At 59.0% G+C, this 55,226-nt stretch carries 57 protein-coding genes (1 of these 57 running past the window's edge); 22 read left to right on the top strand and 35 right to left on the bottom strand.

The window, feature by feature from the left end; translation table 11 throughout:
- Positions 1-613 carry the final stretch of a pyrroloquinoline quinone biosynthesis protein PqqF gene (gene pqqF, locus ACJ8IM_RS19920; protein ID WP_101455599.1) on the top strand. It extends 1,703 nt beyond the left edge of the window, so 613 of the gene's 2,316 nt are visible here — the last part of the coding sequence; its start codon lies beyond the left edge, outside the window; it ends in the stop codon at positions 611-613.
- Positions 614-1,018: 405 nt separating this feature from the next.
- On the opposite strand, the gene ACJ8IM_RS19915 is transcribed toward pqqF, so the two are convergent.
- From ACJ8IM_RS19915 to ACJ8IM_RS19890, 6 genes are all read right to left on the bottom strand, one after another.
- Complete coding sequence (locus ACJ8IM_RS19915; RefSeq protein ID WP_033655045.1) at positions 1,019-2,404, bottom strand: purine-cytosine permease family protein; 1,386 nt, start codon at positions 2,402-2,404, stop codon at positions 1,019-1,021.
- A 162-nt stretch (positions 2,405-2,566) separates the two neighbouring features.
- Entirely contained in the window at positions 2,567-4,033 is a 1,467-nt protein-coding gene (locus ACJ8IM_RS19910; protein ID WP_033655043.1) for an aldehyde dehydrogenase, read from the bottom strand.
- Between the two features lie 11 nt (positions 4,034-4,044).
- The gene (locus ACJ8IM_RS19905) at positions 4,045-5,082 is read right to left on the bottom strand and encodes an LLM class flavin-dependent oxidoreductase (RefSeq protein ID WP_033648300.1); all 1,038 of its coding nucleotides are present in this window, start codon (positions 5,080-5,082) and stop codon (positions 4,045-4,047) included.
- 19 nt (positions 5,083-5,101) lie between these two features.
- Complete coding sequence (locus ACJ8IM_RS19900; protein WP_033655042.1) at positions 5,102-6,031, bottom strand: flavin reductase family protein; 930 nt, start codon at positions 6,029-6,031, stop codon at positions 5,102-5,104.
- A complete protein-coding gene (locus ACJ8IM_RS19895; protein WP_033655041.1) occupies positions 6,018-6,845 on the bottom strand; it encodes an alpha/beta fold hydrolase in 828 nt (275 codons plus the stop codon). Before ACJ8IM_RS19895 ends, ACJ8IM_RS19900 begins: the two co-directional genes overlap by 14 nt.
- A complete protein-coding gene (locus ACJ8IM_RS19890; protein ID WP_033648297.1) occupies positions 6,817-7,419 on the bottom strand; it encodes an amino acid synthesis family protein in 603 nt (200 codons plus the stop codon). Before ACJ8IM_RS19890 ends, ACJ8IM_RS19895 begins: the two co-directional genes overlap by 29 nt.
- Before the next feature lie 338 nt (positions 7,420-7,757).
- On the opposite strand from ACJ8IM_RS19890, the gene ACJ8IM_RS19885 reads away from it, so the two are divergent.
- Both ACJ8IM_RS19885 and ACJ8IM_RS19880 read left to right on the top strand, forming a co-directional pair.
- Positions 7,758-8,552 (top strand): GntR family transcriptional regulator, encoded by a 795-nt coding sequence (locus ACJ8IM_RS19885; RefSeq protein WP_229601729.1) that lies wholly within the window; start codon positions 7,758-7,760, stop codon positions 8,550-8,552.
- A gap of 1 nt (position 8,553) precedes the next feature.
- Complete coding sequence (locus ACJ8IM_RS19880) at positions 8,554-8,850, top strand: DUF1330 domain-containing protein (protein WP_033655039.1); 297 nt, start codon at positions 8,554-8,556, stop codon at positions 8,848-8,850.
- 85 nt (positions 8,851-8,935) lie between these two features.
- Here ACJ8IM_RS19880 and ACJ8IM_RS19875 read toward each other — a convergent pair whose 3' ends face one another.
- Positions 8,936-9,250, bottom strand: a complete 315-nt coding sequence (locus tag ACJ8IM_RS19875; RefSeq protein WP_033648294.1) for an AprI/Inh family metalloprotease inhibitor — start codon at positions 9,248-9,250, stop codon at positions 8,936-8,938.
- A gap of 98 nt (positions 9,251-9,348) precedes the next feature.
- Positions 9,349-10,788: a serralysin family metalloprotease gene (locus tag ACJ8IM_RS19870; RefSeq protein WP_033648293.1), complete on the bottom strand. Its 1,440-nt coding sequence runs from the start codon at positions 10,786-10,788 to the stop codon at positions 9,349-9,351.
- Between the two features lie 933 nt (positions 10,789-11,721).
- On the opposite strand from ACJ8IM_RS19870, the gene ACJ8IM_RS19865 reads away from it, so the two are divergent.
- Positions 11,722-13,815, top strand: a complete 2,094-nt coding sequence (locus ACJ8IM_RS19865; RefSeq protein WP_033655038.1) for a putative bifunctional diguanylate cyclase/phosphodiesterase — start codon at positions 11,722-11,724, stop codon at positions 13,813-13,815.
- Here the strand turns inward: ACJ8IM_RS19865 and ACJ8IM_RS19860 are convergent.
- Complete coding sequence (locus tag ACJ8IM_RS19860; protein ID WP_033655037.1) at positions 13,812-15,008, bottom strand: MFS transporter; 1,197 nt, start codon at positions 15,006-15,008, stop codon at positions 13,812-13,814. The two genes, ACJ8IM_RS19865 and ACJ8IM_RS19860, sit on opposite strands and share 4 nt — an antisense overlap.
- Before the next feature lie 149 nt (positions 15,009-15,157).
- On the opposite strand from ACJ8IM_RS19860, the gene ACJ8IM_RS19855 reads away from it, so the two are divergent.
- Complete coding sequence (locus tag ACJ8IM_RS19855) at positions 15,158-16,075, top strand: ABC transporter substrate-binding protein (protein WP_101455598.1); 918 nt, start codon at positions 15,158-15,160, stop codon at positions 16,073-16,075.
- Positions 16,076-16,128: 53 nt separating this feature from the next.
- On the opposite strand, the gene ACJ8IM_RS19850 is transcribed toward ACJ8IM_RS19855, so the two are convergent.
- On the bottom strand, positions 16,129-17,892 hold the full coding sequence (locus tag ACJ8IM_RS19850; protein ID WP_033655036.1) for a sigma-54-dependent Fis family transcriptional regulator: 1,764 nt from the start codon (positions 17,890-17,892) through the stop codon (positions 16,129-16,131).
- Between the two features lie 275 nt (positions 17,893-18,167).
- Between ACJ8IM_RS19850 and exaC the strand changes: the two genes are divergently transcribed.
- Positions 18,168-19,688, top strand: coding sequence for an acetaldehyde dehydrogenase ExaC (gene exaC / locus ACJ8IM_RS19845; RefSeq protein ID WP_041035074.1), 1,521 nt, complete (start codon positions 18,168-18,170; stop codon positions 19,686-19,688).
- A 67-nt stretch (positions 19,689-19,755) separates the two neighbouring features.
- On the opposite strand, the gene adhP is transcribed toward exaC, so the two are convergent.
- The 3 genes from adhP to ACJ8IM_RS19830 form a co-directional block, all read right to left on the bottom strand.
- Complete coding sequence (gene adhP / locus ACJ8IM_RS19840) at positions 19,756-20,772, bottom strand: alcohol dehydrogenase AdhP (protein WP_033634519.1); 1,017 nt, start codon at positions 20,770-20,772, stop codon at positions 19,756-19,758.
- 204 nt (positions 20,773-20,976) lie between these two features.
- Positions 20,977-22,266: a bifunctional sulfur transferase/dioxygenase Blh gene (blh, locus tag ACJ8IM_RS19835; protein WP_033655034.1), complete on the bottom strand. Its 1,290-nt coding sequence runs from the start codon at positions 22,264-22,266 to the stop codon at positions 20,977-20,979.
- A 17-nt stretch (positions 22,267-22,283) separates the two neighbouring features.
- Positions 22,284-23,069: a sulfite exporter TauE/SafE family protein gene (locus ACJ8IM_RS19830; RefSeq protein WP_080289930.1), complete on the bottom strand. Its 786-nt coding sequence runs from the start codon at positions 23,067-23,069 to the stop codon at positions 22,284-22,286.
- A 191-nt stretch (positions 23,070-23,260) separates the two neighbouring features.
- On the opposite strand from ACJ8IM_RS19830, the gene ACJ8IM_RS19825 reads away from it, so the two are divergent.
- Both ACJ8IM_RS19825 and ACJ8IM_RS19820 read left to right on the top strand, forming a co-directional pair.
- On the top strand, positions 23,261-24,499 hold the full coding sequence (locus ACJ8IM_RS19825) for an NAD(P)/FAD-dependent oxidoreductase (RefSeq protein ID WP_033655033.1): 1,239 nt from the start codon (positions 23,261-23,263) through the stop codon (positions 24,497-24,499).
- Between the two features lie 126 nt (positions 24,500-24,625).
- Entirely contained in the window at positions 24,626-24,919 is a 294-nt protein-coding gene (locus tag ACJ8IM_RS19820) for a SelT/SelW/SelH family protein (RefSeq protein ID WP_004928553.1), read from the top strand.
- Positions 24,920-24,941: 22 nt separating this feature from the next.
- Here the strand turns inward: ACJ8IM_RS19820 and ACJ8IM_RS19815 are convergent, their stop codons facing one another.
- Positions 24,942-25,604 (bottom strand): CPBP family intramembrane glutamic endopeptidase, encoded by a 663-nt coding sequence (locus ACJ8IM_RS19815; protein ID WP_033655032.1) that lies wholly within the window; start codon positions 25,602-25,604, stop codon positions 24,942-24,944.
- Positions 25,605-25,820: 216 nt separating this feature from the next.
- Here ACJ8IM_RS19815 and ACJ8IM_RS19810 point away from each other — a divergent pair, with 216 nt between their 5' ends.
- The 5 genes from ACJ8IM_RS19810 to ACJ8IM_RS19790 all read left to right on the top strand — a co-directional run bounded on the left by ACJ8IM_RS19810 (position 25,821) and on the right by ACJ8IM_RS19790 (position 28,599).
- The gene (locus tag ACJ8IM_RS19810; RefSeq protein WP_033655048.1) at positions 25,821-26,315 is read left to right on the top strand and encodes a TIGR00645 family protein; all 495 of its coding nucleotides are present in this window, start codon (positions 25,821-25,823) and stop codon (positions 26,313-26,315) included.
- Between the two features lie 188 nt (positions 26,316-26,503).
- Positions 26,504-26,959 carry a 3-hydroxyacyl-ACP dehydratase FabZ gene (gene fabZ, locus ACJ8IM_RS19805; RefSeq protein ID WP_033648284.1) on the top strand — a complete coding sequence of 152 codons (456 nt, stop codon included), beginning with the start codon at positions 26,504-26,506 and terminating at the stop codon, positions 26,957-26,959.
- Positions 26,960-26,989: 30 nt separating this feature from the next.
- Positions 26,990-27,778 (top strand): spermidine synthase, encoded by a 789-nt coding sequence (locus tag ACJ8IM_RS19800; RefSeq protein ID WP_033655031.1) that lies wholly within the window; start codon positions 26,990-26,992, stop codon positions 27,776-27,778.
- Positions 27,779-27,858: 80 nt separating this feature from the next.
- Positions 27,859-28,053, top strand: a complete 195-nt coding sequence (locus tag ACJ8IM_RS19795; protein ID WP_004928567.1) for a ribbon-helix-helix protein, CopG family — start codon at positions 27,859-27,861, stop codon at positions 28,051-28,053.
- A gap of 144 nt (positions 28,054-28,197) precedes the next feature.
- On the top strand, positions 28,198-28,599 hold the full coding sequence (locus ACJ8IM_RS19790; RefSeq protein WP_033634513.1) for a VOC family protein: 402 nt from the start codon (positions 28,198-28,200) through the stop codon (positions 28,597-28,599).
- A 39-nt stretch (positions 28,600-28,638) separates the two neighbouring features.
- Here ACJ8IM_RS19790 and ACJ8IM_RS19785 read toward each other — a convergent pair whose 3' ends face one another.
- The 3 genes from ACJ8IM_RS19785 to ACJ8IM_RS19775 form a co-directional block, all read right to left on the bottom strand.
- Complete coding sequence (locus ACJ8IM_RS19785; protein WP_033655030.1) at positions 28,639-30,018, bottom strand: MFS transporter; 1,380 nt, start codon at positions 30,016-30,018, stop codon at positions 28,639-28,641.
- Between the two features lie 113 nt (positions 30,019-30,131).
- Complete coding sequence (locus ACJ8IM_RS19780) at positions 30,132-31,199, bottom strand: oxidoreductase (protein ID WP_033655029.1); 1,068 nt, start codon at positions 31,197-31,199, stop codon at positions 30,132-30,134.
- 12 nt (positions 31,200-31,211) lie between these two features.
- Complete coding sequence (locus ACJ8IM_RS19775; RefSeq protein WP_033655028.1) at positions 31,212-31,961, bottom strand: DeoR/GlpR family DNA-binding transcription regulator; 750 nt, start codon at positions 31,959-31,961, stop codon at positions 31,212-31,214.
- 148 nt (positions 31,962-32,109) lie between these two features.
- Here ACJ8IM_RS19775 and ACJ8IM_RS19770 point away from each other — a divergent pair, with 148 nt between their 5' ends.
- Positions 32,110-32,985: an alpha/beta hydrolase gene (locus ACJ8IM_RS19770; RefSeq protein WP_033655027.1), complete on the top strand. Its 876-nt coding sequence runs from the start codon at positions 32,110-32,112 to the stop codon at positions 32,983-32,985.
- Here ACJ8IM_RS19770 and ACJ8IM_RS19765 read toward each other — a convergent pair.
- Positions 32,912-34,129 (bottom strand): MFS transporter, encoded by a 1,218-nt coding sequence (locus ACJ8IM_RS19765; RefSeq protein ID WP_033655026.1) that lies wholly within the window; start codon positions 34,127-34,129, stop codon positions 32,912-32,914. The genes ACJ8IM_RS19770 and ACJ8IM_RS19765 overlap by 74 nt on opposite strands.
- Positions 34,129-35,286: a serine hydrolase domain-containing protein gene (locus ACJ8IM_RS19760; RefSeq protein WP_033655025.1), complete on the bottom strand. Its 1,158-nt coding sequence runs from the start codon at positions 35,284-35,286 to the stop codon at positions 34,129-34,131. Before ACJ8IM_RS19760 ends, ACJ8IM_RS19765 begins: the two co-directional genes overlap by 1 nt.
- A 121-nt stretch (positions 35,287-35,407) precedes the next feature.
- Here ACJ8IM_RS19760 and ACJ8IM_RS19755 point away from each other — a divergent pair, with 121 nt between their 5' ends.
- Positions 35,408-36,295: a LysR family transcriptional regulator gene (locus ACJ8IM_RS19755; RefSeq protein ID WP_033655024.1), complete on the top strand. Its 888-nt coding sequence runs from the start codon at positions 35,408-35,410 to the stop codon at positions 36,293-36,295.
- 79 nt (positions 36,296-36,374) lie between these two features.
- Here the strand turns inward: ACJ8IM_RS19755 and ACJ8IM_RS19750 are convergent, their stop codons facing one another.
- From ACJ8IM_RS19750 to ACJ8IM_RS19740, 3 genes are all read right to left on the bottom strand, one after another.
- On the bottom strand, positions 36,375-36,509 hold the full coding sequence (locus ACJ8IM_RS19750) for an AcrZ family multidrug efflux pump-associated protein (RefSeq protein WP_033634505.1): 135 nt from the start codon (positions 36,507-36,509) through the stop codon (positions 36,375-36,377).
- 193 nt (positions 36,510-36,702) lie between these two features.
- On the bottom strand, positions 36,703-37,173 hold the full coding sequence (locus tag ACJ8IM_RS19745) for an Rrf2 family transcriptional regulator (RefSeq protein ID WP_033648278.1): 471 nt from the start codon (positions 37,171-37,173) through the stop codon (positions 36,703-36,705).
- Positions 37,174-37,303: 130 nt separating this feature from the next.
- Positions 37,304-37,699 carry a DUF427 domain-containing protein gene (locus ACJ8IM_RS19740; RefSeq protein WP_033655023.1) on the bottom strand — a complete coding sequence of 132 codons (396 nt, stop codon included), beginning with the start codon at positions 37,697-37,699 and terminating at the stop codon, positions 37,304-37,306.
- A 227-nt stretch (positions 37,700-37,926) separates the two neighbouring features.
- On the opposite strand from ACJ8IM_RS19740, the gene osmB reads away from it, so the two are divergent.
- Positions 37,927-38,139, top strand: a complete 213-nt coding sequence (gene osmB, locus ACJ8IM_RS19735) for an osmotically-inducible lipoprotein OsmB (protein ID WP_004940700.1) — start codon at positions 37,927-37,929, stop codon at positions 38,137-38,139.
- A gap of 154 nt (positions 38,140-38,293) precedes the next feature.
- Here osmB and ACJ8IM_RS19730 read toward each other — a convergent pair whose 3' ends face one another.
- Positions 38,294-39,838 carry a methyl-accepting chemotaxis protein gene (locus ACJ8IM_RS19730; protein WP_172448742.1) on the bottom strand — a complete coding sequence of 515 codons (1,545 nt, stop codon included), beginning with the start codon at positions 39,836-39,838 and terminating at the stop codon, positions 38,294-38,296.
- Positions 39,839-40,242: 404 nt separating this feature from the next.
- Between ACJ8IM_RS19730 and ACJ8IM_RS19725 the strand changes: the two genes are divergently transcribed.
- Entirely contained in the window at positions 40,243-41,481 is a 1,239-nt protein-coding gene (locus tag ACJ8IM_RS19725) for a hypothetical protein (RefSeq protein WP_060420636.1), read from the top strand.
- On the top strand, positions 41,439-41,624 hold the full coding sequence (locus tag ACJ8IM_RS19720) for a hypothetical protein (protein ID WP_101455597.1): 186 nt from the start codon (positions 41,439-41,441) through the stop codon (positions 41,622-41,624). The genes ACJ8IM_RS19725 and ACJ8IM_RS19720 overlap by 43 nt, the downstream gene beginning before the upstream one ends.
- On the opposite strand, the gene ACJ8IM_RS19715 is transcribed toward ACJ8IM_RS19720, so the two are convergent.
- Entirely contained in the window at positions 41,614-43,332 is a 1,719-nt protein-coding gene (locus ACJ8IM_RS19715) for a penicillin-binding transpeptidase domain-containing protein (protein ID WP_033634500.1), read from the bottom strand. The genes ACJ8IM_RS19720 and ACJ8IM_RS19715 overlap by 11 nt on opposite strands.
- 107 nt (positions 43,333-43,439) lie before the next feature.
- Positions 43,440-45,365 (bottom strand): penicillin-binding protein 2, encoded by a 1,926-nt coding sequence (gene mrdA / locus ACJ8IM_RS19710; RefSeq protein ID WP_060446034.1) that lies wholly within the window; start codon positions 45,363-45,365, stop codon positions 43,440-43,442.
- A gap of 294 nt (positions 45,366-45,659) precedes the next feature.
- Between mrdA and ACJ8IM_RS19705 the strand changes: the two genes are divergently transcribed.
- Positions 45,660-45,941, top strand: coding sequence for a YjcB family protein (locus tag ACJ8IM_RS19705; protein WP_033655019.1), 282 nt, complete (start codon positions 45,660-45,662; stop codon positions 45,939-45,941).
- Between the two features lie 37 nt (positions 45,942-45,978).
- On the opposite strand, the gene ACJ8IM_RS19700 is transcribed toward ACJ8IM_RS19705, so the two are convergent.
- Positions 45,979-46,428, bottom strand: a complete 450-nt coding sequence (locus ACJ8IM_RS19700; RefSeq protein WP_033655018.1) for a MarR family winged helix-turn-helix transcriptional regulator — start codon at positions 46,426-46,428, stop codon at positions 45,979-45,981.
- A gap of 225 nt (positions 46,429-46,653) precedes the next feature.
- Here ACJ8IM_RS19700 and ACJ8IM_RS19695 point away from each other — a divergent pair, with 225 nt between their 5' ends.
- A complete protein-coding gene (locus tag ACJ8IM_RS19695) occupies positions 46,654-47,853 on the top strand; it encodes a multidrug efflux MFS transporter (RefSeq protein WP_033655017.1) in 1,200 nt (399 codons plus the stop codon).
- Positions 47,854-48,024: 171 nt separating this feature from the next.
- Here the strand turns inward: ACJ8IM_RS19695 and ACJ8IM_RS19690 are convergent, their stop codons facing one another.
- The 4 genes from ACJ8IM_RS19690 to ACJ8IM_RS19675 all read right to left on the bottom strand — a co-directional run bounded on the left by ACJ8IM_RS19690 (position 48,025) and on the right by ACJ8IM_RS19675 (position 50,613).
- Entirely contained in the window at positions 48,025-48,516 is a 492-nt protein-coding gene (locus tag ACJ8IM_RS19690) for a nuclear transport factor 2 family protein (RefSeq protein ID WP_033648272.1), read from the bottom strand.
- A gap of 9 nt (positions 48,517-48,525) precedes the next feature.
- Entirely contained in the window at positions 48,526-48,978 is a 453-nt protein-coding gene (locus ACJ8IM_RS19685; RefSeq protein WP_226873082.1) for a MoaF-related domain-containing protein, read from the bottom strand.
- Positions 48,979-49,291: 313 nt separating this feature from the next.
- Positions 49,292-49,726, bottom strand: a complete 435-nt coding sequence (locus ACJ8IM_RS19680) for a glyoxalase/bleomycin resistance/dioxygenase family protein (protein ID WP_033655014.1) — start codon at positions 49,724-49,726, stop codon at positions 49,292-49,294.
- Between the two features lie 17 nt (positions 49,727-49,743).
- On the bottom strand, positions 49,744-50,613 hold the full coding sequence (locus tag ACJ8IM_RS19675; RefSeq protein ID WP_033634491.1) for a helix-turn-helix domain-containing protein: 870 nt from the start codon (positions 50,611-50,613) through the stop codon (positions 49,744-49,746).
- Positions 50,614-50,794: 181 nt separating this feature from the next.
- On the opposite strand from ACJ8IM_RS19675, the gene ACJ8IM_RS19670 reads away from it, so the two are divergent.
- Together ACJ8IM_RS19670 and ACJ8IM_RS19665 are read left to right on the top strand one after the other, a co-directional pair.
- On the top strand, positions 50,795-51,712 hold the full coding sequence (locus ACJ8IM_RS19670; protein ID WP_033655013.1) for a DMT family transporter: 918 nt from the start codon (positions 50,795-50,797) through the stop codon (positions 51,710-51,712).
- A gap of 54 nt (positions 51,713-51,766) precedes the next feature.
- Positions 51,767-52,663, top strand: a complete 897-nt coding sequence (locus ACJ8IM_RS19665) for a PhzF family phenazine biosynthesis protein (protein WP_033655012.1) — start codon at positions 51,767-51,769, stop codon at positions 52,661-52,663.
- A gap of 66 nt (positions 52,664-52,729) precedes the next feature.
- On the opposite strand, the gene ACJ8IM_RS19660 is transcribed toward ACJ8IM_RS19665, so the two are convergent.
- The 5 genes from ACJ8IM_RS19660 to ACJ8IM_RS19640 form a co-directional block, all read right to left on the bottom strand.
- Positions 52,730-53,110: a hypothetical protein gene (locus tag ACJ8IM_RS19660; RefSeq protein ID WP_033655011.1), complete on the bottom strand. Its 381-nt coding sequence runs from the start codon at positions 53,108-53,110 to the stop codon at positions 52,730-52,732.
- Positions 53,111-53,201: 91 nt separating this feature from the next.
- Positions 53,202-53,612 (bottom strand): hypothetical protein, encoded by a 411-nt coding sequence (locus ACJ8IM_RS19655; RefSeq protein WP_033655010.1) that lies wholly within the window; start codon positions 53,610-53,612, stop codon positions 53,202-53,204.
- A gap of 3 nt (positions 53,613-53,615) precedes the next feature.
- Positions 53,616-54,074 carry a hypothetical protein gene (locus ACJ8IM_RS19650; RefSeq protein ID WP_072008444.1) on the bottom strand — a complete coding sequence of 153 codons (459 nt, stop codon included), beginning with the start codon at positions 54,072-54,074 and terminating at the stop codon, positions 53,616-53,618.
- A gap of 141 nt (positions 54,075-54,215) precedes the next feature.
- Positions 54,216-54,593 (bottom strand): hypothetical protein, encoded by a 378-nt coding sequence (locus ACJ8IM_RS19645; RefSeq protein ID WP_033650451.1) that lies wholly within the window; start codon positions 54,591-54,593, stop codon positions 54,216-54,218.
- 1 nt (position 54,594) lies between these two features.
- Positions 54,595-55,226: RHS repeat-associated core domain-containing protein (locus tag ACJ8IM_RS19640; protein ID WP_442516248.1), on the bottom strand; the 632-nt coding region annotated here is incomplete at its 5' end.

Below are 55,226 nucleotides of genomic sequence, written 5' to 3'. Positions count from 1 at the left end.
AACAACGGTGCAGTGGCATGCCACCTTAGTCGGCGGCGATGGCGAGTTAAAACGGCAGCTGTCGCACCTGCTGTACGACTTCCCCTATCCCGTGGCCGCCGAGCCGCCGCTGCCGATATATCAGCATCATCGCCCCGTCACGTTGACGGAAAGCGGCGCCGAACACGCCTTGCTGCAGTTTTACCCGCTGCCGAACGGCGAAGCCGAAGGCCGTTGGGCGCTGCGCGTGCTGGCCCAGCTTTACGCGCCGCGCTATTTTCAGCGGTTGCGCGTGGATCGCAACGTGGGCTACGTGGTGCAATGCGCCTTCCACCGCTGCGCCGATGCCGAAGGCCTGCTGTTCGCGCTGCAATCCCCAACGTTCAACGTTGAACAGCTGCGGCAGTTAACCGACGAATTCTTACTGCAAATGCGTCATGAGCTGGCGCACGTGGGCGCAAACGAGCTGGCGCAAACGCAACAGGCGCTGCGGCAAAGCGCGCAGCGCCTCAGCGCCGAGCCATTGCAACGCGCCCGCGAAATCGCCCTGGAAAATCACGCAATCATTGCCGCCGAGCCCATGACATTGACGCAACTGGCCTATTGGCAGCAGCGGCTATTCGCCGCAGGCTGATGTTGCGTCGGAGCCAACCCGACGCAATATAAACGTAGCGAAACAACTGATAACCGGGGGGAGATATATCTCAATAATCGTGTTCCCTCCTGTAAGAATTACATCGGGAAATCATTTGAATAACAGCATGTTGATTAATCGCCTGACCGACTTCTTCCTTTTCCTTTTATGGCAGGCATATATTCTTCGCTTTTTCATTCTTTTAAACTCATAAGCTAGCGATATATAAAACACCATGAGCAGCAACATTAATATAACAATCATAAGTTAGCCCAAATCCATTTAGCCATTTCATATGATTATTATCTAATTTAATAAATTAAAAAATTAGAAACATCCTGTTCTAAAAATTACTTTATCATATCACTCAAACTGGCCTTTTATGCTGGCAGGGATACAGGAGGATTATAATTGCACCGCCCAGTTAGCCCGTCGCGAACAACACAATGGGTAGGCGATGCCGGTCAGCACCATGCTGATCACCCAGGAAATGTCTGCGCCCGGGATCAGATTGGCGTAAGGGCCGGAGAAGAACGCGTTCTCGACGAAAGGCACCTGCACCGCAATACCGCCGAAATAAACGCCGAGCGCGCGGGTGTTGAGCAGGCCGTAGCGCCCGCCGTCGGCGCTGAAAATGGCCGAAATGTCATAGCGTTGGCGGTTAAGCAGGTAAAAATCAATCAGGTTGATCATGCACCAGGGGATCAGCACCGAAATCAAGGCAAAAATCAGGTTCAGGAACAGATGAACGAAGTTGGCCGAGGCAACCAGCGCCACCCACACAGCCCCCAGCAAAATCAGCGCCGAGAACAGCGTGCGTATACGCGCATTCGGCATCCACTGCGGTAAGAAGGTTTGTACCGCAGTGATGAGTGAAAGCACCGCGCCGTACAAATTCATCGAGTTATGGCAGATGATGTTGATCAGAAACAGCACCATCAGCACCGGCCCCAGCCCTCCCGTCGCCTGGCGCACCGCCTCCATGGCATCGTCGCTGCCGGCGACCAGATTGACCGCCACCACGCCGAACACGAAGGCCAAAATGGTGCCGCTGCAGGCGCCCAGGTAGGTATACAGGAAGGGTTTGGCAATGCCGACTTCCGCCGGCAGGTAACGCGAATAGTCTGACGTGTAGGGCGAGAAGCTGATTTGCCAGACGGCGCCGATGCAGAACGTGGCGAACCAACCGGCAATGCTGAACGATCCCCGCTGCCAAAAATCCGCCGGCAGCGGTTGAGAAAACATCAATACCAATCCGAGAATCAGCGCGCTGCCCATCACCCAGGCGCCGATTTTGTTGATCTTGTGGATGAAACGGTAGCCCACCACCCCGATCAGCGTTGCCAACACCGCGCCAATCACCGTCGCCACGCCCATGCTCAATGACGGGATGACGTTATGGATGACCTTGCCCGAAAGCGTGATGTTAGAAATAAAGAACCCCAGATAGATCACCGTGGCGAACACGATCACCAACAGCGAGCCGTAGCGGCCAAACTGCGACCGGCTCTGCACCATTTGCGGTATTCCGACCTGTGGCCCCTGGGCAGAGGTCAGCGCCAGAAAAATACCGCCGAACAGGTGGCCGGCGATAATCGCGCTCAGCGCCGAGAGAATATCGAGATGAAACGTTTGTGTGGAGATGGCCCCGGTCACCACCGCCAGCGGCGCAATATTGGTGCAAAACCACAGGGTAAACAGGCTGCGGGCATGGCCATGACGCTCCCCGGCGGGAACAAAATCGATCGACTTGTCTTCAATAAACGCGGTCTGCTCTGGCTGAGAGTTCATATATCCCCCGGTTAACGTGGATTATTATTTTTTACAGCGTGTTAGGGTGCGAATAGGTCGAAAAAAGCGTGCGTCTGCCCCGGCGACATTGCGGTCGCCTGTATCAATGCGATGAAAACGGGGCTGCCGGCGCGACCTGAGATCGCGCCTGATTGCGCTGACTCAGCGCATGACAAAGGGATCGTCTATCGGATCGTCGCTGGTGCGCAGCCACACCGTCTTGCTGGTGGTGTATTCCAGCGCGGCGTCAATCCCGCCCTCGCGGCCAAACCCCGACTGGCCGTAGCCGCCAAACGGCGCCAGTGGCGATACCGCTCGATAGGTATTCAGCCACACCACCCCCACCCGCAGGCGACGGGTCACCCGATGCGCGCGCGTCAGGTTCTGCGTGAAAATGCCGGCCGCCAGGCCATAGGCAGAATCATTGGCAAGCTGAATAGCCTCCGCTTCGTCCCTGAAGGTCAACACCGACAGCACCGGGCCGAACAGCTCTTGCTTCACGCACTCGGCGTCGGGTTGTGCGCTGCAATCGACAATCGTCGGCGGGTAGTAAAAGCCCGGTGAGTCGATCGCCGCGTGGCCAATCACCAGTTTTGCCCCCTGCTCCAGCGAACGGCTGACGATGGCGGCGATCCGCTCTTGCTGCTGCCTGGTGCAAAGCGGCCCGAACTGGGTGTCCGGGCGATCCGGCGGCCCGATGCGGATGCTGCGCACCTTCTCCGTCAGCCGGGCCAAAAACGCGTCCTTGATGCTTTCCGCCACCAGCAGGCGCGAGCCGGCTACGCAGCTCTGGCCCGACGCGGCGAAAATGGCCGCCACCTGCGCATTCGCCGCGCTGGTCAGATCCGCATCATCGAAAACGATAAACGGCGATTTTCCGCCCAGCTCCAGCGAGGTGCTGGCGAGGTTTTCCGCACTGCCGCGAACGATGTGCTTCGCGGTTTCCGCGCCGCCGGTAAAGGCGATGTGGTCTACCTGCGGATGCGCCGTCAGCACCGCACCGCATTCGGCGGCAAAACCGGTGATCACATTGCATACGCCGCGTGGAAAACCGGCCTCGTCTATCAGTCTGGCGAACGCCAGCAGCGGCGCCGGCGCGGTTTCCGCCGCTTTGACCACCAGCGTGCAGCCGGCGGCGATCGCCGGGCCGATTTTCACCGCCGCAAGAAACAGCTGGCTGTTCCAGGGCACGATCGCCGCCACCACCCCGATCGGTTCGCGACGCACCCAGGTTTCCATGTCGGCTTTGTCGATCGCCAGCACGCTGCCTTCCATCTTGTCGGCCAGGCCGGCGTAGTACCGGTAGTATTCCGCCACATAAGCGATCTGCGCCTGGGTTTCCCGGATGATCTTGCCGGTATCCAACGTTTCCAGCCGCGCCAGCTCGGGGGCGTGCTGCTCCAGCAAGTCGGCCAGCCGCAACAACAGCTTGCCGCGCGCGCCGGCGGTCATATCGCGCCACTCGGCACCCTGGAACGCCCGGTGCGCCGCCGCAACGGCGCGATCCACATCCTGCGCGCGGGCTTCCGCCACCTGCGCCCAGGGTTCGCCGCTCGCCGGGTTGATCGAGTCGAAGGTGGCCGAACCGGCGTCAAACCGGCCGTCGATGTAGAGTTTGAACGATTCCATCAGCGCCTCCGTCAGTGAAATTCCGGCATCACGCAGCGAATGAACCGCTCCAGAGAGGCCTTTTTACGCGCAAAGCTCATGCCGCTGTCGATCCACAACGCAAACTCGTCATACCCCAGCGCCTCATATTTTTTCAGCCGCGTAATGACCTCATTGGCGGTGCCGATAGCCAGGTTGGTGCGCATCATCTCGGCGGAGTAATAGGTATTGGCGGCGATCTCTTCGTCGCTCAGCGGCTGAATCAGCCCTTGCCGCACCGGCCGCTGGTTCTTGAACCAGGCGCCGAAGTAGTGGTAGAAACGGTTGAGCTCTTCCGCCGCCAGGCGGGCGTCCGCCTCATCTTCCGCTACGTAGCCATGCTGCAATAGCATGATCTTCAGCGGCTGCTCGGCGGCGAAGCGTGCACGCGCCTCGTTGAAACAGGTCACCAGCCGCACGATCTCCTCTTCCCCTTGATGCAGTGGCGTAACCTGAACGTTGCAGCCGTTTTGCACCGCAAATTCGTGGCTGTTGGGATCGCGCGCCGCCACCCAAATCGGCGGATGCGGCTGCTGTTTCGGCAGCGGCGACGAGGTGGTCGCCGGGAACGACCAGTATTCCCCCTGATGGGCATAGTCGCCCTGCCACAGTTTTTTCACCGCCGGGATCAGCTCGCGCATGCGCTGCCCGGCATCCCAGGCGGTCAAACCGGGCATCAGCCGTTCGTATTCATAGGAATAGGCGCCGCGCGCGATGCCCAGCTCCAGCCTGCCGCCGGTGATGATGTCGGTCATCGCCGCCTCGCCCGCCAGACGGATCGGGTGATTGAACGGCGCAATGATGGTGCCGGTGCCGAGCCGCACCCGCGAGGTGCGCCGGGCAATGTCCGCCAGATTGATGAACGGATTCGGCGCAATGGTGAAATTCATGCCGTGGTGCTCGCCGGTCCAGATGGCGTGCATGCCGCCGCGATCGGCGATTTCACACAGCTCGATCATCTCCTGGTAGAGCTTTTCCTGCGGTTCGTCGGGTAACGTTCGTTCCATATGCACGAATAAAGACAGTTTCATCACACTCTCCCGTTCAGCCTCAACCGGCGAATTGCTTGATGGCACCGCTGTGCTCATCGCCATAATAGATACCGTAATTGCCCACGGCGTTTTCTTTGACGAACCGGCCCAGCATCGATCGCAGCGCCGGATCCTTGATCGGCAGCCGCGCCAGCGTCGGCATGTCGAACCATTCCGCCGCGCTCAGCTGCGGCGTCAGGCTGCCGGCGTCGGTCGGCAGCGCGCACAGGAAAACGATGTGTTGCTGGTGCTTTTGGCGGTCGTCATAGACGGAATAGACGAAGCCCGGATGGGCATTAATGCCCAGCTGTTGCAGCAGCTCCCCCAACGTTTCGCTGACGCTGCGTTTCTCCACCGCGCTGGACGGCAGTTGATAGCCGCCGTCATTTTGCCGCACCATCACGGCGTGCCCTTCAAACTCGATCAACGCGCTTACCACCACCTGCGGCCCGCCAATCAGCGACTGCGCGTTTTGATAAGGCGTGAAATAAGCGCCGCGGTAATACCCCAGACCGGCGGTGGCGTTGGACTCGAACCCTTCGACCTTGCCGATCAGAATGGCATGGTCGCCGGCGTCCACCACCTGATGCAGCGAGCAGTCGAACCACGCCGAACTGTTATCGATCAGCGGCACCCGTGACGCGCTCCAGCGCCAATCGATCTGCGCAAAGCGGTCTTCGTTCTTTTGCGCAAAGATGGTTGAAGCCTCTTTCTGCTGTTCCGCCAGAATATTGATGGCGAAATGGCTGCACTGGGTAAAATGCGCCAGATTCGCCGAACGTTTATCGATGCTCACCAACAGCAGCGCCGGATCCAGCGACACCGACGAAAACGAATTGGCGGTGAAGCCAATCGGCTTCCCCTGCTTGTCTACCGAGGTCACAATGGTGACGCCGGTCATAAAGGCACCGAAAGCGTCGCGCAACTGCCTGCGTTTATCCGCGTCCATTTGCCGCTCCTAAAGTCAAAGGTTGCTCTGAGGTCAGAAAATCGAGCATCAGCGCGTTGACGCGTTGCGCATCGGTCAGACTGACCATGTGTTTGGCGTTCTCAATGATTACCGCGCGCCCGTTCGGTGCGGCCTGCGCCATTTGCCGCGCCATCTCCGGGCTGGAGTTGGCGTCGTGCTCGCCGGTCAGCACCAACACCGGGCAGCGGATAAGGTGCCAACGCTGGGCATACACCCGATCGCCGGTAGCAAACGCCTGATAGGCGCGGGCGTAGCCCGATATGTCCACCTGTTGCAACCAGCCGCCCACCTGGCGGCGCAGACGCTGTTCGGCGGGATCGGCGCCAAACCACCGGCTCAGCGGCGAGTCGAGCTGCGTCTGGCCGCTGGCCAACGCGCTGGCGCGTTGCGCGACCGCGGCGCTGGCCTTTGCTGAGCGCTGAAACACGCCGCTCATCACCACCGCGCGATTGACCCGCTCCGGATAATCGATCGCCAGACCGGCGGTGATCAACGCCCCCATCGAGTGCCCCGCCACCGCAGCGCTCGGCGCGCCCAGGGTGTTTAAGAAGGCCGCCATCCAGCGCACGTAATCCTCCAGCGTCGCGGCGTGGGCGAAGCCTTCGCTTTCTCCGTGGCCCGGCATATCGACGGCGATGACCCGAAAGTGCGCGCTGAGCGCATCGAGCTGGGGATACCAGGCCTCCGCGTTCATGCCTACGCCGTGGATCAATACCAGCGGCTCGCCACGCCCGGCCTCCAAATACCCCACCCGCAAAGCGGGTTCAGACAGCTGCCGGATTGTTCTGATCATGGCCCAGCTCTTTCAGATCCAGATAACGGTTGCCGATGCGGTGGTGCGGCCGCCCCCCCAGCGCCGCGCCCAGTGCGATGACGATTTCATCGTCGAAGGGCGCGTCGTTGATGTTGAACTGAAATGTCAGGTAGTGCTCGCGGCTGCCTTCGTCGTTTTTCCCCATCATCGGGATCAGGATCGGCGCGTTGGCCGGCCCGCGGGTATTGTTGAACGCCAGATAGCTCTTGCCGTTGACCGCCGAACGGTAGTGGTTGCCGAAATGCAGCGTGTGGATCAGCGCCGAGGCATGTTCCAACTCGCCGCCCAGCCCCACCACCGCGCTTTTGCCGAAGGCTTCCACCCGCTCGCCGGAGCCGGCTTCTTTGAGGATCAAACCGGTCAGCAGCTCGCCCAGCACCGGCGCCATTTCTCGAATCTTTGGCGCCAGATCCTCGACAAAGCCTTGCCCGGCCCAGGGGTTTTTGATCACCGCCGCCGCCGCGATCATCACCAGCGGTTTACCCGCCGATTTGCCGCCGTCGGCGTAGAGGGTTTCTGTGGAAACCAGGGTCTTGCGGATGTCTTGATGCATAAGGGACCTCGAAAAGTAAATCAAATGTTAATCAGATGTCGCGAGTCGAGGGTATAGCATCGGGCAGATTGGTATGTCAAAATTTGGTATACCATAATACGGTATTCTTATTTTCACTTGAGGCGGTAGAGCACATTTGAAAATAACAGCGGTTAATCAATGCATTAGTAAATTTTCGTGGACTTTGGCAGGGAATGAAACGCCGGCCACAACCGCGTCCGCTCAGCACCCTGTGCCCGTGCCGCAGCCGTTGAGCCAGCGGCTATCGGCACCGAAAAGCGGTTTTTTTAGGCTATCTTTCGATTTTGTGAGCTGCGGCAACATTCACCGTTTTGGCGATGCGGCGCGAAATCGGCCGCCGTTGCTTTGCAGGTTGGAAAGATGTTAATAGTACCGGGCAAACGGGAATTCGCGTCGTTATCCGGATTAATGATGATCCACAAAAAATAGAGACAATTATGGTTCAGGCGTCATTGAAGATTGAGAATGCACCGGTCACCTTGCGCGAATTGGCATTGGCGAAAATTAGGCAGGCGATTATCTCAGGGTATTTTCAGGCCGGCGATCGTTTGGTGGAACGCAGCCTGTGCGAGGAGCTGGGCGTCAGCCGCAGCGTGGTGCGCGAGGTGATCCGTTATCTCGAAGCGGAGGGGCTCATTGAAACGCTCGGCAAGAAAGGGCCGATTGTCGCTATTCTGACCTGGGAAATTGCCGAGCAGATTTATACTATTCGCCTGCTGCTTGAACAGGATGCCGCTCACGACTGCGCCTTGAAAGCCGGGCCGGAAGATAAAAAGAAACTGCATGAAAAATTAATTGCGATTAATCAGGCGTCGGCCGGGCAGGACGATATTCAGCGCGTTGAAGCCTCGCAGGCTTTTTATGAAACCATTTTCCAGGTGGCCCATCACGCCATTGCCTGGGAAATCGTTCAACGCCTGAACAGCCGCATCAGCCGCCTGCGCGCCCTGACCCTGAAAACCCCGGAGCGCCAGCTGGCCGGCTTCGAGCGCATGACGCGCATTTATCACGCCATCGAACGAAACAATCCGACGCAGGCCAGGCAAGAAGTCATCGATCACCTGACCGAGGCCGCCGCGCTGGCCAAGCGCATTCTGCAACAGGAGTCCTGAGATGCCCGCTTACTGGATTGCCCATGTTACCGTGAAAGATCCGCAGCAATATCAGCATTACATGGATTTGGCGCCCCAGGCGTTTCGCCAGTTCAACGCCCGTTTTCTCGCCCGCGGCGAACAGGCGCAAACGCTGGAAGGCCCATCGTTTGTGAAACATGTGCTGATCGAATTCGACGACTACGCCACCGCGTTGGCCTGCTACCATTCGCCGGCCTATCAGTTGGCGAAACAACAGCGGTGCCACGTGGCGGAAGCCATGATTACCATCGTCGACGGCTTGCCGCCCGCCCATTAAAAAGCCCCGCCGTTACGGCGGAGGCTGGGTGATGTGAGGCGTGATAACCGCGTTCAGAAGCGCCGGGTCAGGCCGGCGTTTTCCGCTAGTTATTTCTCTTCAGGATCTTCCCAGTTTCAGCCCAGATCTGGCTGCGATAATGATCGTCTTCCTGAGAGAAGAAAAGTACGGTCAGCCCATCCTTGTCCAACAGCGCAATGCCATCGGGAGCAGGACGCCACGCCACAGGCTCTTGCGGCAAGACGTCGGGCGTGCAATCAGATAAAAATTTCAGGCTATAGCCGCCGGCCGATTCCACACTCTCCGCGTTGAGCTGCACAACACAAGACTTTGATTTATCACTGACCGTCCACTGCCCGGATAGCGTTTCGGCGGAAGGTAACACCAGACTGCTTGCCATAGAGGCTCCTGAAAACAAGAAAATTATTCCGACAAGAATAAATTTGCACATAGCTGGCCCATGCGAAACGGTGGGCACCATCGCCCACCGCTGCCGTTTTACACGATAAAGTCAACAGCGACGTCGGCCTGCCCGACGATGTGCACCAGGAAGTCTGGATTTGCACCGCCATGGATATTGAAGGCCAATTCACTCAGATTGCTCTGGGTATCATAGGATACCAGCGCCTCACCGGCCTGCCCGCTGAAATGATCGACAAACTGAATGAAATCACTGCCTTTAGCGCCTTGGTTGAAGAAGGACAGATCGATCTTGTCCTTGCCTGACTCAAAGTCCCAAATGGTATCAGGAGCCCGAACAGGCGAGTCATTCACATCAGAGAAGACAAAAATGTCGTTGCCTTGCCCTCCCCATAATTGATCCTGGCCCGCTCCACCGTAAATGACATCGTTGCCGGCGCCGCCTTTGAGCGTATTGTCTGCGTGATTCCCAACAATGACGTCATTACCTGAGCCCCCTATCGCGTTTTCGATAGTGACGCCAGCGGCGATGGAAACATTCCCTTTTAATCCCCCGACGTCGGAGAAAGCGCCTTCGTTCAAGTTGATACGTTGATTTTGGCTATACCCCGAGAAATCAAGGGTATCATTACCGCCTGCATCCCAAACAGACATCACCAGTTTGTCGTGGCTGTCGTTGAGCGTATAGAAGTCTCGGCCTGTATTTGAATTAAACCCGTAAACGGTGTCGCCGGTTCGGGTGGTCATATTGGCGCCGTAAAGATGCTGAATAGCCGCGATATCATCAACCAGCGGCGCAGCGGCATAGTAATGGCCATGATCCGCATTGGTAATGGATTCATTCCAGTAACTCATTACGCTAAACTGCCGGGTATCTTCGGCGTAAACTGCCTTGGTATAATTTGGGCTGCCTTGCCCCGCATTATAAGTGCCCGGGTGATCTAACCCGAGAGTATGGCCAACTTCATGGGTAATGGTTAAGCGGCCGTAATTACCTAGCTCAGGATGCAAATTTTCGGAGTGATTCTTAATGTTGTACCAACTTTGCCCATCAGAATTGAACCCCCTGTAATCATTGCCATTATATGAGAACGGTTTCAAAGCATACGCTTGTCCTGTCCCCTCATAATTGCCAAAGGTAATATTGGAGGGTTGGCCTGCGGCAACTTCGACAAATTTGATGTTGGCAACATCGGCCCAGGATTGCAAAGACAGCTTCGCCTGTTCTTGTTGCTGTTGCGTGAACGCGCTCAGCCCCGTATCACGTTCCGGGGAGCGGTGGCCCAGGTTCAGTTCGTTATAATCCCAATCCGGGAAGGAATAGGTCACCGTCGCCTCTTTTCCCGTGACGTGCACGCCATTCCAGGTTTTATCGCCGCGCGCGATCTGCAACCCCGCCTGATTTATGTCATAAGACGGTTTGTTATTTATCGTCAGACCATTTCCGCGCTCATGGTAGTGAATAAGATCGTTAACGCTGTCCCAACCCGTTTCGTTTCCATTCATGGTATTACCCATAACTTTCTCCACAAAGTAGCTAGTATTGCTATGACATCCGAAATGTCCCTTGGGGATAATCAAGATCCTGAGAATAGCGATCACCCGATACGCCCCACTCTTTTTGCCTATCCCTTTACAATTGACTTTTAACTACCCGATGCCTCCTTACCCATGATTGAGAACTGATGCAACTGCGTGAGATCGCGATATGTCCGTGCAAAATGCACGGAAATAATAGGCGCATTGATCCGGCAAGGGTGTGATTCCAGAGTTTGCGCGTTGAGGCTAAGTTGAGATGCCGCTCAAAGGAGCGGATGACAACGGCCGTTCGATACCTTGTCTCGTTGCCAGAGACCACAGCAGACGTGGTCTCGTGTTGTGACCGTTGCCTGTTATCCGAACCGTTACCCGAAGAAAATTACGTGAATGCATTTGCGCCACCATCCAGTTTTGCTAATGATTATCATTCGCGAGGCTATCTCACACGTAAGCAAAGTGTCAACAGATGAAACAAAACATTTCTTGATTTGCATCATGATTTTTTCGCTAAGCCCCAGTGAACGGGCGACGACGGGCGTTGCAGAGTGCATAAAATGGCGTTTATCACCGTCTGGACTGCGGTTTTTGTCAGTATTACCGCATAGAGCAGGCAGAATACCGTTCGGAAGTACATCATGGCGACTGAACATTTGGCCACAGAGAAACATCAGGAATGATTAATTTTCACGGCAATAACGCGGCGTGGTCCGATTACTTATTTTTCGCTGCAATATAAGGGATGCTTATAAATAACAGGAGTATTCCTAATGCGCTCACGCGGGATGTATTCCATGCTGGCGGGCCGATTTTTAGCCGCGCCCGCTGGCTATTCCCATTTTAATTGGCAAGACTATATTGAAAGAAGCTCTGCCCTAGAGCGAGAATATGGGTAATTTTCCGAGGAAATACCGCATGACCCTGTTGCCCAAGCAGAGCAATAACAAAAATCCGATTGATCTCTATGGCGAAATCGTAGACGACTTGCCCGGCCTGATTTGCTTCGGCAACCGCCTTGGCGGTTACTTCAATAAACAGTGGCGCGACTATACCGGCGCCATCGCCGGTGAACACGGCGCCGCCGACTGGCTCGATGCCCTGCACCCCGACGATCGCGAGCGGCTGGCCGCGCAATGGCGCCAGGCGATCGTGGCCCTTTCCTCGTTCGCCGGCGAAGCCCGCCTGCGCGATCGCAGCGGCGCCTACCGTTGGTTTATGCTGGCGTTCAACGCCCGGCAGGATGGCATGGCGCTGGAGCTCAGCTGGTACCTCACGGCGACCGACATCCATCCGCAAATGCTGCAGCGCCAGCAAAACGTTCAGGCGCTCTCTATCCAGCAAGACATGCTGGACGCCAGCGTCGACTGCATCAAAGTGATCAATCACGACGGCACGCTGCGCCACATGAACCGCTCCGGCAGCCTGGCCCTTGGCCTTGATCCGGCGCAAAAAGAGTTTGGCATGCCCTGGCTGGGGCTGCTGTCGCCCGAGATCCGGCGCCGCGGCAGTAAGGCGCTGCGCAGCGTCAGAGCCGGAAAGAATGCGCGCTTCACCGGATTGAGCGTGACGCCGCAGGGTAAAAAACAGCACTGGGACAACATTCTCACGCCGGTCAGCGACGAACACGGCGCCGTGGCCGAGATCTTGTGCGTCTCGCGCGACGTGACTTCGCAGCGCGTGATGGAACAACGTCTGTTGCTCGCCAGCGAATATGACGAATTGACCGGCCTGCCCAACCGGCGCCTCTTCAAGAAAAAGCTGAAGCAAGAGATGAAGCGCGCCCTGCACGGCAACAAGTCCCTCGGGCTGATGCTGTTGGATCTTGACCACTTCAAGCTGGTGAACGACACGCTGGGCCACGCGGCGGGCGACCATCTGCTGCGGATCTTGGGTAAAAGGCTCAGCGCCTGCATGAATACGCACTCGTTTGTCTCCCGCCTCGGCGGCGACGAGTTTGCCGTGGTGATCAGCGACGTCGAAAACGAGCAGGATATTTTCCGCATCGCCAACAAGTTTCTGCTGCAGCTGGAGACGCCGATCACCCACGGCGGCAAGACGCTGCATTGCGGCATGAGCCTCGGCGGCGCCATCTATCCCAAAGACGCGCGCGACGCTTCAGAGCTAATGAAATGCGCCGATACCGCGCTGTATGAGCTGAAAGACGGCGGCCGTGGCGGCGTCTATATGTTCGACCGCAAAATGATGGACAAGGCGCGCGCCCGCGCCAGCCAGCTCAACTACGCACGCCAGATCGTGCGCGACAACTGCATCCGTCCCAGCTACCAGCCGAAGGTCTGCCTGACCGACGGCAGCATCGTCGGCTTTGAAGCGCTGCTGCGCTGGCACTGCCCGATCAACGGCGTGCAGCTGCCGGCAACGGTAAGCGAGGCGTTCAACGACTACGAGCTGGCGACCAAGATCAGCGAGGCCATGCAGCTGAAGGTCTTCGCCGATATCGCCCGCTGGCGCGCGGCCGGCGTGGCGGTGCGGCCCATCTCGCTGAACGTGTCGCCGATCGAGTTTTTACGCGACAACTACGCCGAAACCTTCCTGCAGCGCCTGCTGAAGTTCCACATTCCCCACCCTCTGATCGAACTGGAAGTGACCGAACACGCGTTCAACAAGCACGGCTCGAAGTACGTGCTGCGCGCGCTGCAAATGCTCAAGGAGATGGGCATCCGCATCGCGCTGGACGATTTCGGCACCGGCCACTCCTCCTTCAGCCATATCATGGATTACCCGCTGGACTGCATTAAGCTGGACTGCGACTTCGTTCAACGGATGAATACCGAACCGGCGATCCTGGCGATCGTGGAAAGCATCGGCATCCTCGGCCAAAAACTGTCGATCGATATCATCGCCGAGGGCGTGGAAACCGAGCAGCAGCGGCAAACGCTGTGCGAAGCCGGTTTCCATATCGGCCAGGGTTATTTGTTCAGCCGGGCTGTGGAATCCCAGCGGGTGCCCGAGCTGCTGCAGGCGATGCCGCAACTTGTCGACGGCCGTTAAGCGCCCCGCCGTTCGTCGAACGGCGCCAGCTGCATGCCGACCAGCGTCACCACGCAGATGAACGCCCCGGCGTAGAAGGTGGAGGCGGAACCGAACAGCTCCCACAGGGTTCCGGCTCCGAGACTCGCCAGCAGTAGCGCCACGCCGCTGATCAGATTGAACATGCCGAACGCGGTGCCGCGCAGGTGCGCCGGCGCGGTATGCGCCACCATCGCCGCCAACAGTCCCTGCGTCATGCCCATGTGCACGCCCCACAGCGCCACGCCAAACAGCACCCCGCCCCAATGATCGCTCAGCGCCAACACCACATCGGCGGCGATCAGCACCAGCAGCCCGGCTTTCAGCAATCCTTCATGGCTCATGCGATCGGACAGTTTACCGAACGGATAGGCCGAGCAGGCGTAGACCAGATTCATGGCGACCATCACCAGCGGGATCAACGCCAGCGGCGTGCCGCCCTGCTGCGCCTTCAGCACCAGGAACGCTTCGCTGAAGCGCGCCAGCGTGAAGACGGCACCGATGCCCACCACCCACCAATAGCCGCGCCCCAGCAGCCGCAGATTGGCGCGGGTGATCGGGTTGGTGCGCTTGTGGGTTATCGCGGCGGCCGGCTCTTTCAGGCCGAAAAACAGCAGCACAATCGCCAGCGCCGCCGGGATCGCCGCCACCCAAAAGATGGCGCGAAAATCGTTGTGCCACAGCAGCATCAGGCCGACGGCCAGCAGCGGCCCTAAAAAGGCACCGACGGTATCCAGCGACTGGCGCAGCCCGAAGGCCGCACCGCGAATCTCCGGCGGCGTCACGTCGGCCACCAGGGCATCGCGCGGCGCCCCGCGGATGCCTTTGCCCACGCGATCCAGCAGGCGCGCGCTCATCACCATGCCGGACGACGACGCGATGGCGAAAAACGGTTTGCTGATGGCGCCCAACCCGTAGCCCAGCAGCGCCAAACCTTTGCGCTTGCCGAGGTAATCGCTCAGCACGCCGGAGAACACCTTGACGATCAATGCCGTCGCCTCCGCCAGCCCTTCGATCAGCCCGATGACGATGACGCTGGCGCCGAGCGTCGTCGCCATAAACAGCGGCAGCAGGCTGTGGATCATTTCCGAGGAGACGTCCATCAGCAGGCTCACCCCACCCAACACCCACACGCCGCGCGGTATGCGGCCCAACGTAGCGAAACGCGACAGCATGGTTCATCCTCGAGAGATTCAGCGCCACCGGCGGCGCTTCATGACATTTCCAAGATTGGATAGTTGATTTTGTTCGTTCACAGATCTGCCGCCTTTAGAGATAGTGCAACGACCTTGTGACACCCATAATAATGAAGGTAATTAACATAATGATATATAGCAAAAAGATGATTGTGATGGCGGCGCTGCTGAGCTTTTCCGCCGCGGCCGCGCCAGGGGTGGATCTCGTCGCCAACGAAACGCCGATCCACACGGTGAAGAGCGCCGAAGCCGTGGCCAAAATCCCCGCCGGCTTCCGGTTCGTGGAACCCGGCACGCTGACGGTGGCCATTTCCCTGCTGGGCAGCGGCCCGCCGTTCGGCCTGTACGCCCGCGACAATAAAACGGTGATCGGCAGCGAGGCGGACATCGCGCGCCTGATGGCCGACGGCTTGGGATTGAAACTCAAGCTGGTGCCCACCTCGTGGGAAGACTGGCCGCTGGGGGTGGCCTCCGGCAAATATGACGCCGCGGTTTACAACATCACCGTAACCAACGAACGCAAGACCAAATTCGATTTCGCCACCTATCGCCAGGATACGCTGGGTTTCTACGTCAAATCCGACAGTAAAATCACCCAGATCAACACCGCGCCGGATATCGCCGGCAAGAAGATCATCGTCGATTCCGGTACCAATCAGGAAGCGGTGCTGCTGGCCTGGGACAAGGAGAACCGCGCCAAGGGGCTGGCGCCGCTGCAGCCGGTGTACGTCACCGACAAGGCCGCCTCCACGCTGGCCATTCAGTCCGGCCGCGCCGACGCCACCTTCGGTCCCAACGTCTCCGGCGCTTATCAGGCGCGGCTGACCGGCAAAACCCGGCTGGTAGGCATCGTGCCCGGCGGCTGGCCGAAGACCGCCAACATCGCCGTCACGCTGAAGAAAGGCAATGGCCTGGTGGATGCGGTGCAGGCATCGCTCAACAGCGCCATCGCCAACGGCAGCTATCTGCAGGTGCTGGATCGCTGGGCGGAGAGCGACGAGAAGATCGCCCATTCGGAGATTAACCCGCCGGGGCTGGGGGATTGAGAGAGCAACAGGCTCCGCGCAGCGGGGCCTTATCGCCGCTCAATCGAGAAGTGTCATTCCGCCGCCGCTTTCTGCCTTCCCAGCTTGCGGTACAGCGTGCTGCGCGAAACGCCGAGCGCCTTGGCCGCCCGACTGAGGTTGCCGCCCGCCCTGTCGATCGCCGCCTGCAGCGCCTCCAGGCCGGTATCGGCGCTCTCCTGGCGCGGCGCCAGCACCGCGATGGACTGCGGCAGATCGTCCAGAGTGAGCACCGCATGATCGTCCGCCAGCGCCAGCAGCACCTTGAGCGTACTCAACAGCTGCCGCACGTTGCCGGGCCACGGGTAGCGAGCCAGCATCGCCAACGCTTCCGGCAGCAGGCGAATGTCGCGCCGCTCACCGCCCAGCTCTCGCCACAGCTGCATAATAAAGGCCTCCAGCTGCGCCCGCTCTCGGAGCGGCGGAATGCGCAGGCTGTATTCCTGTATGCGGTACAGCAAATCCTCGCGAAACGCCCCCGCCTCAACCTGCCGATGCAGATCGTGGTGCGTGGCGCAGACCAGCGCGAAATCGACCGGATAAGCGCTGCGGCTGCCGAGCGGCATGACCGTTTTTTCCTGTAACACCCGCAGCAGCCGCGTTTGCAGGCCCGCCGGCATGTCGCCGATTTCATCGAGGAACAGCACGCCGCCGTCCGCCTCGCGGATCTTGCCGATATAGCCTTTCGGGTTGGCGCCGGTAAACGCCCCCGGCGCATAGCCGAACAGCTCGGATTCGATCAGCGGTTCAGGCAGCGCCGCGCAGTTGATCGCCACGAAGTTGCCGTTGCGCCAGCGGCTCTCTTGAAACAGGCGTCGGCTGAAGTGCTCTTTACCGCAGCCGGTTTCGCCGGTCACGCACAGCGAAAGGCCGGCATTGAGGATCCGCAGCGCTTTCTGATGCTGCTCGTCATGCCGTTCCGCCGGCGGCGTGGAACGCAGGGCGCTGACGCGGCGCTGCGGCGCCTCGAGCAGAGAATAATAGTGCCGTTGATTGCCGGCCAGCGTCTGACGCGGCGCGCCGGAGGGCTGTCGCAACAGATCGGGGAACAGCTGGGCGAACTCGACGGAGCCGAATGCGGCCGGCGAGAGCTGAAACTCCATCATCGCCAGCCGATTGGCGGCGACCAGCACTTCGTCGTGAAACACCAGCAGCAGCTCCTGCGCGCTGCCCAGACGACCGGCATCGGCGTGCAGGCGCAGCGTCCAGTGACGATCGGCGATCGCGCTTCTGACCCAGCGGTGTTCGATATGCCGCACCGCCTGCATGATCAGGCGCTGCGCATCGCGGTACGGCCGCTGCGCGGGGGCGGAGAGATCCAGTATGCCGGCAATGCGGCCATCCGGCCGATAGATCGGCGCGGCGGTGCAGTTCAACCCGGCGTTTTGGTTGAGGAAATGCTGGTCGCCGCGCACTTCGCAGAACGCGCCCAGCGCCAGCGCGGTGCCGATGGCGTTGGTGCCCCGCTCCGCTTCTCCCCACTGGTTGCCCGGCGCCAACGCAAAGCGCGACGCCTTGTGCAAAAAGTCGGTATTGCCGCGGGTTTCCAGCACCAGCCCGTCGGCGTCGGCGATCACCACAATGGCGGGCTGGCGCGTAATTTGCGCGCCCAGCTGCTCGATCAGCGGCTGTACCCGTTGCGGCACCCAGTCGTTGCGGCTGCGCAGCTCTTCGAGCAGTCCGGCTTTGATAAACGGGATATGGCGATCGGCGCGCGTCAGGCCGTAGCCCCGGCTGCGCTGCCAGGATTCCGCCAGCGGACTGGCGCCCTCGGTGGGCAAGCGGTCGTCAGGCAACATGCGTTTCTCCCCCGTTTGCGAGTGTTGCAAATATGTATCACAGATGTGTACCAAGCGTTGCGACACGGGACACAAAAAAACACCGACGGCGGCGGAATCGCTCGATTCGCCAAGTCATATCATTTTTTAACACGTTAATAAATAAGACCTTTTTATCATCACTCTCGCCTTTCGTTAATCTGGCACGCGCCGTGCTTCTCTGTGCTGCGGCGGCATGCCGCATTCACAGGCGCAGCCCAATAGCGCTGATTTTCATCTGCAGAGAGGTGCTTAACATGAAATATGTCCACCCCGGTTTGCCTGGCTCGCTGGTTTCGTTCCGCAAACGCTATGGCAACTACATTGGCGGCAAATTCGTCGAACCGGTATCCGGCAACTACTTCACCAACACCTCGCCGGTGACCGGCCAGCCGATCGCCGAATTCCCGCGTTCCGACGCCAAGGACATCGAGCTGGCGCTCGACGCGGCGCACGCGGCGGCGGACGCCTGGGGCAAAACCAGCGTGCAGGCGCGTTCCAACGTGCTGTTGGCGATCGCCGATCGCATCGAATCGCGGCTGGAAATGCTGGCGCTGACCGAAACCTGGGACAACGGCAAACCGATCCGCGAAACCCTGAATGCCGATCTGCCGCTGGCGGTCGACCATTTCCGTTACTTCGCCGGCTGCCTGCGCGCGCAGGAAGGCACCGCGGCGGAGATCGACCAGAACACCGTGGCCTACCATATCTATGAACCGCTGGGCGTAGTCGGCCAGATCATCCCGTGGAACTTCCCGCTGCTGATGGCCGCCTGGAAACTGGCGCCGGCGCTGGCGGGCGGTAACTGCGTGGTGCTGAAACCGGCGGAACAGACCCCGCTCGGCATCAGCGTGCTGATGGAAGAGATCGGCGATCTGCTGCCGCCGGGCGTGCTCAACGTGGTGCAAGGCTTCGGCGCCGAGGCCGGCGAAGCGCTGGCTCGCAGCAAACGCATCGAGAAGATCGCGTTCACCGGCTCCACGCCGATCGGCCGCCACATCCTCGCCTGCGCGGCGGAAAACATCATCCCCAGCACCGTCGAGCTGGGCGGTAAATCGCCCAACATCTATTTCGCCGACATCATGCAGGCGGAGCCGGAGTTCATCGACAAGGCGGTTGAGGGGCTGGTGCTCGGTTTCTTCAACCAGGGGGAGGTCTGCACCTGCCCTTCACGCGCGCTGATTGAAGAATCTATCTATCCGCAGTTTATGGAGAAAGTGCTGGCGCGCATCGCCACCATCCGCCAGGGCGATCCCTTCGACACCGACACCATGCTCGGCGCGCAGGCGTCGCAAGAACAGTACGATAAGATCCTGTCCTACATCGACATCGCCAAGAATGAGGGCGGCAACATCCTCGCCGGCGGCAAACGCACGCAGCATGGAGATGAATTGCAAAACGGTTTCTACCTGCAGCCGACGTTGATTACCGGCAACAACAGCATGCGCTTCTTCCGCGAGGAGATCTTCGGGCCGGTGATCGGCGTCGCCACCTTTAAAGATGAAGCCGAAGCGCTGGCGCTGGCCAACGACACCGAGTTCGGGCTGGGCGCCGGGCTGTGGACCCGCGACATCAACCGCGCCTACCGCATGGGCCGTGCGATCAAGGCCGGGCGCGTGTGGACCAACTGTTACCACCTGTATCCGGCGCACGCCGCGTTCGGTGGCTACAAGAACTCCGGCATCGGGCGCGAGACCCACAAGGCGGCGCTGTCGCACTATCAACAGGTGAAAAACCTGCTGGTCAGCTACGACGCCAAACCGCTGGGCCTGTTCTGAGCCGGGCGTAACAACCAGAAGGCCACCCGCAGGTGGCCTTCTTATTTGGCATGGTTGGTGGCGTGATTTATTTCGCCATGCCGAGATCGATCACCATGCGACCGCGAATGGTGCCCGCCTTCATCTCGTCGAAGATGGCGTTGATATCGCCCAGCGGCCGCTTGGTCACTTTCGGCGTCACTTTGCCTTCGGCGGCGAACTGGAACGCCTCTTTCAGATCTTCGCGCGTGCCCACCAGCGAACCCACCACCTGAATGCCGTCCAGCACCAGGCGCGGAATGCTCAGATCCATGCTCTCCGGCGGCAGCCCCACCGCCACCACTTTACCGCCGGCGCGCACCGCATTGACCGCCGAGTTGAAGGCCGCTTTCGCCACCGCCGTCACCACCGCCGCGTGAGCGCCGCCGGTTTGCTGCTGAATGATCTCCTCGGCGTTTTGCGTTTTGGAATTGATGGCCAGATCGGCGCCGATCTGTTTGGCGAACTCCAGCTGGCCGTCGTTGACGTCGATGGCGATCACTTTGGCGTTAAACACGTTCTTGGCGTACTGCAGCGCCAGGTTGCCCAGCCCGCCCAGGCCATAGATGGCGATCCACTGCCCCGGCTTGATATCGGAAATTTTCACCGCCTTGTAGGTGGTGACGCCGGCGCAGGTGATGCTGCTGGCGGCGAAAGAATCGAGCCCGTCCGGCACTTTCACCGCGTAGTCCGCCACCACGATGCACTCTTCCGCCATGCCGCCGTCAACGCTGTAGCCGGCGTTTTTCACCGAACGACACAGGGTTTCGTTGCCGCTGACGCAGTATTCGCAATGGCCGCAACCCTGGTAAAACCAGGCGACGCTGGCGCGGTCACCCACTTTTAGCGAGGTGACGCCCTCACCGACGGCGGAGACCACGCCGATGCCCTCATGCCCCAACGTAATGCCCGGCACCTCGCCGAAATCGCCGTTTTTCACGTGCAAATCGGTGTGGCACACCCCGCAACACTCCATTTTCAACGCCGCTTCGCCGTGCTTCAGCGGGCGCAACACTTTATCCTGAATGTCTACGGTATGGTTTTTCGTCACTACGGCAGCTTTCATGGTGTTTTCCTTAGCAGAGTGGGAAGTACAGTTGTTAATGTAGTGACTGTATTCGGTGAGGGCAAGCGCCGCATGATTTGTGTAAAAACAAATAATTAAATATGAACCAGCATGATTATTTCATAAAAAACAATTAACAGACGGGCGCGATCTCATTCGCATTGACCGCAGCGGCGGCGAACGATCGCGCACCTCTGGCTTGATTCAGCGCTTAAATCGATTCACGGGAATTTTCAGGTAGCGTTGCCCATCGTCTTCGCAGTCAGGCAACACGCCGCCGCGAATATTGACCTGCAGCGCCATCAGCATGAGTTCCGGGTGCGGCAGCGTGGCGTCACGCTGCTTTCTTTGCGCAATAAAGCGGGATTTATCCATGTTGACCACCCAGGGATTGTTCTCGCGCTGCTCTCTCACGGTGCTTTCCCAGCGGGCCTCACGCCCCGCCGGGCGGTAATCATGGCCGGTAAACAGGCGGGTATCCGCCGGCAGGCTCAAGATCCGCTGCAATGACTCCCACAAGGCTTCCGCATTGCCGCCAGGAAAATCGGCCCTTGCGGTACCGCTGTCCGGCATGAAGAACGTATCGTGGATAAACGCCGCATCCGCAATGTAATAAGTGACGGACGCCAGCGTGTGCCCGGGAGACAGCAGGACTTCAGCGCGCAGGTTGCCGATAAAAAAGACGTCGCCGTCCGCGAACAGCGCATCCCAGACGGTATTGGCCGCAGGCAGGTCTTTTAAGTTATAGATCTCTTCCCACAGCCCCTGAACGGCGGTAATTTTTTCACCGATGCCGGTGAAGGCGCCGGTTTTCTGCGCCAGCCAGGTGGCAGCCGAAAAATGATCGGCGTGCGGGTGCGTATCCAGCACCCAGGCCACTCCCCACCCCCGTTGATGGATAAAATTCAGGATATCTTTGGCCTGTTGATGCGAGACCGTGCCCGATCGGCGGTCAAAATCCAGCACCGGGTCGATAATCGCACAGCGGCGCGCCTCGGGATCGGCAACCACATACTGCAGGCTGCCGCTTTCCGGCTCATAAAACGCGTGAACTTCCGCCGTGGCCCGCACGGACCGATGCTTGCCGTACCAGCTGAGCGCCTTATCGGCGTCCGCGCCGTATTCGTCGCATTGGCGGCGAAACTGCGCTTCATCTATCTGACCTTCGCGCAACGCATACAGCAGGGAAAGGCAGGCAGAGCGAGCCCCGCTTCTGCAGTGCGCCAGGGTTTTCTTGCCTTGCCGCAACAGAAACTGGAAGGTGTAAACGGTCTCCCAGGTCAGCGTATCGAACGTATAAGGGAGATAGACGTAGCGCATCCCCCCTTGTTCAGCCAACGCTTTCTCTTGCTGATGGTCAAGATACTCCCCCGGCTCCTCGTCCGGCCGATTGTTGACGATAAGGCGGTAGCCCTGATGAGACAGCGCCTTGAAATCACTCGCTTCGGGCGCGCCCGAAAAGGAGAGTTGAGGGTGGTAAGTGCGGATGCGCATGTTTCTTTCCTTCCGTTTCATAGGCTTTTAAATAACATATACAGGGCCAGCGCCAGGAGCATGAGGGCATAGAGCACGTTGATAATGCCCTCGCGTTTTTTCAGGCGCTCGGCGAGCGCCACCCCCACCACGCCCCCCAGAACGCCGCCGACGATGAGCCAGCACGTAATGGCGAGCGACACCTTTCCGGACATGGCGTAGCTGGCGCTGGTCGACAGCCCCATGGCCGCCACGACCACCAGTGAGGTTGCCACCGCCTCAACCATCGAGAAGCGAAAAAACCAGACCAGCGCCGGCACAACCAAAAATCCGCCGCCAATGCCCAGAAAGCCCGCCAGCCCGCCCAGCGCGAGAACGCTGGGCCATATGATGGCGGGATGAACGGCAGCATGGGAGGACGGCAAGGGGTTGCCGGCAAGGGGATTTCTTTTCAGCGTCAATCCGGCGACCACCAGCATCAACAGGGAGAAAGGCAGGGTTATGTAGTGTCCGTCCGTGATTTTTCCCATCTGAGAGCCGGCCAGAGCCCCCATGACGGCGAGCAGCGAAACGACAAGCCCGGTCTGCCACCTGACGTTGCCTTTGGAGGCGTGCGCGGCCAGGTTGATCAGCGCGTTAATGGCCACAGACATGGCGCTGGTCCCTATAATCAAATGCGTATCCGGCACTTTCACCATATACAGCAATAATGGCACGCAGACGATTGAGCCGCCGCCGCCGGTCAGGGCCAGGAGAAATCCCACAATTCCCCCGGTGACCACTAACAGCATCACGATATAAAAACTGAAATGGAAAAAATCCACTGCGTTAATCCCTTAATGATGCTCATGCCATTTATTAACGATCAGTTCACCGGCAATGTCAAATAAATTATTTCTATTTGTTATTACATATAGCAAAATGGAATATGTGATTTTTTATATAACCACAAGTTCTATGAATTCGCTTTTAATCTGGACGGCAACCCCCTACTTTCTTATGAAAGGAGGCCTGCATGAAACCAGAAAAAATAAACCCCCAGAAAAGCGTCGTTATTATTGGCGGCGGCTCATCCGGAATAGGTATCGCGGCAAGCATAAGGAAGCGAGTTAAAGACATCGATATAACGATAGTGGAGCCTAACGATTGTCATTATTATCAACCAGCATGGACTCTGGTGGGCGGCGGGCTCTTTGATATCACGAAAACACGGCGCTCCATGCATGCCGTTCTGCCCTCAGGCACCGCATGGATACAGGATAGCGTGGTCAGGGTTGAGCCCAGCCAAAAATACATCGAGACCCACCAGGGGCAGAAAATAAACTATGACTTTCTTATTGTTGCATGCGGACTGATTTTACGCTGGGATAAAATAGAGGGCCTTGAAGAAACCCTGGGATTAAACGGCGTCACCTCTAATTATCGTTTTGATCTTGCCGAATATACCTGGCAACTGGTCCGCGAAATGAAAGGCGGCCAGGCGATATTTTCTCAGCCACCGCTCCCCATCAAGTGCGCCGGCGCACCGCAAAAAGCCTTGTATCTGTCATGCGATTACTGGCGTCGCCAAGGCATCCTGAATAATATTAACGTCAATTTCTGCCTTGCGGGCGCGGCGGTTTTCGGCATTCCGCAATTTGTTCCCCCGCTGACCGAGTATTTGGAAAAATACCGAGCACAGGTCAATTTCAATCATCATTTGATCCGCGTTGATGGCGAGAAGCGGCAAGCGACATTTGCCGTAGAGACAAATGAAGAAGGAAAACGCGAGTTAACTCTGCCCTTCGATATGCTCCACGTGGTGCCGCCCCAATCGGCCCCGGCGTTTATTTCGCAAAGCGGCCTCGCTGATGGTGCCGGCTGGTGTGATGTGGATAAATCGACGCTGCAGCATAAGCATTGGCCGGATATTTTTGCGGTAGGCGACTGTTGCTCGACGCCAAATGCCAAAACCCTGGCGGCAGCCCGCAAGCAGGTGGTGGTGGCGGCTGAAAACGTCGCGGCGCTGATTCAGGGCGCGCCTCTCACTGCCCATTATGATGGTTATGGTTCCTGTCCATTGACGGTTGAGAAAGGCAAAGTTGTGCTGGCGGAGTTTGGCTATGACGGTAAATTGCTGCCCACGTTTCCGCTGCTCGACGCCACCCAGCCCAGCCGTCTGGCCTGGTGGCTGAAAGCCTGCTTTTTACCCCGATTTTATTGGGCGGGCATGCTGCGTGGGGTTGAATGGTTTGCCGGCAGCAAGCGGCCGTGACGCGCGCTCGGTCCCCCTCTCGTTCCTGCCGCTGCAGACGCTTGACTATTTGGCGAGACGAGGCCACCATCGTTTGCAGGTTCCTCAGGCTGATTGCAAGCCGTTACCACTACCGGTCGATCATCGATGAAAAATGCCCCCGCCGTTACGATCCACTACTGTTCACAATGCAACTGGCTGCTGCGCGCTGGCTGGATGGCGCAAGAGCTGCTGAACACTTTCGGCGACGATCTCGCCTCCGTCACCCTGATGCCGGGCACCGGCGGGGTCTATCAAATCAGCGTCGATGGCGTAATGATTTGGGATCGCAAGATTGACGGCGGTTTCCCCGATGCGGCACAGTTAAAGCAACGGCTGCGCGATCACAGCTTCCCCGATCGCTCTCTCGGCCACAGCGACGGTAAAAAAGCCCGGCACTGAAAATCGGGCGGTAAGCACGGCTTCAGCTTAACGCATAGCTGGCCGCCATCACGACGCCGTTCATGGTCATATGCAGCCCGATGGGCAAATAGATCCCTTTGGATTTGACTCGTGCGGCCGTCAACACCAGCGAGATGAGCAACAGGGCTGCCAATGTGCGCCAATCGGTGTACTGGGTATGCAAAACGGCAAAGATGACAGACACCGTTAACGCAACCCAAAGCACCTTATCGTTAAACCAATACATCAGCGCGTTAAACAGACAGCCGCGAAATACGATCTCTTCATAGATGGGGACCACGAAAACCAACAAAGCGGCATTGAGCGCCAAAATCTCGCCGGGCAATGCCACCTGCTCCGTCACCCAGGTTTCCGTTTTCTCCACGCCCATCAAACGCGGGAAAATAAACTGAATCACCAACAGCGCGAACAGCAGCAGTGCAAAATCGTTGCGCTTAATCTCGCCTTTGCCCAGTCCTTCTCTGCGGCGGAAAAAGAGCAGGTATAACGAAAAGATAGCGATGAACTCCATTCCATACAGCAGCGGCAGCAATAGCCCTTGTCGCATCAAGGCGGCTCTGTTCTCAAGGAACAGCGGAATAAACGTAATCAGGAACATCAGCAAAAACATGGAAAAGCAGCCGTTGACGGCTCGCGTTCTCGCGATAAACGCATTGTCGACCATATAACCATCCTTAGTTTTGAGCAGCCCTTGACGAAACAGTAGCAAGGTGAGATATCGCGGCAGTTTATCCCCATGCGTTCTCATTGTCATGGAACCCGTTCACAGCGAGCGTCCATTCGCAAATTTCTCCAAGCCATTGGCAACCAGTTGATTTCGCCCGGGCCACCTGCGTTATACTGAGCGCTCTTTTGGCCACGCATTTGACACAATTTTATGATGGAACGTTTGCTAGAAAACGCGATGTACGCCTCCCGCTGGTTGCTCGCGCCGGTTTATTTCGGCCTTTCACTGGCTCTGATCGCCCTGTCGATCAAATTTTTTCAGGAAATCCTGCACGTCCTGCCCAACATCTTTTCTGTCGCCGAAGCCGATCTGATCCTGACCCTGCTGTCGCTGGTCGACATGGCGCTGGTGGGCGGGCTGTTGGTGATGGTGATGTTCTCCGGTTATGAAAACTTCGTCTCGCAGTTGGATATCACCGAAGGGAAAGAAAAGCTGAGCTGGCTGGGCAAAATGGATGCCACCTCGCTGAAAAACAAAGTTGCTGCGTCTATCGTCGCCATCTCCTCCATTCATCTGCTGCGGGTGTTTATGGACGCCAAGAACGTGCCGGACAACAAGCTGATGTGGTATGTGATCATCCATCTTACCTTTGTGCTGTCCGCCTTCGTGATGGGCTACCTGGATAAAGTGACCCGCTCCAAGCACTAAACGCGCTGCCACACCCGATCGCCAGGATCGGGTGCCTCCCTCTCGCTCCTCTCTTCGCCTGTTTCTGCGCCGTCGTTTTTTTCATCTGGCACATCTGATGATAATTTTATTATAATGTTATTACACTCATCATGGACTGAACGCCGGCCCTCGCACCGGTTTCGCCGCAGACAGGATCACGCTCTCTCATGCCATTGACTGGTCACCCCCTGCAATTCAACGATATTCAGGCAATTTTGCCTCATCGTTATCCCTGCCTGCTGGTCGATCGCGTGCTGCCCGCCGGCACCTGCATTGCCGAAGGGCGGCTGAGCGCCATCAAGAACATCACCGCCAATGAGCCGACGTTCTGGAACGGCCACGCACACTTCGCCGGATTTCCCGGCGTGCTGTTGGTGGAAGCGCTGGCACAAAGCACCGGTCTGCTGGCCCACTACTATCTCGGGGCGCTGAATGAGGGGGAGCATTACTATTTCGCCGCCATTCAGCGCGCGCGGTTTTATCGCGCCGCCCGCCCCGGGGACCAGGTGCTGATGGAGGTCGCTTTTGTTCGTCGGCGCGGGGCGATCGCCCGCTTTACCGGCCGCGCCAGCATCGATGGCCGGCGCATTTGCACCGCCGATTTCATGTGCGCCCGTAAATAGGCCGCTTGCCAAAGGAGCCCTGCGAATACCATGTCTCTGGTTGACAGCTTACTTAAAACCCTCGATTTCTCTCCGCGCGGCCAGGTGATCGCTCGCGAAGCCGACGCCTGGGGCGAAATCATCGTTTCCGATCACAAGGACTACCGCACGCTGCGGTTTGACGGCATCTGCGAACAGAGCAAGATGAGCCTCAGCAACCCCGCGCAGCCGATCCACAACTACATCAAAGCGATGCTGATGGCGGTGGCCTGGCAACCGCCGAGCTCGGCGTTGATTTTGGGGTTGGGCGGCGGCAGTCTGCTGCGCGCGCTGCACGCGCTCGATCCGGCGATGCGCCTCGACGTCGTCGAGCTGCGCGCTGCGGTGATCGCCGTCGCGCGCCGCTATTTTACGCTGCCGGCCACCGGCACCATCAGCCTGCGCACCGCCGACGCCATGGACTTTGTGCGCCCGCCCGTCGAGACGCGTTACGATCTGATCTTCTCCGATCTCTATTCGGCGTTCGCCATGGATCCGCAGCAAGGCACCCAGACCTTCCTGGAAAACTGCGCCGCGCGGCTGAACGACGGGGGCTGGCTGGTGCTCAATTACCACGATCTGCCTGACGAAAACAGCCTGCTGTACCACAGCCTGCAGCGAATATTCGGCACCGTACTGTTTTGCGTCGCCCCCAGCGGCAACGTGATCATTTACGCCACGCCGGCCCAGGTGACGCTGCCGCTGAGCGCGCTGCGCAGCCTGGCCGCCGGCAGCGGCGAGCTGTTCAACTGCGAACTCGGCTACCTGTCACGCAAAATAGAGCGGTTGCATTTCCGCTAAAGACGGGCGGCCACGCGGTCTGGCTGGCCGCTTCGCCCACATGGTATTATCATTCAGTTATCATTCTCTGGAGGATCCTGATGGAAAAGAAAACGGCGCGGTTAACGGTGCTGATTGACCCGGACAAGAAGAAAGCCTTGGAGGAACTGTGCCTGCAGCAGGACGTCACCCCTTCCCAGGTGGTGCGCCAGCTGATCCGCGATTACCTGCATAAGCATCAGGTGGACTATCCCAGCCAACCGACTCACGCCAATCCGCGCGTCGAAAGCAATTGAGCGGCGGCCTGCCCCGCACACCGTGAAGCGCGCTTTGCCCCTGCGTGCGTCTCTAATCCGAATCCTCCGTTGCGGTCTGTCCATTCGGCAATATCGCTGCTACTGTTTTATGCGTTCATACTCTCTCTTCGGAAAGGAAGCGCCATGTTCAGCCATATTACCGTCGGCGTCAGCGATCTGGACGCCGCCGCCGCCTTCTACGACGCCATCCTGTTGCCGCTGGGATTACAGCGGCGGGAAGTGACGCCGGACGGCGGCCCCGCCGCCCGCTGCTGGGTGATGCCGGGCCAAACGCTGCCGCGTTTCTATGCTTACCAACCCTTCGACGGGCAACCCGCCAGCGCCGGCAACGGCAGCATGCTGGCGTTTCTCGCCGCCGATGAGCTGGAGGTCAAACGCGCTTACGCCGCCGGCCTGCTGGCGGGCGGCAGCGGTGAAGGCGAGCCCGGCGAACGCGCGCATTACGGCAAGGGCTATTTCGGCGCTTACCTGCGCGACCCCGACGGCAACAAGGTCCATGTGGTGTACCGGGGCGATCTCGCCTGATGAAATGTTCGGTTCATATCGCCACCGGCGTAGACGGATTCATCGCCGACGCGGGCGGCGGCCGCCGAAGGCGATGAGCAGCGCCGCTAACGCCAACAGCGCCGCCACGCCGTAGGTCACCTGCATGCCGTAAGCCGCGGCGGCGGCGCCCGCCACCCGCTGCGAAGCCAGATAAAACAGCGCCCCCAGCGCCGAAGCGCCAGTAATCGCCCCAAGATTGCGCGCCAGGTTCACCATGCCGGCGACCAGCCCGCGCCGTTCGGGAAACAGATCCTTCATCAGCATGGTGTTGTTGGCCACCTGAAACAGCGCATAGCCGGCGGTCAGCAGCGCGATGGGGCCAACATAGCCGAGCACGCCCCAGCGGTTAAGCAACGACAGCAACGCCGCCCCGGCGGCCACTGCCGCCAGCCCAAACTGGCCAATGCGCTGCGATCCAAAACGATCCACCAGATAACCGGCCGGAATGCCGGTCAGGATCGCCACCGCCGGCCCCGCCGACATCACCAGCCCGACCTGCGCGGCGCTTAACCCCAGCGCGCGCGACAGGTAGAACGGCCCGACCACCAGCGTGGCGGTCATGACCGTCATCACCAGCGCGCTGGCCGCCAGCCCCGCCGTCAGGGCCGGATGGCGAAACATCGCCGGCGCCAACAGCGGCGATGCGGCGCGGCGTTCCACGCCGATAAACAGCGCCCCCGCCAACAGCGCCCCCAGCATCAACGCCAGGTTGAGCACACCGAAGTTGCCGCGCCCAAGGGTCATCGCCAGCGAATAGCAGAGCAATGCGCCGCCCAGCAGCAGCGTACCGGCGCGATCGAACGGTTCCTGGCGCGCTGCCGGGCGTGCCCCATCCGGCAAGTATCGCCAGGCGAGCCACAGCGCCAGCAGCCCCAGCGGCAGATTGATAAGAAACATCGCCCGCCAGCCGAAACCGGCGATCAGCGCGCCGCCCAACGACGGCCCCAGCGCGGTGCCCACCGCCGACAAGGTGCCGAGCAGCCCCATCGCGCGGCCGATTTTATCCGTGCCCAGCGCCTCGCCCGCCAGCGCCATGGCGATCGACATCATGGCCGCGCCCCCCAGCCCCTGCGCCATGCGCGCCGCCAGCAGCAGCCAAAGCTGCGGGGCCAGCGCACAAGCGAGCGAAGCGGCGGTAAACAGCGCGATGCCCGCCAGCAGCAGGCGGCGGCGATTAAGGCTGTCGCCGAGGCGGCCGATGCCGATGATGCAGGTGGTGACGGCCAGTAAATAACAGAGCAATACCCACTGCACCGCCTGGAACGAAGCATGGAACGCGGCGGCGAGCGCCGGTAGCCCAACGTTGGCGATGCTGATGCCGAGCGATGACAGCAACATGCTCAGAGACAGTGCGGCCAGTATGCCGCGGACGCCCTGCGGCGAAGGATGGGATAACATGGTAAACACTCCTGACATAGACTGAGGATTAGCCTATGTCAGGGGTTGGAATGGCGGAAGACGCACGGCATGCACTGTATCCATGCGTCTGACGCCTTATCTGACGCGAACCGTTACCAGGCGGCGATCTCCGCCTCGGTGAGCGGCAACGGCTGAGTCACTCCGGTTTCCGCCGCCAGGGTGGCCGCCTCCAGCACCGCCATCACCGCCAGCGCCTGCGCAGCGGTAACCGGATTGCTGCCGGCGCCGCGCAGGGCGTCGCGTACCTGGAAGTAATACTGGCGCTGATCGCCATTCGGCGTCGGCAGCGTGCGCACCGGCTCCGTGCCGATAAACAGGCTCATCGCGTCGTCGTCTTTGCCCCACTCTGCCGAGCCCGGCGTCACGCCGGCCAGCAGTTGGCTCTCCTGCCCGTCGGCGCGCGTTTTGACCACGCTGCCTTTCTCGCCGTGCACGGTAAAGCGCGACACGCCGCCCGCCACCAGCATGCTGCCATGCAGGATCACGCGGTGCGTCGGGTAGTTGAGCACCACGTGGGCCCAGTCGTTAACCTGCGCGTTGGGGCGCAGCGTGGCGATGTTGGCCTGCACGCTGTGCGGCAAACCGAACAGCTGCAGCGCCTGATCGACCATGTGCGGCCCCAGATCAAACCACAGCCCGCTGCCCGGCAGGTTCTGCTCGCGCCAGCGCACCCGCACTTCGGGGCGGTAACGATCGATGTGCGACTCAAAGTGCGTCACCTTGCCGATCAGCCCCTGTTCGATCACCTGCTTCACCCCCAGGTAGTCGCTGTCCCAGCGGCGGTTCTGGAACACCGACAGCAGGCGATCGTGTTTTTCCGCCGCCGCAATCAGCGTGCGCGCCTGCGCCAAGTCCAGCGTAAAGGGCTTATCCACCACCACGTGCTTGCCCGCCTCCAGCGCGGCCAGCGCCAGCGGCGCATGGGTGTCATTCGGCGACGCGATCACCACCAAATCCACCTCCGGCCGGCGGATGGCCTCCAGCGGATCGGCGATCACCTGCGCGTGCGGCAGATCGGCATGCACCTTGGCAGCATCGCGCGAAGCCACCACGCTCAGTTCCAACCCCGGCACCGCGTTAATCAGCGGCGCGTGAAACGCCTTGCCGACAAAGCCGTAGCCAATCAGCGCCACCTGCAACGGTCGAGCGGTATCGTTCATCAGTGTTCTCCTCTAGCGGTCGTCGGCGACGACACAAAGTTCAATCAGTGACTGTTCGTCCAGGTTGTCCCACGGGCGATCGGTAAACAGCCGTTGGATCTGCGCCAGATCCGCAACGTGATGCGGTTCGCAGCGATCCAGCTTCATATGGTCGGCCACCAGCCAGCGCTCGCCGCTGTTGGCCAGCATGGCGCGTTTGACCTCTGCATCGGCCTCGTCGCCGGCGCTCAGCCCCAGCTGCGCATGCACCGCGCAGGCGCCCAGCAAGGCGATATCCGCGCGGTAGCGTTCCAGCAACGCCAGGGTGGCGCTGCCGGCGAACAGCCGCTGGCGCGCATCCCACTGACCGCCGAGCAGAATCAGGTTGATCTCCGGCCTGTCGCTCAGGCACTGCGCGATATCCAGCGAAGCGGTGATCACCGTAGCCGGCCCGCGCAGTGCCTGCGCCACCGCCAGCAGCGTGCTGCCCGCATCCAGCATCAGGGTGCTGCCGGGCGGGATCTGCGCGGCCACCGCGCGGCCGAGCCGCTGCTTGACCTGCGGCAACAGCGCCGCGCGCGCCTGGCGCGGCATGCCGGACGGTTCGAGCGCGATCGCCCCGCCGTGATGTTTCTGCGCCAACCCTTGCCGCTCGAGATCGGCCAGATCGCGGCGCACGGTATCGACCGAAACGCCGATGGCGCCGGCCAATTCCGCCACCGCCGCCTGCCCGCGTTCGCTGAGCAAATCCAATAAATGGCGCTGTCGTGCCGCTTTGTGCATGGGTTTATTCCGCAGTAAAAAGCATAAAACAGCAATATACAGCAGAAAAAAGCATCAGAGAAGCCGCAATGATGCGCACCGGAGATCAAACATCTTTTCGCCTGCGGGATGATGATGAGGGCATAACACATAACAATCAGGAGAGGTGATGAGCATCGATCTGACGTTTACAGACCTGAGCGCGCGCGCCGTGCAATACAACGCCCGCGCTTCGGTGGAAGATTTTGACGCCTGCATGGCGGAATACGCCGCGCTGGCCCAGCGCGCCAGGGCGCAGACGCCGGGCATTTACGATCTGCGCTACGGCATGAGCGCCGCCGAGCGCCTCGACCTGTTCCCGGCCAGCGCACAGCCCGCCCCGCTGCTGGTCTTTATTCATGGCGGCTACTGGCATTCACAGCGCAAAGAGGAGGCCTGCTCGATGGCCGCCGCGTTTGCCCGCCGCGGCGTGGCGGTCGCCACGCTGGAATACACGCTGGCGCCGGAAGCGACGCTGGCGGAGATCGTGCACGAGGTGCGCAGCGCCGTCGCCTGGCTCTATCATCACGGGGCGCCCTTCGGCATCGATCCGGCGCGCATTTTCGTCAGCGGCAGTTCGGCCGGCGGCCACCTGTGCGGCATGCTGATCGCCGACGGCTGGCAGCAACGCTATCGCCTGCCGCCCGACGCGATCAAAGGCGCGCTGGCGCTGAGCGGCCTCTACGATCTGCGGCCGCTGTGCGATATCTATATCAACGACTGGCTGCACCTGACGCCCGAACAGGCGCAAGCCCTCAGCCCGCTGTTTTTGCTGCCGGCGAAAGAACATGCGCCGCAGATCCTGCTCGACGTCGGCCAGCGGGAAACCCAAGCCTTCAAAAACCAGACGCAGGCCTATTATGACGCCTGCCTGGCGCGCGGCCTCGACGTCCAGCTGCTGGCAGATCGCCACTGCAATCACTTTACGCTGGTCAACGAACTGGCCGATGCGGAAAGCGCGATGTTTCGGCAGGTGATGGCGATGATTGACGCAACGCAACCGTAGCCTGCCGTTGCAGCCACAGCCTGGCGGCGATCGCGATCGCCGCCAGTGCGGCAAACATGGCCCCGCACAGCAGGCTGCCCGGCAGCCCCCAGGCAGCGATAAACCAGCCGCCCACCAGCGACCCCACCGCCACGCCCAGATTGATAAAGGCGATATACAGCCCGGTGGCGAACGCCGGCGCCTGCGGCGCTTCGGAGGTCAGCCAGATCTGCGTCACGATCAAACCGCTGGTGTGCGCCGCTCCCCAGTACAGACAAAGCGCCGTCATTGAACCGATATTCGCGCTGCCGTAGCAATACAGCAGCGCATAGGCCGCCATCAAGGCCATCGGGTGCAGCAACACCGTCACCGCACGATGACGGCTCAACCACTTGCCGGCCAACAGGTTGCCCGCGACACCGCCCACACCGAACGCCACCAGAAGCAAGCCGATGGCGCCGCCGCTGAGGCCGATTTCACGGCTGAGGTACTCGGCCGCGTAAGCGTAGACGGCAAACATGGCGGCAAAGATCAGCACGCAGGTGGTGATATTCAGCCACAGCGTGCCGCTGCGCAGGATGGCCAACTGCTTGCCATAGCTGAGGCGCTGCACGGCCGCATCAGGCAAGCGCCACAGCAATCCCAGCGCCGCCAGCAGGTTGACCAGCGCGCAAAATCGGAACGACGCCTCGTAGCTGAACTGCCCGGCGATCCATTGCGTCAACGGTATCCCCAACACCATGCCCATGCTGGTGCCGATAAACGCATAAGCGGTTGCTTTGGTGGCCAGATGCGGCGGATAAAGCGCCGCGGCCGCCACCATCGCCAGTGAAAAGTAGATCGGGTGAAACAACGCCGGCAAAATGCGCAGCAGCATGAGCATGGCAAAGCTGTCCGCCTGAGCGGCCAGCGCGCTGGCTGCCGCAAACACGGCCAACGCGATCAACAGCATGCGTTTGCGATTAAACCGCGACGCCAGCAGCACCAACAGCGGCCCGAACAGCGCAATGGTCAGGGCGAAGACCCCGACCAGCCAGCCGGCCTGCGCCGTGGAGATGCCATAGCGCGCGATGATCTGCGGCAAGATACCCACTACGCCAAACTCGATGCAGTAAACGCCGAACAGCCCCAGCGCGATGAAGAAAATCGGTGGCAACAGGCCCATCACATCGCTCCCGTCGCGGCATAAACCGCCTGACAAATCTCGCCGACAAAGGCGCCGGACATCCCCTCCAGCGCCGTGTTGGTAAACGCCACCACGCTGAGCTGCCGGGCCGGATCGACAAACCACGAGTGGCCATAGGTGCCGCCCATCCGCCAGCTGCCAACGGACTCCGGCGTTTGCGCGGCGACGGGATCTTTCAGCACGGTGATGCCCAGGCCAAACCCACGCCCAGGCCAAAACGGCATCGGCAGATCGCCGATTTGGTTGGTGGTCAGCGCCGCCACCCAATCAGCCGGCAGCACCTGCCCGCCCCCCTGGCGCAACGTTTCCAGCAGGCGCAGGAAATCCTCCGCCGATCCGACCATGCCGGCGCCGCCGGAGGCGTACGCCTGCGGATCCAGCGCACGCGCCGGCGACAGATGAAAACCGGCGCTGCCGTCGATGAACGGTAAACGATCCGGCTGGCGCAGGCGGCGTGGCTCGCCGGCATGATCGGCGTATGCGGCCGCCAAACGCGCGGCGTCCACCGCCAGGAAATCGGTATCCGTCATCGCCAGCGGCCCGGTCACCCATTTTTTGACCGCCTGCGCCAGCGGCAGGCCGCTCGCCTGTTCAATAACCGCGCCCAACACATCGGTGGCGATGGAATAACGCCACGCCGCGCCGGGCGGAGCCAGCAACGGCGCGGAAGCGATACGCCGCACATTTTCCTGCAGGCTTACCGCCGCCTCATCCATGCCGTCGGAGACCGCCGACTGAGCGTAGAATCCCCCTTCCGGCTGGAAAAAACGGTAGCTTAATCCGGCGGTGTGGGTCATCAAATGCCATAGCGTCATCAACGGTTGGGTGCCGTCCGCCAGCCGCGGGCGAAAATTCGGCAGCCAACGCGTGATCGGATCGTCTAACCGCATGCCGCCTTGCGCCATCAGCGCCAACGCCGCCGTGGACACGATCGGTTTGGACACCGAAGCCAGCCGAAACAGCGTATTGCACGCCATCGGCTTGCCCGCTTCGCGATCCGCCATGCCCGCCGCGCGTCGATAAACGATCTCACCGCCCTGCGCCACCAAAACGACCGCGCCAACCAAGCGTTTTTCGCGCAAAGCTTTCTCTAGCGCGCCGTCGATCGCGTTGGTGGAGGATCCGTATTCACTCATCTTTATTGCTCCAGGTAGTCAGCCCATGCTGTCGCCACCGAGCATAGAGCGTGGTGATTAACGGAAAAACAGGCTAGATTTCCTTTCATAGCGGACATTCACGTCCGCAATGGGGTAAGCAATGGATAATCTGTCTGGGGTAAGCGTCTTTGTGCAGGCCGCGGAGACGCTGAGTTTTGTTGAGGCCGGGCGCGTACTCGGCATTTCCGCTTCCGCGGTGGGGAAAAGCATCGCCCGCCTGGAAAACCGGCTGAGCACGCGCCTGTTTCACCGCAGCACGCGCAGCATGACGCTGACCGCCGAAGGCCGGCTGTTTCTGCACCGCTGTCAGCGCATTCTCGGGGAATTGGCGGCGGCGGAACGGGAAATCAGCGATACGCACAGCGCGCCGCGCGGCAAGCTGCGTGTCAGTTTGCCGCTGGTGGGCGGCCTGTTGAATCCGGTGCTGGCGGAATTTGTTCGGCGTTACCCGGAAATTGAGCTGGAAACCGATTTTTCCGACCGTCGGGTCGATGTCATCGAAGAAGGTTTTGATGCCGTGGTTCGCGTCGGCGAGACCGAAGACTCACGGCTGATGAGCCGCCAGCTGGGCACGTTTCATCTGCAGCTGGTGGCCTCGCCGGATTATTTGCGCCAGATGGGGATCCCGCGTCAACCGGCGGAACTGCAAGGCCATGCCTGCCTGCTGTACAAATTTCCCTCTACCGGCAGAGTGGAGCCCTGGCCGATCGCCGGATGGGAAAAGCTGCTCGCCGAGGGGATCAACACCCGGCTGGTCTGCAATACCGTCGATACCCTGATTTACCTGGCGGAAAGCGGCCAGGGCATCGCCTGTTTGCCGGATTTTGCCGTAAAGCGCGCACGGGAACAGGGGCGATTGCAACCGATCTTGTCTGAGCATTGCCACCACACCGGCAGCTTTAAAGTCCTCTGGCCTTCCAGCAAACACCTGACGCCAAAACTCAGGGTGTTTATCGATACGCTGAGCGCCCGGCTTTTTCGGGATTAGAGACGGTATACGCGATGGAGTAATGATGGGAAGGAAAATGCGGGGGCCGGAGGACGAGAGCCGCCCCCTGGCGTGCCGATCAGCCTTTTTTGCGGCCGATAGCGGAAAAGACGTTGAACACTTCACCCAGGCCGTAAATCGCGCCGAGCAAAACGGCCACCATTACCGGCACCAGGACCACCACGGTGGCCAAGCTTTCAATCATTTCTAACATCGTTCTCTCCTGGTTTATAAGCACAGCGAATCTGTGCCGGAAGAAAAGGTTTCCGGCCAATCGGTTGAGTATCGTGGGGAGGCAGTCTAAAACGTGAGCTACATCACACTTGATGCAAGCTAATGTAACTTACACAATTACATTAACGCAATGCAAAAAATGCTCTGCGCGAAGAAGGAATTGGCGCGGGTTTTTATTGCGTATCCGCTTGATATTGCGGCGAACAAGGGACAAAAGGATAGCCTGCGCGCCGCTCGACCTGCCCGGCCATTTCGGCGATGCTGGTTTGCGCCAGGCTGGCTTCCAGCGCGAGACCGACGCGCGCAAACTCTTGCTCCAGCACCGGGGTAATGGCGTGGCCGATATAGCACGCATCATTAGGCCGTGTACGGTGCAGCATGAAATACGGTTGATCTTCCACCGCGCGATACACGTCCAGCAACGAGATCGCTTCCGCCGGCCGCGCCAGCAGCGCCCCGCCGCCTTGCCCCATCTGTGAATAGGTCAGCCCCGCCTCCGCCAGCGCGCCGAGGATGCGCCGCACCACCGTCGGGTTGGTATTGACGCTGCGCGCGATATCTTCGGAACGCACCGTCTGGCCACGGCACAGCGTGATATTGGTCAGAATATGGATGGCAACGGCAAATCGCGTAGAGGTAGACACCTTGGCACCTGCTCAGAGTTTCGTTTATGTCGGACTAAAACATAAGGAAAACGTATCAATTCCCAGTAATACACATAATGAGTAGGGATAAGAAGAATGTCAACCTGCCCACGCCCGGATGCGGCGGGGCTCAGGCTTCGGCACGGATTTCCGCCACTTTGTCGGGATAAAATGCCAGATGATCCTTGATCGCCACCACGGCGTTGTAGGGCATTTCATAGCTCCAGGCCGTATTGGTGCCCTGCTCGCCGTTAAGCGCGAGGGAGAAATAACTGCAGTCGCCCTTATAAGGGCAGTAGCTGACGTGCTCGTTTTTCTGCAACAGCGCCATATTCACGTCCTCACGCGGAAAGTAAAACACCGGCGGATAGGTGGCTTCCTGCAGAATGAGCGCGTTGTGGCTGTCGGCCAGGGTCTGACCGCCGGCACGCACCACGACCCGCGTCGGATGACGGGTCAAGGTGATCGGGTGGTCCGGGCCGGGGATTTTCACCGGTTTGCCGGATGCGGAAACGAGATCGGACATGGCGGCCTCCAGAGTGTGCGCCCCTCCGCGAGGCGTCTTCCCAGTATAGACCCACGATTTTACCCGCGGCCGCGCATTCGGCGAGCAATCGCTTTTCAGCGCCGCAAAATTAAGAATTTTTACCTGTTCGATTTTCTTACGGAGGAATACATTCATCTCAACTTCTACCGGCGGATTAATCGGATTATTTTTAATCCATTAATCAGCCAATTTACCAGGAACTCATTATGAATATTAAACGTGCCGCAGGTGTGTTGGTGGTGGTCATGGCAACGCTTTCCGTTACCGCATGCGGGCATATGTCCAATCGCGATCGCAACACGGCGATCGGCGCGGGCGTGGGCGCCGTCGGCGGCGCGGTGCTGACCGACGGCAGTACGCTGGGCACCCTTGGCGGCGCAGCGCTGGGCGGCATTATCGGCCACCAGACCAGCCGTTAATCATCCGGTTAAAATAATCTCTGCAGGCCGGCGCTTTTTTAACCCATAAGCGCCGGCCTGTTCTTTTATTTAACCGCTGAACTTTCTCAGGACACGAAAATAATAAATAACGTTAAGCGCAGCTTTATTATTCATTAATCTGCGGCGGGGTTATTTATTGCGTCGGCAGCCTGAAACGCGCCATCGCTTTTTCTAACCGTTCCGATTCGCCCTGCAACCACTGCGAAGCCTCGGTCACCGCGTTCACCACCGTGCCGGTTTGCCGCGCCACCTGATTCAGCGCCGCGATGCGCGCCGTCACGTCCTGAATGCTCTCCCCCTGATTGAGCGACGCCAGGGAGATTTCTCCCATCAACGCACTGCATTTGTTCACCAGATCGATAATTTGGCGCAGGTTGCCCGTCAGTAGATCCACCGCCTGCGAGCCTTGATCGATTTGCTGCAGCGAACGGTTGATCAACTGCTGAATATCGCGCGTCGAATGGCTGCTCTTTTGCGCCAACAGACCCACCTCTTTGGCCACGATGGCAAAGCCGCGGCCGTGCCCCCTGGCGTGCGCGGCCTCGATCGCCGCATTCAGCGCCAGAATATTGGTCTGGAATGCCACGCTGTCGATCAGCGCGACGATGCCGCGCATCTCGGCCGATTGGTTGACGATCCCCTGCATCGAAACATTGACGGTTTGCATCATCCGCTCACCGGCGCCCGCGCACTGCCGGGCCTGTTCGGTTCGTTGGCTGGCCTGCTGCGCATATTGGCCGTTTTCTTCCACCCGCGCCGCCAGCTGCCGCACGTGCTCGGTCGCCAACTGCAATTCGCCGTCCTGCTTCGCCGACTGCGCCGTCAACAGTCGATTGCCGTCCGCCAGCCGCCCGACGCCGTTCAGGATCCCGCCCGCCGCATCGCGCACCTCGCTCACCAGGCGCTGCAGGCCGCCCTGCATATGGCCAATGCTGGTCTGCAGCTGACGCATCTCACGGTTGAACGCGCGCCCAGGCGGCAGCGGCCGTGAAAGATCGCCGGCGGCCAGTACGTTGAGGTGCGCGATCGCCTGCCGCAGCGGTGCGATCACCCAGCGAGAGACGCCGAACCAAACGCCCACGGCGATCAGCGCCAGCGCGGCCAACGCGCCGAGCGCAAAGGTTCTGGCCTGCTCCAGCGCCGCCAACTGCCGCACGTTGACGTCATCGCCACGCCGTTCATTCAGCGCCTGGTAAGCGAGATACTTCTCGTTGAAATCCGCCTGAAACGCCTGGATCGGCACGGCGAAAAACGCATCGATGCTGTTGCCCTGCAATCCTTGCGCCTGCTCTTTCAGGCCGTCATAGAACAGGCGATAGCTGTCTTGCAGGGCACCCGGCGCTTCCGGCGCATCCGCGCTCAAGCGCTCGAACCGGGCAAAGGCCTGCGCTGAAGCCTGCAGCGCCGCCAACGACTCATCCAGCAGGCTGTGCCAGCTGCCGTCGGAACCGGTGGCTTTGTCCTGCAGATAATAGATGCCCGCACGGTTCAGACTGTCGCTGGCCGTCAGCAGCGACAGTCTGGCGCGATCCATCGTCGCCTGCTGGCGATGCAAGGCGTCGCCCGTCACCAGGTTAACCTTGGCGTCGCGCAGAATATTGGAAATAAATACGGTGGAAAACAATTGCAGCAGAGAAAATAGCGCGATAACGCAAATTACGCCGCTTAATAAGCCCATGCTCTTGCCGAAGCCAAACGCGCGCGGCAGCGCTGCCGCAGATTTTACCCTGCGGCCCAGTGTCAGTTTTATGTTCATGATTTTTAGTCAGTAATACCAGGATGCCGCGAGTCTAACGGGCATTGATGACACTAATATTTCAGCCTGCTTTGCGTCGCCCCCGCAGACCAATAATCGGTATTGCCCGTCAACTCTCATTTTTATTTCTTGACTTGTTTAATACCGGATTTATAGTTTTTCCATTAAACAAGAAACAAAGTTTCATATATTAACCGACGCTGAATTTAATATATGAAACGCACAATAAAATCGTCTCAAATATAAAACCAATGAGCGTAAATGCCCTGTTCACAGGTGAAACTCGCTCGCCTTAATAAACAGTCTACTTTCATCAGGGGCCAGGCATGCGCACGATAACGCTTTGTTTTTTTCTTGTTTCACCAGTGAGTTATGCGGCCACCGCCGCATTGCCCAACGACGCTGCCGCCACCGCGGCACCGGTAAAAAAAAGCCGTCCGGCATTGCCGCATATTCATTGGCAAAGCGAGGATAATAAAAAGAATATTGATATCGGCGGCGCGCTGCGCGCCAATTATCGCTATGAAGACTGGCACAGCAGCAATTATCGGAATCCGCCGCATTTACGCTTTGACGCCTTTCGCATCGATGCCGCCGGCCAGATAAACGACGCGTTTTTCGATAGCGGATTCTGGTTTCAGGATCGGCGCAAATACGCCATCGACCGCGCCTATGTCGGTTACCACCTGTCTGAACGTTCCGCCGTGCAGCTTGGCGCGCCGTTCAAACCGTTCGGCCTGATGCCCTACCCGCAGTTCGGCTGGTCGTACGGCATTCCGTTTTACCTCGGCTTTGGCGTCAACACCGGGCTGGGCGCCAAATACCAATATCAGCATGACGATTGGGCCTTCGACGCCGCCTACTACCCGCGCATGATGCCGACCGGCGTGCGTTACGCCCCCGACGTCGCCAGCTACGACGATCTGAAAAACACCAACTATGCGTCACAGCACCTGCAGCGCAACGAAAAACGCGATCAGGTAAACCTGCGGCTGACGCGCGCTTTCCATCAGGGCGGCTGGGACAATGAACTTGGCGGTTCGCTGGCGGCCTCGCGGCTCTATAACCAGGCGACCGGCGATAACGGCAGCTTCTGGGCGGCGGGTTTACATACGCTGGTGAATTACGATCCCTGGCATCTGTCCGGCCAGGTGATCCGCTACGGTTACGATGCCAAAGGCCCGGCCGGGGCCAACAATTCGGTGATCCTGATGGGGGGCAACGGCCTGACGCCGGCCTATCTGATCCCGTCGCAGGCCACCACCGCCGCCATCAACCTGGCGCGCGACGTCGACGTGCCCTGGGGGCCGGTGAAAAAGCTGCGGTTCTACAACGACTACAGCGTGCTCTGGAAAGACAGGCACGGCGGCTCAGATTCCAAAATGAACACGCTGGGGGTTCAGGTGTTCGCCATGCCGGTGATGCTGTGGGTGGATCTGACCTGGGCGCAGAACGCCAACCCGTGGGGCGGCGTGGAAAACGCCACCGGCTGGACCGGCACCCAATCCTCCGGCAGCAATAAATGGTATTTTCGCACCAACGTAAACATCGGTTACTACTTCTGAACGCGGCGGGATCTACACTGAAGCATCGCCGCCAGCCGGGCATGGTCGACGCGCTGTTCGCCCGCGACGCCGGGCTGGTGAACGCCGATCAGCAGGCGCTGAAGCGCCTGCAGGAATCTCGCTCGCCCTCGGTTACCCCTTGACCGACGACACCACGTTAAGCGGCTGGGCGTCCGGCAGAATATTCATGTGCTCCAGCACCTGGGCCATGATCTTGCCGAACACCGGCCCGGCCACCGAACCGCCGAAGTGCTTGCCGGCTTTCGGGTTGTTGACCATCACCACCAGCGCCACCTGCGGATCGCTGGCCGGCGCCACGCCGGCGGTGTAGTTGATGTAGCCGCCGTCGTATTTGCCGCTCGGGCCCATTTTCTCGGCGGTACCGGTTTTGATCGCCAGCCGGTAGCCCGGCACCGCGGCGCTCACCCCGCTGCCGCCCGGCAAGGCGTCGCTCTCCATCATATGCACCACGGAGCGTACCGTATCCGCCGGCAAAATGCGTTGCCCCATCACCGGCGGCGTCACCTTGGTGATCGACAGCGGCCGATAAATGCCGAAGGAACCGATCGCGGCGTACTCGCGCGCCATCTGCAGCGGCGTCACGCGCAGCCCATAGCCGAAGGAGAAGGTAGCGCGTTCGATATCGGCCCAGCGTTCACGATGCTGCGGCAGATAGCCGCTGCTCTCGTTGCCGATGCCGAGCTCGGTCGGCCGCCCCAGGCCAAAGCTGCGGTAGACCGCCGGCAGCACCGTGGCCGGCAGCGCCAGCGCAATGTGCGATACCGCGATGTCGCTCGATTTTTGCAGCACGCCGGTGATGGTCAACTTCGACCAGTGGCCGACGTCTTTGATCAGGTGACCGTTCACCCGATACGGCGTGGTGTCCAGCACCGTATCCGGCCGGATCAGCTTATGCTCCAGCCCCACCATCACCACCACCGGTTTCACCGTCGAGCCTGGTTCGAAGCTGTCGCTGCTGCACACGTTGCGAATGTCTTTCGCCGGGGTGCCGGCATAGTTGTTGGGGTTGAACGACGGGTAGCTGGCCATGCCGAGGATCTCGCCGGTGTCGATCTTGACCAGCACCGCACAGCCGGAGTCGGCCTGGTTGGCCACCACACCGTCGCGGATCTGCGCATAGAGCACGTACTGGATAAATTTGTCGATGCTGAGCGTCACGTTCGGCGGCGGCACCGGATCCACGCTTTTAAGCACGCCGATCACCGCGCCGCTGCCGTCCTTCTGATAGACCCGCAGGCCGTTTTTGCCCTGCAACAACGGGTTGAAGCCCAGCTCGATGCCCTCCAGCCCCTGGTTGTCCTGGCCGACGATGCCGATCAGCCCGGCGGCGTCCTGGCCCATCGGATAAAAGCGGCTGAAATCCTGCTCGGTGCTGACGCCGGTCAGGTGCAGTTTGCTGATGTAGGCAGCGTTGTCGTCCTCCACCTTGCGCGCCAGATAGACGAAACGCTTGTGCGCGTTGCTCTGGATCAGATGCTGCACGTCCGCCAGCGGGATCTTCAGCACGTTGGCCATGCTCTGCCAGCGCTCGTTGCCGGTGTCCGTCTGGGAATCGAGAATATGCTTCGGATCCAGCACGATGTCTTTGGACGACACGCTGACCGCCAGCGCCTCATCGTTGCGATCGGTGATCATGGCGCGGTTGGTCGGCACCACCTGGGTGCGGATCGAACGCTGGTCGGCCTGATCCGCCAGCTGCTGGTGCTCCAGCAGCTGCAGGTAACCGACCCTGAACGCCAACAGAAAAAAACAGACCAGCATGCCGGCGCAAATCCAGCCGAAACGAACTGTGGAATAGGTTTTACCGCTTTTTTTGGTCGATGGCGCCACTGTTGTGTTAACCCTGCGTTTTTATTCGGTTTATGGTGTTATTTCAGTCTACCTTGCCGGAAATGGTCAGGAGATTGCAGTTTGTAAGAAAGTAAAAACAAACCGCCTCACCGTTGCACATCGGCACTGTCGTTTAACTGCGGTTTACTTTGCCCCGCATCGCCGGGCTGCGGCGCGTTGGCCGGGTCAAAAATATGGTCGAGGATGGCGCGGGCAGTCGGCCCCGCCACCACGCCGTTACCGCCGCCGTTTTCCAGGATCAGCGCCATCGCCACCCGTGGGTTTTTGTAAGGCGCGAACAGCGTATAGAAGATGTGATCGCGCAGCCGCACCGGGATCATTTTGGCGTTGTAGGTCTGGTTTTGCTTCAGGCTGAATACCTGCGAAGTGCCGGATTTGGCGGCGATCTGATACGGCGCGGTGTGGAACAGCTTGTACCCGGTGCCGTTCGGCAGATTGGCCATGCCGTACATGCCATTGCGCACGATGCCCCAGTAAGGCGAATGGGGATCGCCGATCTGCGCCGTTTTCGCCGGCGGCGGGTAGCGCGTCACCCGGTTGCCCTGCTGCAGCGAATACAGCAGGTGCGGCGTTTTCACCTGGCCGTTGTTGATCAGCGTGGTCAGCGCTTTCACCATCTGGATCGGCGTCGCCACCCAATACCCCTGGCCGATGCCCACCGAAACCGTATCCCCCTGATACCAGCCTTTTTTGTGCACCTTCAGCTTCCAGTCGCGGCTCGGCAGCACGCCGCGGTACTCTTCGTTCAGATCGATGCCGGTGGACTGGCCGTAGCCGAACTGGCTCAGCCAGTGGTGGATACGATCGATGCCCATCTCATACGCCACCTGATAAAAGAAGGTGTCGGCGGATTCCTCGATCGCTTTGGTGACGTTGAGCATGCCGTGGCCGGTTTTCAGCCAGTCGCGGTAGCGGCGCTCGGTACCGGGCAGCGTCCAGGTCGGCGCGCCGAAAAAGGTGGTGGTGGGCGTGATCACCCCGGCAAACAGCGCCGAAACGGCCATGTAGGGCTTCACCGTCGACGCCGGCGGGTATAAGCCCTGGGTGACGCGGTTGATCAGCGGCAAATCCGGGTTGGTCAGCAGCGCCTTATAGGCCTGATAGCCGATGCCTTTGACGAAAGGATTGGGATCGTAGCTGGGGCTGGAAACCATCGCCAGGATGCCGCCGTCGCGCGGATCTTCCACCACCACCGCGGCGCGCTGCCCCTTCAGCACCGATTCAATGTACTGCTGCAGCGGCAGATCCAGCGTCAGGTAGATGTTCTTGCCGGCCTTCGGCGGCTGCTCTTTCAGCAGGCGGATCACGCGACCGTGATTATCCACCTCCACCTCCTGATAGCCGGTGGTGCCGTGCAGTTCGGCCTCGTAATAGGCCTCGATGCCCTGTTTGCCGATGTTGCGGTCGGCGGCATAGTTCTCGCTCAGCCCGGCCTTGTCCAGGCGTTTGAGATCGCTGTCGTTGATCTTCGACACATAGCCCAGCACGTGCGCCAGCTGGGCGCCGTAAGGATATTCACGCTGTTGATAGGTATCGATCGTCACTCCGTCGAAACGGTATTGATTGACGGCAAAGCGCGCCACCTCGGTGTCGCTCAGCCCGGCTTTGAGCGTCACCGGTTTGTAGCGGCTGTTGTGGTGCATGTCGTCGCGAAACGCGCTGATGTCCTCCGGCGTCAGGTCGACGATCGGCGTCAGCGCCTGCAGCAGTGCCGCCATGTCGCTGATTTTGCTGGGCGTGATCTCGATACGATACAGTGTCACGTTTCGCACTAAAGGCGTGCCGTTGCGATCGAAGATCAGCCCCCGGCTGGGGGCGATCGGCAGCATTTTGATGTCGTTCTGGTTGGAGCGCGTCTGGTAAAAGCCGTGCTGGCGGATTTGCAGCCGGTAGAGGTTGACGATCAGCGCGCCGAAACAGACCACCACCAGCGCCAGCGCCACGCCTGCCCGGCGGATAAACAGCCTCTCTTCCGCAGAGTGGTCGCGAATTGTTTCTTTTAACAGGGCCATGCGGTGCCGATACCTTTTGCGTCACATTTCCCCGCAAAATCAGGGGACTGAAAAGCCGGCAAGCATAGCGTTATCGGGCGCACCGCCCCATGAAAAGGTTGCTAATGAAATGGCATAACTGTTTCAGCATATTGGAATGTTACCGGCGGCGTTTTTTTCACCGCGCTTCCCATTGAGCCGCCGTTCGCCCCAATGCTACAATGTGATCTGAATCACAATATTCCCGATATTTCCCCGCATTTCCCTGTCGGCGCCCTGCCGGATGCGGATTTTTGTTACATAGGATCGAGTTCGATGAGTACCATTGCCACCGGTTTAGTCATGATGCGCTGGGAGTTGCTGAGCGCCGTGCTGATGTTCTTCGCCAGCCAGTTAAACGTCGTTTGCCGTAAAACCAGCCGCAACGGCATGGCGTTCATGTTCAGCAGCCTGGGCCTGTTTACCGCCTGCTGGTTCGTGATGGGCCTGATGGGCATCCACCTCACCTTGGAAGCTTTCACCCAATTCTGGTCATCGGCCTGGGATCGCTACGTGGACGTGGTCAGTACCATGCCGGTCGATTGGCCGATGCCGTAACCTCGCCGCGGGGGCGACGCACCGGCCGCCCCGCCGATTATTCCGTTTCCGTTGATGGCGCCGCCGCCAGCCGCGCCATCAAGGCCCCCGCCTCAATCAACAGCGCCTGCTCCCGCTCCGTTAAACAGTTTTCCATCGCCGCCAGCAACCACGCCTCGCGCCGGCTGCGGCTCTCCTGCAGCAGGCCCAGCCCGGCGGGCGTCAGGCGCACCCGCACCCGGCGTTTGTCTTCGGCATCCGGCGTGCGCACCAGCAGCCCATCGGCCTCCAGCTCACGCAACGCGGCCGCCAGGTTTGAGGAACGCATGCGCTCCGATTCCGCCAGCAGCGACGGCGTCGCCTCGCCGCCGTGGCGATCGATAGCCCCCAACAGCATCAGCTGGGCCCAGGATTTTTCGTCGCTGCGCGATTCGCGCCGCATACGGCGCACCAGCGACATTAACTGCGTGCGCAGCAGCGTCACGTCTTCAGGGTGATCTTTTTTCATTGGCATCAATCTAGCGTTCAGTTTATCTCTGCTTTCACACCGCCGGATCGCGCGGCTCTGGCTTAACCCAATTACCTATGATAATATAGCTATTAATATATAGCAAAAAGACACTGCGTCGGCAGGGTTACGTTTGCTCACGCATTGCCTCTCGCCGATTAATTAGCAGTGTTATTATTATTTACTAAATAAATCCCTCCTTATTCAACGTGGTACGGTAAGCCGATGGAAGCGTGGAAAGTCAATCTGATCTCGGTCTGGCTCGGGTGTTTCTTCACCGGGCTGGCGATGAGCCAAATCCTCCCTTTTCTGCCGCTGTACGTCGAACAGCTCGGCGTCAGCGATCACCAATCCCTCAGCCTGTGGTCCGGGCTGGTGTTCAGCGGCACCTTTTTGGTCTCGGCGGTGGTGTCGCCGCTGTGGGGCAGCCTGGCCGACCGCAAAGGCCGCAAGCTGATGCTGCTGCGCGCCTCGCTGGGCATGGCGATCGTCATCGCGCTGCAGGGGCTGGCCACCAACGTCTGGCAGCTGTTCGCACTGCGCGCCCTGATGGGGCTGACGTCCGGCTATATTCCCAACGCCATGGCGCTGGTCGCCTCGCAGGTGCCGCGCGATAAAAGCGGCTGGGCGCTTGGCACGCTTTCTACCGGGCAGATCTCCGGCGTGATCGCCGGGCCGCTGCTGGGCGGGCTGATGGCCGACCATCTGGGGCTGCGGGTAGTGTTTTTCGTCACCGCCGGGCTGATGTTCGTCAGCTTCCTGGTGACGCTGTTCCTGATTAAAGAGCGGCGCATCATGGTGAAAAAAGCGGATCAGCTGAGCGGCAAGGCGGTGTTCCGTTCGCTGCCCTATCCGACGCTGATCCTCACCCTGTTCGTTTGCACCCTGATGATCCAGCTGGCCAACTCGTCCATCAGCCCGATCCTGACGTTGTTCATTCGCGAGCTGTCCGGCGACGTCAGCAATATCGCCTTTGTCAGCGGCATGATCGCCGCCGTGCCCGGCATTGCAGCGCTGATCTCGGCGCCGCGCCTCGGGCGGCTCGGCGATCGCATCGGCACCGCGCGCATCCTGATCGCCGCGCTGCTGTTCACCACCGGCCTGTTCGCCGTGATGGCCTGGGTCAATACGCCGCTGCAGCTGGGCATTCTGCGTTTCCTGCTCGGCTTCGCCGACGGCGCGCTGATGCCGGCGGTGCAGGCGCTGCTGCTGAAGTATTCCTCCGATCAGGTGACCGGGCGCATCTTCGGCTATAACCAATCCTTTATGTACCTGGGAAACGTGGTTGGCCCGCTGCTGGGGTCGGGCATTTCGGCGATGATGGGGTTCCGCTGGGTGTTCGCGGTGACGGCGGTGTTGGTGCTTTGCAATGCGCTGCAGCTGCGCCATCAGTTCAAAAAAGTGGAGAGCCAACGCGCGGGATAACGGGGAATGCGGGGAAACGCCTCAAGCAGTGGTGGGACAATGACGCCCATCAACCGTGCCACCACTGCCAAAGGCGGCCGTAGCCTACTCGACGCGGCGATCGTTTGGTATTTATGTAAGTAAATAAAGTGTTGCGGGCGTGTTGAGGGCCGCCGCAGCGGCCCTTGCGGATCAGAACATGGTATTGTCGTTGGCCGATTTTTCCGGCACATCCTGATTGACGTCCCAATGCTCGGTGATTTTCCCCTGATCGTTCACCCGGTAAATATCCACGCTGGCGGTACCGCGATCCTGCGGGTTATTTTGGTATTTGACGTGAACGTAGACCAAATCGCCGTTGACCGCGCTGCGGTATATTTTGGCGCTGTACTGCGGATTGTCTTTAAAGGTCTGGCTGAAGAAATCCAGGAACGGCTTGATGCCGTCGCCGACGAACGGGTTATGCTGCTTGTAGTTTTCCACAATCAGCTTCTGCGCCACGCCGATGTCGTGGCGATTGAAAAAGCCCGCATACAGATCTTCCACCACCTTCAGCTTCTGCTGAGCATGATGATAACCGCCTTTGCCGGCCGATTTGTCAGACGCCGCCTGATCCGTTGACAGCGCCGGGTAACTCGCCAGCAAGCCGCCGACGATCGCACAGGTGATCAATGCCTTTTTCATAACTGCTCCTTATTTTCCTGAGTGACCTACGATTTTCAGCTGCCCTTTCAGATGGGTGAAGCTGCCGTCCTTGGCGGCGATGTTGGTGTACACCTCGCCGCGCTCAAAGTCCTCGATATGCGTCACGTTGTCGCCGGACTGCGGCTCATGCCAATAGACCATATAGACCTTTGGCCGGATCTCCACCGCGGTGTACTGCACGGTGTCGGTGATGCCCTGCGACGCCTCGCCGATACCGGTGAACGTCATGGTCTTGTCATCGGTAAAATCCAGCTTGAAGGCGAAATCGCCGAAGGTCACCTGCACCACGTTACCGACCGCAATGAACTGCCCGTGTTTTTCCGTCATCGTTGCCGCCTTACTGTTTGTCAGGGAGGGTTGCGCCGCCGTAGCGGCGGGTAATGCGAGGGGGAAAGTCAGGGCTATCGCCAGCGCGATGCCCGTTCTCTTCACTGTTTTCATCGTTCCTTCTCCTTTCCGTGGTTGAAAACGAGAATCATTATCATCACTTGGCAATGGGCAGAAATATAAGAATAATCTCTATTCCTATCAGGCACCTGGCGGCGAAAAAAGACGGCGAAAAATCGCCGCGGAATGGCATGGCAATAGCGCGTTCTGGCCATTGGTTTTTACGCAATGAACGGAATTTCTGCTTTCAGGAAGGGAAACTGCTCGGAGATTTGATGGGTCTATAGCGCAGATCGCTTTAAGCTAATGCGTATTTGTTCTTAAGCCGCCCCCCCCCCCCGAAAGGCGGCGGCGAACGGCGTGGCATTTAACGCAGCCAGGGCGTATGGGTGACACCGACCAGCAATCCTTCCGGGCTGAGCAAACGGGTAACGCTCTGCCCCCACGGCTCTTCGCGGTTGGCGACCAACAGCCGATAACCGCGATCGACCAGCCCCTGGGTGGCGGCCGCCATGTCGGCCACGTCGAACTCGATCCACGCCTGCGGCAGCGCGAGATCCGCCGGCCAGCGATCGTCGCCAAAGCAGGACTGCGCCGCCTGCGCCAGCGGCCACAGGGCGAAATGCTTCACGCCGTCCAGCGCGCCTTGCTCCGACAGCAGATAGGTTTCGTTGCCCGGCATCGGCTTGAGCGGCAGCCCCAGCGCCTCGACATAAAACGCCTTGCTCTCGTCGCTCTCACGCGTGATGGGCCCGAATCCGGCGACAAACAACACGCCCAGCCCGGCAAATGGTTGATCCATGCTGCACTCCCTTTCGGTTAGCGCCCCTGCCGCACCTGCAGCGGAGCAAATCCATAGGCCGCCTTGAAGCGGTTGCTGAAATGGCTGGCGGAGCTGAAGCCGCACGCCAGCGCGATCTCGGTGATCGGCTGTTGGCTGTGCCGCAGCAGCCGTTCCGCCCGCTGCAGCCGGGCGCGCATCACAAACTGGTGCGGCGCCAACCCGGTGGCGTGCTTGAACATGCGGGCGAAATGGTATTCGCTCAACCCGGCCTGCGCCGCCAGATCCGCCAACAGCAAAGGCCGATCGAGGTGGTTTTCGATATATTCCCGCACCCGCCTGGCCACCGCAGGCGCCAGGCCGCCGCGCGCCTGCGGCAGCTTCCACTGCAGCTGACTGTAACGCTGGATCAGATGCGACATCAGCAGGTTCGACGCGCTGCTGAGCGCCAGCAGATTGGCGCTATCCCGCCAGTCGCAGTTGAGCAAAAACTGGCGATACAGCAGCGTGATCTGCGGATCTTCACCGAAGCTGCGCGGCTCTACGTTGATCGCCGCCGGGCTGCGATCCCAGGTCTGCTCCGCCAGCTGCCGCAGATGCCCGTCGGTGCAATACAGGTGCACGAACGACAGATCGCTGCGCACGTCCCAGGTGGAGGCGTATTGGCGCGGCATGATGCAGAACCGATCCGGCCCGCCGCCGTTGCGCCAGCCGCCCGGCACCTGCTGGTAGCACTCATAGCCGTCGGCGACGTACAGGCTCAGGGTATGGTGGTCGGCGCTTTCCTGCGTGACGCGATCGTTGCAGTTTGACCAGGCGGCCAGCTCCACGCCGGTGCCCAGCAGCACGCTGCCGTGCAGCCGCGCCTTGTGCTCACGCAGTGTTTCAAACGCCTGATAGTTGGACATCGCCGGCCCCGTTGTTCGACATGCAGACAGTGTAAAGAGTGGCGCCGCCGCATACCAGCCGCCGCCCAGCGCTTTTGGCAAAAAAAGCGCAAGAATATGCAACTGGGCGCAAAGCGCTGCAAGCGCCGCCGCGCGCCAAAGCGGATACTGCGCCATCGGTTTTTTCGGAGTAACAAATAGAATGAATGCGCTGTTGTACCTCGCCGTAGTGCTGATTTGGGGCACCACCTGGATTGCGATCACCCTGCAACAGGAAGGCCCGGTGGCCATTCCCGTCTCGATTGCTTACCGCTTCGCCATTTCCGCCGCGGTGATGTTCGCCGTGCTGTTGCTAACACGCCGCCTGCGCCGCCTCGCCCCGCGCGATCATCTGTTCTGCGTGCTGCAGGGCTGCTGCGTGTTCGGCTTCAACTTCTTCTGCTTCTACCACGCGGCGGCCTACATCAGCAGCGGCCTGGAATCGGTGATCTTCTCGATGGCGGTGTTGTTCAACGCCCTCAACAGCCTGCTGTTTTTCCGCCAGCGCCCCAGCCCCAACCTGCTGCCGGCGGCGCTGCTGGGTTTGACCGGCATCGTGGCGCTGTTTTGGCAAGATCTGGCCGCCACCCGCATGGCGCCGGAGCTGCTCAAAGGCATCGGCCTGAGCGCGCTCGGCACCTACGGCTTCTCGCTGGGCAACATGATCAGCACGCGCCATCAGCGCCGCGGGCTGGATATCTTTTCCACCAACACCTACGCCATGACCTACGGCGCGCTGCTGATGGCGCTGATCGCCCTGGCGCAGGGCGCATCGTTCCAGATCGAATTCAGCAGCCACTATATCGGCTCCCTGCTGTACCTGGCGATTTTCGGATCGGTGATCGCCTTCGCCGCCTACTTCAGCCTGCTCGGCCGCATCGGCGCCGGCGCGGCGGCTTACAGCACCCTGCTGTTCCCGCTGGTGGCGCTGACCATCTCGACGATCTACGAAGGCTACCAGTGGCACTTCAACGCCGTGCTGGGGCTGTGCCTGATTCTGCTGGGCAACCTGGTGATGTTCGCCAAGCCGGGGCTGAGATGGCGACGGGCAGGTATGCCAAAACAAAATTCAACCCTTTGAAGCCATTGGCGAATATCGTTATCATCAGGTTTTGTTGATAACGGATGATGGCCAATGCTCAGAAGCGATGATGTGACACCCCGTGCCTACAAACAGGTGGACGTTTTCACCGCCACGCCGCTGCTCGGCAATCCCGTGGCGGTGGTGCTGGAAGCCGAAGGGCTGAACGACGCGCAGATGCTGGCATTGGCCCGTTGGACCAACCTTTCGGAAACCACCTTTGTGCTTAAACCGGCGCACCCGGCGGCGGATTATAAGGTGCGCATCTTCACTACCGAAAAGGAGCTGCCCTTCGCCGGCCACCCGACGCTGGGCACCGCACACGCCCTGCTGGAAGCCGGATTGGCGCCTAAACGCCCCAGAACGGTGATGCAGGAATGCGGCGTCGGCCTGGTGGCGATCAACATCCTGCCGGAAGGCGCATTGGCGTTCGCCGCGCCCGAAGTTGAGCTCCGCCCAATGGCGGTTGAGGAAACAGAACGGCTGATGGCCGCTTTACAGCCGGCGGTGATTGAAGCCGATACCCTGCCGGTTATTGTCGAGATGGGCATCCGCTGGCTGATGGTGCGCCTGCCGGATGCGCAATCTTGCCTGGCGGTGATGCCGGATCAGGCCATGATCGAACGGTTGCAAACCGCCTGTGATGTGGATGGCGTAGTGATTTATGGCGCCTGTTCTGCGGCCGAACCGGCAGATTACGAAATGCGCGCATTTATGGTGGAATGCGGCGCCTTGATCGAAGATCCGGTAACGGGCAGCGCCAACGCCTGCCTGGCGCGCTTGCTGAAGGCCAACCGCTTCCCCGACGGCGACCGAACCGCGCAGGGCTACCTGGTGCGCCAGGGCACCCAACTGAAGCGAGATGGCCGCGTGAGCGTGCGCTTTATTGACGGCGAGCCCTGGATCGGCGGGCAGTGCTGCACCCTGATTAACGGCACATTGGGTATTTAGTTTGGAGATGTAGGATAAGGAAGGCGTTGGACATTTGGAGGGGTGTTTACCCTATCGGATCGCGATTCATGAATTGCTAAAAACAAAGCTTTCCTCTGCTAAGTTATGTTCTTTCCTATGTTGCACATCCCAGTCAAAGTAGCCATAAGGCTGTTTGGATTCTACGCCTTTCAGCCAATACTGTTCACCATAAGCTATCAGCATTGCCCAATGATATTCAATTTCATGGCTCCTGAGACAGACAGCCGTATAACTGTTGATAGGCTTGCACACTAAGCTCGATGATAAAACCAATAACTCCGCGTCACTTTCAGACTTTTGCGCATATTTAACAATGACCGCTTTAAGCATTTCCACCCAAGTATAAAAATTGAAAACTACAGTTTCATTCGAGCCATTCTCATCTCGAAAAAGGATACCATCAACCAGACTAGATTTGTTAATCATTGGTAATCTCCATCCTTAATATTAGTTTTAAAGCAATCAATGTCAATTAGATAAATACTACTCATTTAACTCCTGATGATCCCAGGTTTTTCTATGAAATCAAAAAACCAAAGAAATTCTTTGGCTCTAAATGCAGTGAACTTTCATGGTCACCATCTTTATATCTTACAATGAATACTGAGAACGGCTTTTCACTATAATCCACTGCAACTATTTTAACTTCCCGTTCAGTTTTAAACGCTTGTGAATAGATTGACATCATAGAAAATTGATCATCCACATCTACCTCAAACCACGGAGCGATGTTTTCAACCAAATGTGAATTAACAACCCCATCATCATCAATGTAAAATTCAAATATAACCTCACCAGATATAAAGTAAACCCTGTCATACATCGGGTGAAAAACCGGCGGCATATCCGAATCTATGTAGCCAGTGACAACTATATCACTGACCCCAAATTTAATCACATGCTCACTAAACTTACTCACATACTCCATAAGCTATCGCCAGAATGAAAAATCAGATACGAAAATTTCGTTTATTGTCAATCCACTAGGAATATGGCTTATCGCATCGGCGATTTCATCATATGGAGGTGGGAGTATAAACGAAACGCCAAAGTCATCATTAATAATGATTGAACCATTGTATATTTTCTGTGAAACCGTCAGCTTGATTACATCTGTTATTTCCATTCCGGGGGATATGATTTCGTTGTAACTCCCATTATAATAAGAATTACATCCAAGTGATAAAATAATACCGTCTTTATCAGTTACGACGGTCAAAGTATTGTCGACTATATATGACTTTCGCTCACTCCCGTCAGGTAGGAAGTGGGTTTTAATCTTAACGCTAAATCTGGAGTGCATCTCATTAATATATAATGAAATATTTTCATTTAGAACGACATTCCCTATAGAAGCACCCGAAACAATTCTAGCGTTAAAATCAATCATGTTAGATACCGTAATATTAAATTATTTATCAATGTGTACGGATGGATATTTGAAAATTATCAAATCTGCTCGTTTAGATACTTTTCATTCTAAACATTCAGAACCGACTGAGAATTGTCGGCTCTAGCAACATCACTTATTTTAATCATTAAAAACTAGAGTGTTTCTCTCAAGATTGTGATCTTTTATATAGCTATCCTCCCATTCAAAATAATCATCCGGTGCTGTACGAGGAAAACCCTTCTCAAAATATCTATCACCATGTGACATTACCATACCCCAATAATATTCATCCTCATGACCTAACATACAGGCCTCCATGAAATTCTTGGGTGGTGTCGTAAACATAGGTGTATTGTTAATTATGTAACTTGCTTCCTCTTCACTTTTTCTTCCATAAAAAACAATTACTCCATAAATAATATGGACCCAAGAATAAAAATTCATAATGACACTTTCATTTTTATTGGATTCATTCACAAACACCAATCCATCTTTTAGTTCATTTCGTTCAATCATGTTACTTACATCCTGATTTGTATTTATTAAATGTTGTTGCTGCTTTATCACTATATATTGCAAAATGGGAACCACCAGCCCTAGGTTTACCCCCTCTCCTGAAATCTTTTAAATTCAATAACATAGGGCCACTCACGGCATCATATGAATGTGCAAGAGTTCCTGCTCTAGCCTTCGTGACAAACTCAGCCCACTCTGCATTTGCTGAACCAAACGTTTTAATATTAAGTTTGGCTAATTCTGAATTTGGCACATCAAATTGAGTTATAGACATATTTCGGTCGGTTCTCATCTGAGCCCACCTTTCCGCTTGAGCTCTATCAGTCGTAACATAGAATCCACCTTTGCCTGCTGGATCAAAGTCTTTTAGTCCGTTTCCGTAAGAAGGGTCTATTGCTCCTTTAATATCACCAGCATGATAGAATGTCGTTACATCCTCATTTGTCAACCCCAACGGATCCACCCACATCAGCGGGTTCGGCGCATACTGATACAGGTTCAACCCGCCGCGCAACCCTATCGGATCCTGCGTGGTGAAACGCCCCACCTCGGGTTCGTAGTAGCGGAACAGGTTGTAGTGCAGGCCGCTTTCGTCGTCCTGATATTGCCCGGCGTAGCGCAGCGGCTGCTGGT

It is taken from the genome of Serratia sp. CY33525, assembly GCF_052169115.1.
GTDB classification, from domain to species: Bacteria; Pseudomonadota; Gammaproteobacteria; order Enterobacterales; family Enterobacteriaceae; genus Serratia; species Serratia sarumanii.
This window is presented reverse-complemented; position numbering and strand designations above follow the sequence as displayed.

Bases quoted from the DNA above. Each gene is read 5' to 3' on its own strand.
- ACJ8IM_RS19895 (WP_033655041.1), bottom strand. From the start codon at position 6,845: ATGATCAGAACAATCCGGCAGCTGTCTGAACCCGCTTTGCGGGTGGGG.
- ACJ8IM_RS19890 (WP_033648297.1), bottom strand. From the start codon at position 7,419: ATGCATCAAGACATCCGCAAGACCCTGGTTTCCACAGAAACCCTCTAC.
- ACJ8IM_RS19770 (WP_033655027.1), top strand. From the start codon at position 32,110: ATGAGCATCGATCTGACGTTTACAGACCTGAGCGCGCGCGCCGTGCAA.
- ACJ8IM_RS19650 (WP_072008444.1), bottom strand. From the start codon at position 54,074: ATGATTGATTTTAACGCTAGAATTGTTTCGGGTGCTTCTATAGGGAAT.
- ACJ8IM_RS19810 (WP_033655048.1), top strand. From the start codon at position 25,821: ATGGAACGTTTGCTAGAAAACGCGATGTACGCCTCCCGCTGGTTGCTC.
- ACJ8IM_RS19725 (WP_060420636.1), top strand. From the start codon at position 40,243: ATGCGCACGATAACGCTTTGTTTTTTTCTTGTTTCACCAGTGAGTTAT.
- ACJ8IM_RS19685 (WP_226873082.1), bottom strand. From the start codon at position 48,978: ATGAAAACAGTGAAGAGAACGGGCATCGCGCTGGCGATAGCCCTGACT.
- ACJ8IM_RS19860 (WP_033655037.1), bottom strand. From the start codon at position 15,008: ATGCTGTCGCGTTTCGCTACGTTGGGCCGCATACCGCGCGGCGTGTGG.
- ACJ8IM_RS19680 (WP_033655014.1), bottom strand. From the start codon at position 49,726: ATGGATCAACCATTTGCCGGGCTGGGCGTGTTGTTTGTCGCCGGATTC.
- ACJ8IM_RS19655 (WP_033655010.1), bottom strand. From the start codon at position 53,612: ATGGAGTATGTGAGTAAGTTTAGTGAGCATGTGATTAAATTTGGGGTC.
- ACJ8IM_RS19670 (WP_033655013.1), top strand. From the start codon at position 50,795: ATGAATGCGCTGTTGTACCTCGCCGTAGTGCTGATTTGGGGCACCACC.
- ACJ8IM_RS19915 (WP_033655045.1), bottom strand. From the start codon at position 2,404: ATGAACTCTCAGCCAGAGCAGACCGCGTTTATTGAAGACAAGTCGATC.
- ACJ8IM_RS19870 (WP_033648293.1), bottom strand. From the start codon at position 10,788: ATGGGTAATACCATGAATGGAAACGAAACGGGTTGGGACAGCGTTAAC.
- ACJ8IM_RS19665 (WP_033655012.1), top strand. From the start codon at position 51,767: ATGCTCAGAAGCGATGATGTGACACCCCGTGCCTACAAACAGGTGGAC.
- ACJ8IM_RS19910 (WP_033655043.1), bottom strand. From the start codon at position 4,033: ATGGAATCGTTCAAACTCTACATCGACGGCCGGTTTGACGCCGGTTCG.
- ACJ8IM_RS19645 (WP_033650451.1), bottom strand. From the start codon at position 54,593: ATGATTGAACGAAATGAACTAAAAGATGGATTGGTGTTTGTGAATGAA.
- ACJ8IM_RS19765 (WP_033655026.1), bottom strand. From the start codon at position 34,129: ATGGGCCTGTTGCCACCGATTTTCTTCATCGCGCTGGGGCTGTTCGGC.
- ACJ8IM_RS19850 (WP_033655036.1), bottom strand. From the start codon at position 17,892: ATGTTGCCTGACGACCGCTTGCCCACCGAGGGCGCCAGTCCGCTGGCG.
- ACJ8IM_RS19790 (WP_033634513.1), top strand. From the start codon at position 28,198: ATGTTCAGCCATATTACCGTCGGCGTCAGCGATCTGGACGCCGCCGCC.
- ACJ8IM_RS19690 (WP_033648272.1), bottom strand. From the start codon at position 48,516: ATGAAAAAGGCATTGATCACCTGTGCGATCGTCGGCGGCTTGCTGGCG.
- ACJ8IM_RS19785 (WP_033655030.1), bottom strand. From the start codon at position 30,018: ATGTTATCCCATCCTTCGCCGCAGGGCGTCCGCGGCATACTGGCCGCA.
- ACJ8IM_RS19695 (WP_033655017.1), top strand. From the start codon at position 46,654: ATGGAAGCGTGGAAAGTCAATCTGATCTCGGTCTGGCTCGGGTGTTTC.
- osmB (WP_004940700.1), top strand. From the start codon at position 37,927: ATGAATATTAAACGTGCCGCAGGTGTGTTGGTGGTGGTCATGGCAACG.
- ACJ8IM_RS19820 (WP_004928553.1), top strand. From the start codon at position 24,626: ATGAAAAATGCCCCCGCCGTTACGATCCACTACTGTTCACAATGCAAC.
- ACJ8IM_RS19740 (WP_033655023.1), bottom strand. From the start codon at position 37,699: ATGTCCGATCTCGTTTCCGCATCCGGCAAACCGGTGAAAATCCCCGGC.
- ACJ8IM_RS19750 (WP_033634505.1), bottom strand. From the start codon at position 36,509: ATGTTAGAAATGATTGAAAGCTTGGCCACCGTGGTGGTCCTGGTGCCG.
- blh (WP_033655034.1), bottom strand. From the start codon at position 22,266: ATGCGCATCCGCACTTACCACCCTCAACTCTCCTTTTCGGGCGCGCCC.
- ACJ8IM_RS19800 (WP_033655031.1), top strand. From the start codon at position 26,990: ATGTCTCTGGTTGACAGCTTACTTAAAACCCTCGATTTCTCTCCGCGC.
- ACJ8IM_RS19855 (WP_101455598.1), top strand. From the start codon at position 15,158: ATGATATATAGCAAAAAGATGATTGTGATGGCGGCGCTGCTGAGCTTT.
- ACJ8IM_RS19675 (WP_033634491.1), bottom strand. From the start codon at position 50,613: ATGTCCAACTATCAGGCGTTTGAAACACTGCGTGAGCACAAGGCGCGG.
- ACJ8IM_RS19755 (WP_033655024.1), top strand. From the start codon at position 35,408: ATGGATAATCTGTCTGGGGTAAGCGTCTTTGTGCAGGCCGCGGAGACG.
- ACJ8IM_RS19825 (WP_033655033.1), top strand. From the start codon at position 23,261: ATGAAACCAGAAAAAATAAACCCCCAGAAAAGCGTCGTTATTATTGGC.
- ACJ8IM_RS19815 (WP_033655032.1), bottom strand. From the start codon at position 25,604: ATGGTCGACAATGCGTTTATCGCGAGAACGCGAGCCGTCAACGGCTGC.
- ACJ8IM_RS19780 (WP_033655029.1), bottom strand. From the start codon at position 31,199: ATGAACGATACCGCTCGACCGTTGCAGGTGGCGCTGATTGGCTACGGC.
- ACJ8IM_RS19775 (WP_033655028.1), bottom strand. From the start codon at position 31,961: ATGCACAAAGCGGCACGACAGCGCCATTTATTGGATTTGCTCAGCGAA.
- ACJ8IM_RS19875 (WP_033648294.1), bottom strand. From the start codon at position 9,250: ATGGCAAGCAGTCTGGTGTTACCTTCCGCCGAAACGCTATCCGGGCAG.
- exaC (WP_041035074.1), top strand. From the start codon at position 18,168: ATGAAATATGTCCACCCCGGTTTGCCTGGCTCGCTGGTTTCGTTCCGC.
- ACJ8IM_RS19705 (WP_033655019.1), top strand. From the start codon at position 45,660: ATGAGTACCATTGCCACCGGTTTAGTCATGATGCGCTGGGAGTTGCTG.
- fabZ (WP_033648284.1), top strand. From the start codon at position 26,504: ATGCCATTGACTGGTCACCCCCTGCAATTCAACGATATTCAGGCAATT.
- ACJ8IM_RS19885 (WP_229601729.1), top strand. From the start codon at position 7,758: ATGCGGCGCGAAATCGGCCGCCGTTGCTTTGCAGGTTGGAAAGATGTT.
- mrdA (WP_060446034.1), bottom strand. From the start codon at position 45,365: ATGGCCCTGTTAAAAGAAACAATTCGCGACCACTCTGCGGAAGAGAGG.
- ACJ8IM_RS19760 (WP_033655025.1), bottom strand. From the start codon at position 35,286: ATGAGTGAATACGGATCCTCCACCAACGCGATCGACGGCGCGCTAGAG.
- ACJ8IM_RS19700 (WP_033655018.1), bottom strand. From the start codon at position 46,428: ATGAAAAAAGATCACCCTGAAGACGTGACGCTGCTGCGCACGCAGTTA.
- ACJ8IM_RS19905 (WP_033648300.1), bottom strand. From the start codon at position 5,082: ATGAAACTGTCTTTATTCGTGCATATGGAACGAACGTTACCCGACGAA.
- ACJ8IM_RS19795 (WP_004928567.1), top strand. From the start codon at position 27,859: ATGGAAAAGAAAACGGCGCGGTTAACGGTGCTGATTGACCCGGACAAG.
- ACJ8IM_RS19730 (WP_172448742.1), bottom strand. From the start codon at position 39,838: ATGGGCTTATTAAGCGGCGTAATTTGCGTTATCGCGCTATTTTCTCTG.
- ACJ8IM_RS19660 (WP_033655011.1), bottom strand. From the start codon at position 53,110: ATGATTAACAAATCTAGTCTGGTTGATGGTATCCTTTTTCGAGATGAG.
- ACJ8IM_RS19720 (WP_101455597.1), top strand. From the start codon at position 41,439: ATGGTATTTTCGCACCAACGTAAACATCGGTTACTACTTCTGAACGCG.
- adhP (WP_033634519.1), bottom strand. From the start codon at position 20,772: ATGAAAGCTGCCGTAGTGACGAAAAACCATACCGTAGACATTCAGGAT.
- ACJ8IM_RS19900 (WP_033655042.1), bottom strand. From the start codon at position 6,031: ATGGACGCGGATAAACGCAGGCAGTTGCGCGACGCTTTCGGTGCCTTT.
- ACJ8IM_RS19865 (WP_033655038.1), top strand. From the start codon at position 11,722: ATGACCCTGTTGCCCAAGCAGAGCAATAACAAAAATCCGATTGATCTC.
- ACJ8IM_RS19880 (WP_033655039.1), top strand. From the start codon at position 8,554: ATGCCCGCTTACTGGATTGCCCATGTTACCGTGAAAGATCCGCAGCAA.